The sequence below is a fragment of the Burkholderia sp. MR1-5-21 genome (assembly GCF_053427715.1).
In genome coordinates this window covers 1-55242 of sequence record NZ_JBSAXD010000043.1, presented here as the reverse complement: position 1 = coordinate 55242, position 55242 = coordinate 1, and the positions used below count along the sequence as shown (strand labels likewise).

General features: G+C 63.0%; 64 protein-coding genes (1 of these 64 only partly in view). 12 read left to right on the top strand and 52 right to left on the bottom strand.

The genetic code is table 11. From position 1 onward, the window contains the following. On the top strand, positions 1 to 113 hold the 3' portion of the coding sequence (locus tag ACV229_RS36790) for a tyrosine-type recombinase/integrase (RefSeq protein WP_448087967.1). 814 nt of this gene lie to the left of the window's left edge; 113 of the gene's 927 nt are visible here — the last part of the coding sequence; its start codon lies beyond the left edge, outside the window; its stop codon occupies positions 111 to 113. A 365-nt stretch (positions 114 to 478) separates the two neighbouring features. On the opposite strand, the gene ACV229_RS36785 is transcribed toward ACV229_RS36790, so the two are convergent. From ACV229_RS36785 to ACV229_RS36745, 9 genes are all read right to left on the bottom strand, one after another. Continuing rightward, a complete protein-coding gene (locus tag ACV229_RS36785) occupies positions 479 to 1480 on the bottom strand; it encodes an MvdD family ATP-grasp ribosomal peptide maturase (protein ID WP_448087966.1) in 1002 nt (333 codons plus the stop codon). Between the two features lie 150 nt (positions 1481 to 1630). Next, positions 1631 to 1918 carry a microviridin/marinostatin family tricyclic proteinase inhibitor gene (locus ACV229_RS36780; protein ID WP_448087965.1) on the bottom strand — a complete coding sequence of 96 codons (288 nt, stop codon included), beginning with the start codon at positions 1916 to 1918 and terminating at the stop codon, positions 1631 to 1633. A gap of 356 nt (positions 1919 to 2274) precedes the next feature. Then, positions 2275 to 2472 carry a hypothetical protein gene (locus tag ACV229_RS36775; RefSeq protein WP_448087964.1) on the bottom strand — a complete coding sequence of 66 codons (198 nt, stop codon included), beginning with the start codon at positions 2470 to 2472 and terminating at the stop codon, positions 2275 to 2277. A gap of 16 nt (positions 2473 to 2488) precedes the next feature. Then, positions 2489 to 2719 carry a hypothetical protein gene (locus tag ACV229_RS36770; protein WP_448087963.1) on the bottom strand — a complete coding sequence of 77 codons (231 nt, stop codon included), beginning with the start codon at positions 2717 to 2719 and terminating at the stop codon, positions 2489 to 2491. A 33-nt stretch (positions 2720 to 2752) separates the two neighbouring features. Beyond that, entirely contained in the window at positions 2753 to 5074 is a 2322-nt protein-coding gene (locus ACV229_RS36765) for an SMC family ATPase (protein WP_448087962.1), read from the bottom strand. Further along, positions 5062 to 5592 carry a hypothetical protein gene (locus tag ACV229_RS36760; protein ID WP_448087961.1) on the bottom strand — a complete coding sequence of 177 codons (531 nt, stop codon included), beginning with the start codon at positions 5590 to 5592 and terminating at the stop codon, positions 5062 to 5064. The genes ACV229_RS36765 and ACV229_RS36760 overlap by 13 nt, the downstream gene beginning before the upstream one ends. A gap of 199 nt (positions 5593 to 5791) precedes the next feature. Next, positions 5792 to 7153, bottom strand: coding sequence for a metallophosphoesterase family protein (locus ACV229_RS36755; protein WP_448087960.1), 1362 nt, complete (start codon positions 7151 to 7153; stop codon positions 5792 to 5794). Positions 7154 to 7362: 209 nt separating this feature from the next. Then, entirely contained in the window at positions 7363 to 8658 is a 1296-nt protein-coding gene (locus ACV229_RS36750) for a recombination directionality factor (RefSeq protein ID WP_448087959.1), read from the bottom strand. Then, positions 8655 to 9011, bottom strand: a complete 357-nt coding sequence (locus ACV229_RS36745) for a DUF7696 family protein (RefSeq protein ID WP_448087958.1) — start codon at positions 9009 to 9011, stop codon at positions 8655 to 8657. The genes ACV229_RS36750 and ACV229_RS36745 overlap by 4 nt, the downstream gene beginning before the upstream one ends. A 531-nt stretch (positions 9012 to 9542) precedes the next feature. On the opposite strand from ACV229_RS36745, the gene ACV229_RS36740 reads away from it, so the two are divergent. The 4 genes from ACV229_RS36740 (at position 9543) to ACV229_RS36725 (ending at position 11994) form a co-directional block, all read left to right on the top strand. Continuing rightward, complete coding sequence (locus ACV229_RS36740) at positions 9543 to 10148, top strand: DUF1845 domain-containing protein (RefSeq protein WP_448087957.1); 606 nt, start codon at positions 9543 to 9545, stop codon at positions 10146 to 10148. Between the two features lie 89 nt (positions 10149 to 10237). Beyond that, entirely contained in the window at positions 10238 to 11035 is a 798-nt protein-coding gene (locus tag ACV229_RS36735; protein WP_448087956.1) for a hypothetical protein, read from the top strand. 12 nt (positions 11036 to 11047) lie between these two features. Then, the gene (locus tag ACV229_RS36730) at positions 11048 to 11464 is read left to right on the top strand and encodes a bactofilin family protein (protein ID WP_448087955.1); all 417 of its coding nucleotides are present in this window, start codon (positions 11048 to 11050) and stop codon (positions 11462 to 11464) included. 62 nt (positions 11465 to 11526) lie between these two features. Beyond that, positions 11527 to 11994, top strand: coding sequence for a hypothetical protein (locus ACV229_RS36725; RefSeq protein WP_448087954.1), 468 nt, complete (start codon positions 11527 to 11529; stop codon positions 11992 to 11994). Between the two features lie 58 nt (positions 11995 to 12052). Here the strand turns inward: ACV229_RS36725 and ACV229_RS36720 are convergent, their stop codons facing one another. From ACV229_RS36720 to ACV229_RS36550, 35 genes are all read right to left on the bottom strand, one after another. After that, complete coding sequence (locus ACV229_RS36720) at positions 12053 to 13759, bottom strand: ATP-dependent helicase (RefSeq protein ID WP_448087953.1); 1707 nt, start codon at positions 13757 to 13759, stop codon at positions 12053 to 12055. Positions 13760 to 13777: 18 nt separating this feature from the next. After that, positions 13778 to 14677 carry an ATPase gene (locus ACV229_RS36715; protein WP_448087952.1) on the bottom strand — a complete coding sequence of 300 codons (900 nt, stop codon included), beginning with the start codon at positions 14675 to 14677 and terminating at the stop codon, positions 13778 to 13780. Positions 14678 to 14852: 175 nt separating this feature from the next. Next, a protein-coding gene (locus ACV229_RS36710; RefSeq protein WP_448087951.1) for an IS3 family transposase occupies positions 14853 to 16075 on the bottom strand; the annotation gives its coding sequence in 2 pieces (ribosomal slippage) (positions 14853 to 15707 and positions 15710 to 16075; 1221 coding nt in all). Between the two features lie 131 nt (positions 16076 to 16206). Beyond that, the gene (locus ACV229_RS36705; protein WP_448087950.1) at positions 16207 to 16536 is read right to left on the bottom strand and encodes a hypothetical protein; all 330 of its coding nucleotides are present in this window, start codon (positions 16534 to 16536) and stop codon (positions 16207 to 16209) included. 31 nt (positions 16537 to 16567) lie between these two features. After that, positions 16568 to 17173 (bottom strand): DUF4400 domain-containing protein, encoded by a 606-nt coding sequence (locus ACV229_RS36700; protein WP_448087949.1) that lies wholly within the window; start codon positions 17171 to 17173, stop codon positions 16568 to 16570. Further along, a complete protein-coding gene (locus ACV229_RS36695) occupies positions 17163 to 17447 on the bottom strand; it encodes a hypothetical protein (RefSeq protein WP_448087948.1) in 285 nt (94 codons plus the stop codon). The genes ACV229_RS36700 and ACV229_RS36695 overlap by 11 nt, the downstream gene beginning before the upstream one ends. After that, complete coding sequence (locus ACV229_RS36690) at positions 17410 to 17922, bottom strand: hypothetical protein (protein ID WP_448087947.1); 513 nt, start codon at positions 17920 to 17922, stop codon at positions 17410 to 17412. Before ACV229_RS36690 ends, ACV229_RS36695 begins: the two co-directional genes overlap by 38 nt. 10 nt (positions 17923 to 17932) lie before the next feature. After that, positions 17933 to 19801 (bottom strand): conjugative transfer system coupling protein TraD, encoded by a 1869-nt coding sequence (gene traD, locus ACV229_RS36685; RefSeq protein WP_448087946.1) that lies wholly within the window; start codon positions 19799 to 19801, stop codon positions 17933 to 17935. Then, on the bottom strand, positions 19798 to 21120 hold the full coding sequence (locus ACV229_RS36680) for a TraI domain-containing protein (protein WP_448087945.1): 1323 nt from the start codon (positions 21118 to 21120) through the stop codon (positions 19798 to 19800). The genes traD and ACV229_RS36680 overlap by 4 nt, the downstream gene beginning before the upstream one ends. Continuing rightward, complete coding sequence (locus ACV229_RS36675) at positions 21120 to 22163, bottom strand: type IV secretion system protein (protein WP_448087944.1); 1044 nt, start codon at positions 22161 to 22163, stop codon at positions 21120 to 21122. The genes ACV229_RS36680 and ACV229_RS36675 overlap by 1 nt, the downstream gene beginning before the upstream one ends. Positions 22164 to 22173: 10 nt before the next feature. Then, a complete protein-coding gene (locus tag ACV229_RS36670; protein WP_448087943.1) occupies positions 22174 to 22908 on the bottom strand; it encodes a type VI secretion protein in 735 nt (244 codons plus the stop codon). A gap of 11 nt (positions 22909 to 22919) precedes the next feature. Further along, positions 22920 to 25382 (bottom strand): VirB4 family type IV secretion system protein, encoded by a 2463-nt coding sequence (locus tag ACV229_RS36665; RefSeq protein WP_448087942.1) that lies wholly within the window; start codon positions 25380 to 25382, stop codon positions 22920 to 22922. Then, positions 25376 to 25639 carry a conjugal transfer protein gene (locus ACV229_RS36660; RefSeq protein WP_448087974.1) on the bottom strand — a complete coding sequence of 88 codons (264 nt, stop codon included), beginning with the start codon at positions 25637 to 25639 and terminating at the stop codon, positions 25376 to 25378. Before ACV229_RS36660 ends, ACV229_RS36665 begins: the two co-directional genes overlap by 7 nt. 40 nt (positions 25640 to 25679) lie before the next feature. Continuing rightward, on the bottom strand, positions 25680 to 26060 hold the full coding sequence (locus ACV229_RS36655; protein ID WP_448087941.1) for a conjugal transfer protein TrbC: 381 nt from the start codon (positions 26058 to 26060) through the stop codon (positions 25680 to 25682). A gap of 13 nt (positions 26061 to 26073) precedes the next feature. After that, positions 26074 to 27120, bottom strand: coding sequence for a CpaF family protein (locus ACV229_RS36650; RefSeq protein ID WP_448087940.1), 1047 nt, complete (start codon positions 27118 to 27120; stop codon positions 26074 to 26076). A 268-nt stretch (positions 27121 to 27388) separates the two neighbouring features. Next, positions 27389 to 28630 carry a vWA domain-containing protein gene (locus ACV229_RS36645; RefSeq protein ID WP_448087973.1) on the bottom strand — a complete coding sequence of 414 codons (1242 nt, stop codon included), beginning with the start codon at positions 28628 to 28630 and terminating at the stop codon, positions 27389 to 27391. A gap of 7 nt (positions 28631 to 28637) precedes the next feature. Then, positions 28638 to 29564: a hypothetical protein gene (locus ACV229_RS36640; RefSeq protein ID WP_448087939.1), complete on the bottom strand. Its 927-nt coding sequence runs from the start codon at positions 29562 to 29564 to the stop codon at positions 28638 to 28640. 104 nt (positions 29565 to 29668) lie between these two features. Next, positions 29669 to 30694 carry an ATP-binding protein gene (locus tag ACV229_RS36635; RefSeq protein WP_448087972.1) on the bottom strand — a complete coding sequence of 342 codons (1026 nt, stop codon included), beginning with the start codon at positions 30692 to 30694 and terminating at the stop codon, positions 29669 to 29671. Positions 30695 to 30811: 117 nt separating this feature from the next. Continuing rightward, on the bottom strand, positions 30812 to 31054 hold the full coding sequence (locus ACV229_RS36630) for a DUF3717 domain-containing protein (protein ID WP_448087938.1): 243 nt from the start codon (positions 31052 to 31054) through the stop codon (positions 30812 to 30814). Positions 31055 to 31306: 252 nt separating this feature from the next. After that, on the bottom strand, positions 31307 to 31771 hold the full coding sequence (locus ACV229_RS36625; protein ID WP_448087937.1) for a hypothetical protein: 465 nt from the start codon (positions 31769 to 31771) through the stop codon (positions 31307 to 31309). Between the two features lie 48 nt (positions 31772 to 31819). Further along, positions 31820 to 33253: a hypothetical protein gene (locus tag ACV229_RS36620; protein ID WP_448087936.1), complete on the bottom strand. Its 1434-nt coding sequence runs from the start codon at positions 33251 to 33253 to the stop codon at positions 31820 to 31822. Positions 33254 to 33416: 163 nt separating this feature from the next. Next, on the bottom strand, positions 33417 to 33827 hold the full coding sequence (locus tag ACV229_RS36615; protein ID WP_448087935.1) for a hypothetical protein: 411 nt from the start codon (positions 33825 to 33827) through the stop codon (positions 33417 to 33419). Positions 33828 to 34048: 221 nt separating this feature from the next. Then, positions 34049 to 34441, bottom strand: coding sequence for a hypothetical protein (locus ACV229_RS36610; RefSeq protein ID WP_448087934.1), 393 nt, complete (start codon positions 34439 to 34441; stop codon positions 34049 to 34051). Positions 34442 to 34531: 90 nt separating this feature from the next. After that, on the bottom strand, positions 34532 to 34993 hold the full coding sequence (locus ACV229_RS36605; protein ID WP_448087933.1) for a hypothetical protein: 462 nt from the start codon (positions 34991 to 34993) through the stop codon (positions 34532 to 34534). Positions 34994 to 35123: 130 nt separating this feature from the next. Next, a complete protein-coding gene (locus ACV229_RS36600) occupies positions 35124 to 35378 on the bottom strand; it encodes a hypothetical protein (protein ID WP_448087932.1) in 255 nt (84 codons plus the stop codon). A gap of 138 nt (positions 35379 to 35516) precedes the next feature. Next, the gene (locus ACV229_RS36595; RefSeq protein ID WP_448087931.1) at positions 35517 to 35804 is read right to left on the bottom strand and encodes a hypothetical protein; all 288 of its coding nucleotides are present in this window, start codon (positions 35802 to 35804) and stop codon (positions 35517 to 35519) included. 360 nt (positions 35805 to 36164) lie between these two features. Beyond that, on the bottom strand, positions 36165 to 36632 hold the full coding sequence (locus tag ACV229_RS36590; protein ID WP_448087930.1) for a hypothetical protein: 468 nt from the start codon (positions 36630 to 36632) through the stop codon (positions 36165 to 36167). A gap of 87 nt (positions 36633 to 36719) precedes the next feature. Then, positions 36720 to 37538, bottom strand: coding sequence for a PRTRC system ThiF family protein (locus ACV229_RS36585; protein WP_448087929.1), 819 nt, complete (start codon positions 37536 to 37538; stop codon positions 36720 to 36722). Further along, positions 37535 to 38173, bottom strand: coding sequence for a PRTRC system protein A (locus ACV229_RS36580; RefSeq protein WP_448087928.1), 639 nt, complete (start codon positions 38171 to 38173; stop codon positions 37535 to 37537). The genes ACV229_RS36585 and ACV229_RS36580 overlap by 4 nt, the downstream gene beginning before the upstream one ends. Continuing rightward, on the bottom strand, positions 38170 to 38898 hold the full coding sequence (locus ACV229_RS36575) for a PRTRC system protein B (protein ID WP_448087927.1): 729 nt from the start codon (positions 38896 to 38898) through the stop codon (positions 38170 to 38172). The genes ACV229_RS36580 and ACV229_RS36575 overlap by 4 nt, the downstream gene beginning before the upstream one ends. 10 nt (positions 38899 to 38908) lie before the next feature. Next, a complete protein-coding gene (locus tag ACV229_RS36570; protein WP_448087926.1) occupies positions 38909 to 40048 on the bottom strand; it encodes a PRTRC system protein F in 1140 nt (379 codons plus the stop codon). A 99-nt stretch (positions 40049 to 40147) separates the two neighbouring features. Further along, positions 40148 to 40366, bottom strand: a complete 219-nt coding sequence (locus tag ACV229_RS36565; protein ID WP_448087925.1) for a PRTRC system protein C — start codon at positions 40364 to 40366, stop codon at positions 40148 to 40150. An 11-nt stretch (positions 40367 to 40377) separates the two neighbouring features. Continuing rightward, positions 40378 to 40830, bottom strand: coding sequence for a PRTRC system protein E (locus ACV229_RS36560; protein ID WP_448087924.1), 453 nt, complete (start codon positions 40828 to 40830; stop codon positions 40378 to 40380). A gap of 81 nt (positions 40831 to 40911) precedes the next feature. Beyond that, a complete protein-coding gene (locus ACV229_RS36555; RefSeq protein WP_448087923.1) occupies positions 40912 to 42585 on the bottom strand; it encodes a PRTRC system ParB family protein in 1674 nt (557 codons plus the stop codon). 227 nt (positions 42586 to 42812) lie between these two features. Further along, positions 42813 to 43853 carry an N-6 DNA methylase gene (locus ACV229_RS36550; RefSeq protein ID WP_448087922.1) on the bottom strand — a complete coding sequence of 347 codons (1041 nt, stop codon included), beginning with the start codon at positions 43851 to 43853 and terminating at the stop codon, positions 42813 to 42815. Between the two features lie 655 nt (positions 43854 to 44508). Here ACV229_RS36550 and ACV229_RS36545 point away from each other — a divergent pair. Beyond that, positions 44509 to 44724, top strand: coding sequence for a hypothetical protein (locus ACV229_RS36545; protein WP_448087921.1), 216 nt, complete (start codon positions 44509 to 44511; stop codon positions 44722 to 44724). A 238-nt stretch (positions 44725 to 44962) separates the two neighbouring features. Here the strand turns inward: ACV229_RS36545 and ACV229_RS36540 are convergent, their stop codons facing one another. Continuing rightward, positions 44963 to 45415, bottom strand: a complete 453-nt coding sequence (locus ACV229_RS36540; protein ID WP_448087920.1) for a hypothetical protein — start codon at positions 45413 to 45415, stop codon at positions 44963 to 44965. Positions 45416 to 45559: 144 nt separating this feature from the next. Here ACV229_RS36540 and ACV229_RS36535 point away from each other — a divergent pair, with 144 nt between their 5' ends. Together ACV229_RS36535 and ACV229_RS36530 are read left to right on the top strand one after the other, a co-directional pair. Then, entirely contained in the window at positions 45560 to 45940 is a 381-nt protein-coding gene (locus ACV229_RS36535) for a hypothetical protein (protein ID WP_448087919.1), read from the top strand. A gap of 149 nt (positions 45941 to 46089) precedes the next feature. Then, positions 46090 to 46791 carry a Lar family restriction alleviation protein gene (locus tag ACV229_RS36530; protein ID WP_448087918.1) on the top strand — a complete coding sequence of 234 codons (702 nt, stop codon included), beginning with the start codon at positions 46090 to 46092 and terminating at the stop codon, positions 46789 to 46791. Positions 46792 to 46966: 175 nt separating this feature from the next. On the opposite strand, the gene ACV229_RS36525 is transcribed toward ACV229_RS36530, so the two are convergent. Continuing rightward, on the bottom strand, positions 46967 to 48109 hold the full coding sequence (locus ACV229_RS36525; RefSeq protein ID WP_448087917.1) for an integrase domain-containing protein: 1143 nt from the start codon (positions 48107 to 48109) through the stop codon (positions 46967 to 46969). A 1105-nt stretch (positions 48110 to 49214) separates the two neighbouring features. Here ACV229_RS36525 and ACV229_RS36520 point away from each other — a divergent pair. From ACV229_RS36520 to ACV229_RS36505, 4 genes are all read left to right on the top strand, one after another. Beyond that, entirely contained in the window at positions 49215 to 50237 is a 1023-nt protein-coding gene (locus tag ACV229_RS36520) for a PRTRC system protein D (RefSeq protein WP_448087916.1), read from the top strand. After that, positions 50234 to 50587: a hypothetical protein gene (locus ACV229_RS36515; protein WP_448087915.1), complete on the top strand. Its 354-nt coding sequence runs from the start codon at positions 50234 to 50236 to the stop codon at positions 50585 to 50587. The genes ACV229_RS36520 and ACV229_RS36515 overlap by 4 nt, the downstream gene beginning before the upstream one ends. Before the next feature lie 96 nt (positions 50588 to 50683). After that, positions 50684 to 50836: a hypothetical protein gene (locus ACV229_RS36510; RefSeq protein WP_448087914.1), complete on the top strand. Its 153-nt coding sequence runs from the start codon at positions 50684 to 50686 to the stop codon at positions 50834 to 50836. Beyond that, positions 50833 to 51093, top strand: a complete 261-nt coding sequence (locus ACV229_RS36505; protein WP_448087913.1) for a hypothetical protein — start codon at positions 50833 to 50835, stop codon at positions 51091 to 51093. Before ACV229_RS36510 ends, ACV229_RS36505 begins: the two co-directional genes overlap by 4 nt. A 54-nt stretch (positions 51094 to 51147) precedes the next feature. Here the strand turns inward: ACV229_RS36505 and ACV229_RS36500 are convergent, their stop codons facing one another. From ACV229_RS36500 to ACV229_RS36475, 6 genes are all read right to left on the bottom strand, one after another. After that, positions 51148 to 51384 carry a hypothetical protein gene (locus ACV229_RS36500; RefSeq protein WP_448087912.1) on the bottom strand — a complete coding sequence of 79 codons (237 nt, stop codon included), beginning with the start codon at positions 51382 to 51384 and terminating at the stop codon, positions 51148 to 51150. A gap of 88 nt (positions 51385 to 51472) precedes the next feature. Beyond that, positions 51473 to 52624 carry a primase-helicase zinc-binding domain-containing protein gene (locus ACV229_RS36495; RefSeq protein ID WP_448087911.1) on the bottom strand — a complete coding sequence of 384 codons (1152 nt, stop codon included), beginning with the start codon at positions 52622 to 52624 and terminating at the stop codon, positions 51473 to 51475. 222 nt (positions 52625 to 52846) lie between these two features. Continuing rightward, entirely contained in the window at positions 52847 to 53407 is a 561-nt protein-coding gene (locus ACV229_RS36490) for a single-stranded DNA-binding protein (RefSeq protein WP_448087910.1), read from the bottom strand. 11 nt (positions 53408 to 53418) lie between these two features. Then, positions 53419 to 54216: a hypothetical protein gene (locus tag ACV229_RS36485; RefSeq protein WP_448087909.1), complete on the bottom strand. Its 798-nt coding sequence runs from the start codon at positions 54214 to 54216 to the stop codon at positions 53419 to 53421. 8 nt (positions 54217 to 54224) lie between these two features. Then, positions 54225 to 54653 (bottom strand): hypothetical protein, encoded by a 429-nt coding sequence (locus ACV229_RS36480; RefSeq protein WP_448087908.1) that lies wholly within the window; start codon positions 54651 to 54653, stop codon positions 54225 to 54227. Between the two features lie 121 nt (positions 54654 to 54774). Then, a complete protein-coding gene (locus ACV229_RS36475) occupies positions 54775 to 55113 on the bottom strand; it encodes a hypothetical protein (protein WP_448087907.1) in 339 nt (112 codons plus the stop codon). Positions 55114 to 55242 lie beyond the last annotated feature (129 nt).

Below are 55242 nucleotides of genomic sequence, written 5' to 3'. Positions count from 1 at the left end.
TCGCCGGCCAGAGCAATGAGGATGTGAGTCAACGGTTAGGTTTAGCCAGCCAACGGACGGTCGTCCGACTGCGCGCGACCCTTCCGCACGCAGAGGTCAGCCCGGCGCCTTGACTTCGCCGACGACTCGACAGGTTTGAAGAGCCAGCAACCGCGCTGGCGTTTCTCTCCATCGGCGCCGTCGAATGCCCTACTCAACACCCTACCTCGACCTAATCTACGTCACCGGCCACATATTGACGAGCCAACAACCAAACGCGCCCACGGGCGAGAATCGCTCCGCCAGTCAAAGAAAGACTGACCTCATCTGGCTTTCCATAGCACCTGTCCGTAGTCGAGTAGAAGCCGGGCGGAATTTTATGGGAGTCGCTTCTGGCGAGAAAGTGCGATTCATCGGCTATTCGGCCCTCTTTCGCGCTCAGATTTCGCATCTCCGCAGACTGCGATGGTTGCGTTACCCGGTTCAGGAACGGAATGGGTCACCGATCTCCGCCGTTGGAGACAAGCAGGCCAGCGATCGCGGAAGAGAGCGGCAGTCCCGAGTATTTTTCCAGCCAGAAGAACTCCCCAACCGGGTTGACCTCCAGAAAGATGTGATGACCGTCAGGGGTGAGGATCAGATCTGCTGCACCGTAGCTGAGGCCCAGAATACGCATAAGCCTCAGCAGCCTTTCCTCTACATTGGGCGGGAGTTGATACGGCTCCCACTCATCGATCAGCTCAAGACCATCACGGCGCCAATCGATCCTGGATTTTTCCGACCGTTGGGAATCGATCGATGCGGTGAACAGCCGGTCTCCCACGATCGTGGTCCTGAGTTCCAGTGCCTTGGAAACTTGTTCTTGAAAGGTAGCCGGGCAGTAACGCAGGTCGGCGAGGTGTTCGAGGTCTTTGGTTTGGACAGTGTTGGTAAAGACCACTTTCTCTTCGCCCTGCTCATAGATGGCAAAAGAGGACAAAGTCTTCATGATCATCCCGTGCCTGCATTCGCGCGCGAACGTTCGCACCGCTTCCGGCTCGTTTGTAATCAGGGTACGTGGAATATGCAGACCAACCTCTCTCGCGATCTTTAACTGAAGCTGCTTGTTTTCGGCGCGGCGAAGGCGATGCACGGGATCCAGATGGAAGGCATCGAGGCTGGCGATCATGCCGTGTACCGTAGCGCGTGATTGATCGATCGCGGCCCGTCTTAGCTGCGGCTCCATCGTCTGAGGGATGCACTGCCCGATTGCGATGCGCCGATACCACACGGCGGATACCGTCCGCAGATCCAACTCGTAGTCCTCGCATCCGAGGAAAAGCCGTTCATCTTCGCCACTGTACTGGTTTCGAAGTTGAATATCGGTGGGAAAGCGGTCCGTATCGAACCGATAAGCGACGCCGTCTTGTGCAGCCACAGCATCCATGACCAACTGGATACTCTCGTTGTCGTTGCTATGGGTGATGATCAGGATCACCGCCGGTCGATGCCGTTCGGACATATTGCAGCTCCTTTGCTGAACACCTATCTTCGCCTCGAGGGCTTGAGACCGACACCGGGCACCGGGATCGAGCGCGCGCCGGGATAACACTGCGCCGCGCGCTCGATGGCAGGACAGGTGCGGTCTCGTGATGGGTACATGGACCGAAAGCTAGAGAGGAATGATTTCCCCGTCCGACGGATACATCAGGGTGACTGGCTGCGGACGAATGCCAGGTAGCTGACTCACGCGGCCGGTGACGTCCCGGATAAGGGCCTGAATGTCAGGCAATTCTCCGGTCGGCACGCCTTCCTGGTCGGATGGGGCGGCCATCGTCACGACGGAACCGCCGCGGATCGCCTTCATCTCTTCCCGCGTGAGATCCTTGGAGAACTGACTTTCCAAGAAATGCGCAAAGAACGGTAGCGGCGACAGATCTTCAGTTTTGATGCTGGACATGATTACTTACCTCGCTGAAAGTTGATGAGCCATTGAAGCGGCATGAGCCGCCTCATACTCCTGCAACCGCCGTGCCAGTCGCATGTGCGTCCTTGACGCCAGCGTGTAACGCCCTGGGGTGCCGGAGGATTTCACGCCGAGCCGCGATAAAGGCGGCAGGGCGTGTCGCGGATCAACAGGGAATTCGTTGGCTCAACGCCAACGTGAGCGTGCGGAATGGTGGAGGTTGGCCGACAGGTCGTCAGCCCCTCACACACAAGGTTTCGGATAGGCTCAATTGCCCACTTTGGGATCCGTGAATCTCCAGCTGCATACGCTCCGCCATCATTCGAAAGCAGGACGTGCAGATGGAAGGTTCAATGGGCACCGCAGCTTTTCGGCCGACCAACCAGAAAGACGGGGACTCGACCATCCTTGCAGATGACGAAGTCCGTCTCTTCCTCGATCCGACGTTGCACCGTGATCGCCGGCCGCCAGACGGGCCGCTCGATCCCCGGCTGGCTAGCCGGTAGCGGCCCGTGGGCAGCGATCAACATCGTGACGAGATTCGACATCGCTGATCTCCACTACTCAGGCTGCTTGAGACGGTGCCGCCGTCGCCGACAGCGTGACCCAGCGGCCATCGATCAAGACGTCGCGCAGTTCCGAGCCGTTCAGCGTGTAGGCGTGTTCGACGCCGACGCGCGGGCGCGCCGGACGCGTTGCCACCGTGAACGCCGTCAGGGTACTCGATTGAAAAGACTTCAGTTGCATGACGTTCTTCACAAAAAAGAAAAGCGAGGAACGCCCCTGCGGGGACATTCCCCGCCAGGGTTAAAAGAAATGAACGCCGCCCTACTGGGCGAGCGCGACTACATCGATGACTGCATCGGCTTCGGCGATCAGCTCGGGCGTCTGCGTGATAAAAAATTCCCGCTCGTAGCCGCCCTGCCTCAACACCTCCCGCTTCATGCGCATGAACTGCACCTTGCGTTGCGGATCCAGCGGACCATCCGACTCGTCGCTGAACAGCGACTGGTACGGCTGCCCCGCATTGCCCGCGATGTACAGCGCGATGCCACGTGTCAGGCACTCGTTGATCCAGACCTTCTGCCCACCGGACATGACCCCGACCGCCTTGCTGCTATCGCTGTCGGCATCGTGCACGAGGATTTCGAAGCCCTCGCGCAGTTCGCCGCTGGCCAGTGCACGTTGGGTCTGGATCTCGACCGTGAACCGCGTGCCGTAGCACGCGAGCAGCAGGTCGTTCACCGTCTGCGTCAGCGCCGGGCCCGCATCGTCGATCGTTAACGCAATCACGCCGTCGTTGCCCAGGCCTTTCGCGACGAGCTTCCACTGCGCAACTTCGTCGGAAATGCGAGCCGCGAGCGCCTGCGTGGATTCGAGGCCAGCGAGTTCCCGCTCGATTCCGATCAGTTCGGTCTCGCGCGTCGCCTGACTGCGAATTAGCGCTTCGATTCGCGCGTCCACGGCAGTGAGTGCTTGTCGGTCCGCAGTCAGCTTTCGGTCGAGATCGGCGACGGCCTGCGTCACGTCAACCGCCGCGAGCCGAGAAACTTCCGCCTCGAGCTCGCGCAGCAGCACGGTCACGCGCGTTTGTTCCGTCTCACGACGTTTTGCGGCGTCAGCTTCCTCGGTATCAAGGGTGAGCAGTTCCGCTCGCGATGAGGTCAGCCCGGCTTCGGCGGCGTCGAGCAACGGCTTGCGCGCCGCCAGATCGGTCGCCCGTTGAAGTTCCTGGCGCGCGACCAACAACCCCACATTTACCGATTGCAGCTCGGCGCGCCTCGTCGACAGCTGTGCCACGACCGGGGCAAGGGCCTCTCCTTCCATCTTGTGCGCCCGGTATCGGGTACGAAGATCAGTCAGAGAGACCGTCTGAACCGTGACTTCCTGCGCAGCATTGCGAGCCTGTGCCAGAAGCGGACATGTCGCGTGAATGTCCATGCCTGAGCACGGGACCTTCTCGACAACGCCGGCTTGCTCACGCAGATTCTTCAGCAACGCAGCCTTCGTCGAGCCCTCCGACTCCAGCCCGGTCAACATCGACCCGATCGCCGTATGGCGAAGTTGCTTCGCTTCCAGGTCGGCGATGGCGCGCTGTAGCGGCTCGACCTTCGTCTCCAACTGCGAGATCTGGAGCAAAGCTCGCTCACGCTGCTCCGATGCGCCCAAGATCGCATCCCGCTGCTTCAGCGTCGCCTCGGAACCGGCGATGGCCTGCTGGATCGTGCTGCGCCGCTGCACCACGCGTACGCGATCGGCATTTGCATCGCGCTCGATCGCCTGCAGAGAAGCATTCAGCTCGTTGCGACGGCCCGCAAGTTCACGAAGTCGGGACTCGACATCCGCGTTCTCGCTTTGCTTCGCCACGAGCGTCGTGCGTTGCTGCGTTAGATTGCCTGTCGAAACTTGAAGTGCGTCACGCTCGGCTTTCGCTGTCGCGAGCGCCGTTGCGTCGGCTTCCATGGTCCGCCGCGTCTGCTCAGCTCGCTCGCGCTTGCCGGAAAACGCAACGATCTCCTGCTGCACGACGTCGAGACGCCGCGCCAGGACCTTCGCGACGTCGGCCGCCTTGGCAGCCAGCGCGCGCAGGTGATCGATCTTCAGCAGCTCCGCCAGCAGCGCCTTGATTTCCGACGCGCCGTAGGAGGCCAACGGCCGGCGATTCTGCGCCGAGAACACGCTCGTGAAGAACGATTCCAACGAGCCGCAAATCGCTTCGACGCAGCGGTCGTAGGTCTCGCCCTTGCCATCCGAAACGGTGCCATCCGGTAGCGTGACCGGCTGCCATTCCCCGTCCGTCGACTGGTAGAACAGGAAATAGTCGGCCTTCCCGGTCTTGCTGGGCTTGCGAAACGCGAATGACGAGCGATAGCGGATGCCATCGTGCGTCCATTCGAATTCCTTTCTCGCCTGGCTGCCATATAGGTGTTCCCAGTACGAAAACGCGTCGACAGAGAGCTTCGACGCGCGCGACGGCATGATCCGGTACGGATGCAGGTTGTCCATGATCGTCGTCTTCCCGGCGCCATTCGGGCCGGTCAGCGCGATCAGGCCATGCGGCAGCGCTTCCAGGTCGAGGTCCACGCAATCACGCTTCATCCCGTCCCGGACACCATAGAATCCCTCGAGCGAGAGCTTCAGCGGGCGCATGGCAGCACCTCCTGATACGGCGCGTCGTGCATGCAGTCCGCCGGCAGCCATGGCGAATCGTCATCGTCCGGCCAGCCGTCCGTCATCAGCGTCGGTGCGGCGACGGGTTTCACCAGCTGCCCGTCCGCCGCTTTCTGGACATCGTCTGCGATCGACGCAAATGCGCTGACAGAAGCCCGGATCAGGCTGTCCCAATCGCCATGCCCGGTCAGCGCGCGCAGCTCGCGTGCAGACCACTGGCCGGCATACCCAGTATTGAATGACCAGAGAAAATTTTGCAGCTCGACGTCGGGCACAACAACAACTTCCGGCTCGGACGTGTCCATTGAGTCGGCGAGCACGAGGAAGTGGTCGCGTTGCGCAACCACGAACCCGCGCTGTGCGCCAAACGGTTGGTGAAAAATGCCGGCGACGAATTCACGGCAATCAACGAGACTCTGTTGAAGTGCGCGCGCGTTCGCTTTGGACTGGTAGAACTTGATCCACTGGGGACCAGCTGGGTAAAGGCCAAACATCATCACACTCCTGTCGAATTGGGCGGAGTGCGCCCCGAGGGGATCGCTCCCCACCAGGGTCAAAAGAAAATGGATGCAGCGATGCTGCGATCGAAGCGTCTTGCGACGCGGGGTGAACCTCGTTTCGATAGCCCGAAGGCTATCGGAACACGGCTGTGTCCAAGGGAAAGCGTCGTGCCGACCGCTCAATCGAAAGTCGTCGTCATGCCGCGAACAGATCGTCTTCCAGCCACGAAAGCGACGGCTTGCTCGCGTGCTCCGGCTGGGCAACGGTGATTGGCATCGGAACGACATTGGCGGTATCGACGGCACCGGATGGCTCGCAAGCCTTCTCGGGAAGCTGAGCAAGGCGGTCGAGCACACACGCGGCAATCGACTCCGCATCGCCGATCTCGAGCGCCTGCAGCCGATCCAACAGCGGTAACGCCTCGACGCCGGTCAGTTCGCACCAACGCGCAATCTTGGCCTCCACCGTCACTTCGCGGCTGATGCCTTCCGCGCGACTGCGCGTCACCGGCAGTACTCGCGGCTCCAGCTTCAGCCCGGCAGCGCCAGAGAACATCGCCTCGATCGCCTTCCGGTCGACGAGCTGCTTGTGCTCCTCGTCGATCTGCCAACGCACCCGGACGAACTTTCCAGCCGAGTCGGCTGCCAAGGCTGCCAGCCGCGCGACATCCGGCGGACCTTCGAACTCAACGTAGACCATCTCGCGCGACGGGGTGGCAACCAGTTCCGGCACTGCACCGTCATAGTCAACACTCCAGAGCAGGTAGCCTTTATCACCCTCTTCGCCATAATGAAAGCGCCCGATCGAACCAGGATAGGCGACACGGCGGCCCGCAAGCTCCCATAACTGATGTTTGTGGATGTGCCCCAACATGAACGCCGAACACTCGGCATCGAACAGCGCGTTGAGGCTGAACTCGTGATCGAAGCCAGCCATCACCACACCATGCTCGGTCATACAGCCTGTCACCGTGCCATGGGAAATGCCAACCGTCGGCACGTTCATCCCCCGGAAGTGAGCGTTGTTCGTTCCGGCGGCCGCAAGATAGGAGCCGAGGATCTCGCCCAGCTCGGTGGACGACGCCAGCGCGCCCACCTTGAGCGCCAGGTCCCCCTTGTTGATCGTCGGCAGGCAGGTGAACACCGCGTCCGGACTCAGCCGCTCGAAATCGAGCATGTCCTCGTACGAGAACACCGGGCCGTCGGAGGCCCGGAACGCTCCCTCGGACAGCGCGACCTGACAGATCCGATCCGCGACGAATACCGGAAACCGCGCACCCATCAACGCAAAGTTGTCGAGCGTGCCGGGCGGTTCGTGCGAGAACGTGCCCTGCAACATGATCACGGGCATCGCCTCGGCGAGCCGGTGCACCTGCGTGGCGAGCGCGTGCAGCGCCGGCGCATGCGCGTCGAGGCGATGATCGGTCGAATCACCCGAGATCACAGCCAGATGCGCACCGCGCGCGATCGCGTCGCCAACGGCGAAGCGAAAGCAGCGGTCGGCCTCCTCGAGGTTCTCCGGCGAGTAATGCAGGTCAGAAAAATGCGCGATTTTCATCGTCGCCTCCAGATATGAAAACGGCCGCCTTGCGGCAGCCGACAGTCGATGAACATCAAACGAGTCAAGATATGGCCGCTTGCGCGGACGGTTTCGATGCGTGAGGAACGCGGTCGAAAGCACTTGAGAAAATCGCGTTTGCTGAAATGCTCTCTCGGTCGCGCGAAAAGAAGTGCCAGCCCCGAAGGGCCGGCGAATGAGGAATGCCGTTACCGTCGGTCGAACGAATCGACGGCCTCGGCGATCTCACGGTTGAGGGCATCCGGCGCGTCAAGCGCGTCGGTCAGACGCCTGATCATCTTGTCGATGTCAGCCGGGCGGTCTGCCCAGCCTCGTCCGAACGTGAGGTGACCGTAGACGCGGAACTGATTGCGGCGATCGTCGGCACCAAGCCGCAACCGCTGCAGCAAGTCCTGAAGGCGATGTCGCTTTTCCTCGATCGGTTCCGGAGGCGGGTCGGCCTGATCCGCACTTTGGACACCACCGACGAGGGGCGTCGGTTCTGCCTCGTCTTGCGTCGCGCCGCCATGCAGCTGGATGACCGTGCCACTCGAACCAAGCAACGCGGCGGCGCTTTGGGCCGCTTCGATCACTGGCGGCGCTTCATCCGCACCATCCAGCAGCGCACCAATATCGATATCCGCGTCGAGCACGGTCAGCAACTGCGGTTGGCGAACCGCCTCGCCGTTCTCGTTGATCCGCGTGATGTCGAACTCCCGCTTCGAGATCCAGAAGCGTGTGCCGGTCAGCTTGCCGCGGGCCAACTGCACGGTCTGCATCGCAGCGTAGGCCTTTTGAAGGACGTAGATCGAGTTCGTCGGCAACTCGATCAGCCCAAGCCCCTTGATATCGGGAATCGCGAACACGAAATGCGCGGAGAGGTTGCACTGCCGGCTCTGGTACTGCGGGCACTGCTCCGGGTCACAGATGCCGTCCGTGATCGCCTCGTCCTGACGGAAGATCACGTCGCGCCCGCCGAAATGGCGGACCGCACGCTGCGCGCGGGGATCCCGCTCGACCTTCGCGTAGGTCTTGCAGTAGCGAATGCCATCAGGGCCATACTGGGAGAAGAACTTCCGCCCCGTCCCGCCCCATGCGGCCATTTCGTTCGGCAGGTTCTGCATCCAGTCGTTGAACGCGAACAGCACGGGAAAGCGATACAAGCGCAGTCCCTGTCCGCGATCCTCGCCGTAGAGCTTGAGGATTTCGTCCGCCACGTCCGGGTTGTTGAAATCCGACCGGCGGCAGGTGAAGTAGTCGACGTTCTTCGGCGCAAGCGCGTTCCGGAGCTGGCAGCGCGACTCGATCGCCTTGCCGATCGTCTCGAACGAATCGCCGGCCGCAACCATCGTCTCGTACAGCCTCACCGCTTCCGCGTTACCGCGCGCCTTGGACGTGAGCGCCTTGATACCCGGACGGATCCGTCCGATCACGGGCGGGCGCACCGCCCGCTCTTCGACCAGGCTGCGCGCCGGGCCGCCCAACATACTGACAACAGCGTTCATGATGGTTTCCTCGCGAGAATGAAGATCGCCTGAGTGCGCATCGCGCTCGCTGACTGCTCGAGCGTGTTGGCAGCCGCCTCTCCGCGGCGTTCGGCGATGTGTGAAAGAAAGATGCGGCGCTCGGGATCGCTGTACATCGCGACTTGAGCCACCTCGCACCGCGCGCGCCAGGCAGGCGACGCGGTATTGGCAGTTGTGCGTTCGTCGGCGATCGTGTTGCTGATCACGTCGGCGATACGCGCGTCGAGACGATTGGGAAGCACGGGGCCCTCCGGGACAAAAACAAACGGCGAAAAAAAAGCGCGTCCCTCGGTCGAGGAACGCGCTTCTTGGATTCGGTGGAAATGACCCAAGCGCCACATCCCTTCTGGGGATGTGGCGCTCAGGGAGCCGGTCGGCTCAAATCGAGGACGTTAGGTCATCCTCGCGCAGCATGGTCACGCCGCGCAACAGCCCATTTTCGGAATATCCATTCCGCCGCAGGATCACGGCTCAGTCGGCTACGGTCGTTCTACCCAGACTCTGGTCTGGAGAGAGACACCCGATGTCCGGGCTCGAACGACGTCACGGCGCAAATGAATGCGGCCAGCAACGAGTTTCATGACTGAAAAAAGGGGAGCGCGGGCGAGGCACTCATCAGCAGAAGATTCCACACCAGTTGCCAACTGGTCGGAGCATGCCCGATGGCACGGCTTATACAAAAGATGGACTTCGGGCTTCGAAGTCTAGGTCGATGCGTCGTGGACGCGAGAAGTAGAGTCAGTATTGCGGAAAATCCGGAGCGCAATCCCCCGAAAGCTCGCGAAAACAGGCTAGCTTTTGCGGCCAATTGTTAAATCGGGTTCCCTCACAATCATCGGTGAGAGAGACCACCCGAAAATGCCATGTCCGCTGTTCTTGATTTGCCGCCGGACCCAGACGAGGAACCGTCCGTCGCCCCGGCACACCCCGTAGACACTCAGGCCGAGCCGGTCCCGTCGGCGAGCGGCTTGAAGCCGATCGAACGCCTGACGAGCGATACACGTATCGCGCGAATCATCCCGACGTCCGATTCGACGACCGTCCTGCGGTACAGCTCCCAATTCGCCCGGAATTTCATCCGCGGCGACTACAACTTCTGTGCGTCGAAGATTACCGTTGCGCGCGGCGGCAAGACGCGTGCACTGGAAGTCGCGCTGCGGGATGTCTCGGAATGGCTGCGCAAGGCGACCGCGTGGGTGGAGCAGCACAACGCCCGCAAGGTCGGGCTCCCTCACGAGCGCATCGAACTGCAGGTCACGCGGCCGCTCGCTGGCCTGCTGGTGCGCTGCCTCACCCAATACGACCGGCTTTTCGTCTCGACGATGGAGGCGATGCTCGCCGAGAAGATCACCGCGCAAGACCGCGCGACGATCCTCGCCAACGCCGAGGGGCGCATCAAGCAGATCTCCCTGATTTGCACGCCCGACAACGACCAGTACGACTCCGACGGTTCGCGTCGCGAGCAGTAACGCGATCTCAGCCTTTCGAACGTAGTCTGCCGACGCACTTGACTTTGCCGGCAGCGGGATACGCTCGACCAGACAAATGAGGGGATTCCATGGACATACGAGAAATTGAGGCCCTGCACGCGCAATATGCATCGCAGCCCATCGTGATCGACATCACCAGCCACGTAAAGGCAATGCCCGCACTGCCGGCTCCCTCGCGGCCTGCCCGCGATCGGTCGTGGGTCACGGGCGTCACGCGGTACGGGCGAATCGCCAGGCCCGCAATGGTCGCCTTCGCGGTCACGCTCGTGGCCGGCGCCGGCGGCATGAGCGCCGCGAAGCTATGGCGGGTCATGCATACCCCGGTCCCGCACGCCGCAATGGCAGCGAGCACGCCGCAGACGCCCCGCCCGGACGCGGCACAAGGCGCTCCCGTCTCATCCCGCCCGTTTACCTCGGCCGACCTCACCGCAGACGGCAAATCACCCTCGCCAGCAATGACGAAGGTCGATCCGCAGGAGCTGGCCGCGCCCGCGAGCGTGGCGACCGCCGTTGCGCCAAAGGCAACCTCTACGCCTGTCAGCGACGTCGAGAAAGCCGAGGCATCGCCGATTCGCGTGCCGCGTCGAACAGCTCCGGCGCCCGAGCCTACCGCACCGCCCCAGGCATCGAATGGCGCACCGGCCGCGCCAGCTACCCCGCAGCCGCAGGCCCCGGTCAATCGGGCAGCGGTTCGAGCGCAGCCGGACACGGAATCGGCCGAGCCGCAGCATACGCCGCATCCCGCCCGGCATATCGCGTCGCGCCGACACGTCGCGCCCGCTCCACAACCGGACGCGGCGGCGGCACCCGCACCGGCCCCGAAGGCACCGGCAGCCGCAAAGTCCGGCGACGTTCAAATCTTCTGATCGAGATCCAGCATGAAAACGAAATCGCTCAACGTCACGCTGCTCGCAGCAGGCGCAGTTATCCACGGCGACCTGATCCTCGACCACGGCGTCAGCGTATTCGCGCTGATCAACGGCAGTGTCATCTCGACCACCGGCCTGCTGCACATCGGGCAGGGCGGCATGGTCAAGGGCCAACTTCAAGGCGAATACGTGCGTATCGACGGCGCGGTGGAAGGCGACGTGCACGCGCGCGAAATGCTGGAGATCAACGGGCGGGTCAAGGGCAACGTCTACTACTGCGGCACGATCCGGCTTGGCCCTAAAGCCGCGCTCGACGGCAAGATCAGCCGCGTCGCGCGCGAACTCGTGATCGAACACGCCGCCGAACCGGTGCAATCGCTGTCGCCGGCTGAACCCGTCGCGCCCGTAGTGGCAACCGCGCTTTAACCACCCACGAAGGAGCACCCATGCTATCGAAATCTGCAATCCACGCTTTCGCGATCGGTGCCGTGTTGGTCGCAAGCGCCGCGCACGCAGCGGACACCTCGCAACAACTCGACGTCGACTGGCGACAAGACGGCCGCACCATCATGACGGGAATCACCCGGATCACGCGCCCGGTGGAGCAGTCTACGCCGCTCCACTACTCGTCCGGAACCAGTGTTGGCTACGCCACCTGCACGCCATCGGGTGCATCGTTTTCGCTCAATGCCAACCAGCAATTCGTTGGCCGCGCGCTGACGGTTCGCCCCGTCGCCGCGCAGAACAGCCAGGTCCAATTCGAGATCGACGCAAGCGACACGTCGCTCGTCGAGATCAAGCTGGTCGATTCCGGGCCGTGCAAGTCCGAGGTGGTCGAAACCGCCGGCATGAAGCCCGTGAAGCTCACGGCCACGGTCGGGGAAGGCAAGGTCGCGACAGTGTCGTTACCGGACGGCCACGGTGAGCTGCGACTCAAGCTGCACGCCGAGGAATAACGCCAGACTCCGGAAACGAATCGGCTGCCGTCGGCGGCCGACTTCTTCGAGCGATCAATCAGTCGATCTTCGACTCGATCACAAACCGGGACACCGGATTTTTCTTGATGGTCGAGATCACCAGACTGTCCCGCGCCCGTGTCATCGCCACATAGAACAGGCGACGCTCTTCCGACTCCGGGCTCTTCTCATCGGGCACCACGCCCTCTTCCGCCCGGCTGATCCATACGTGATCCCACTCCAGGCCTTTCGAGCTGTGCATGGTGGTGAGAACCAACGCGCCGTCGACAGGCTTGTTGTTGTCGCGCTTGAGAAAGTCGATACGCTCCGAAAACAGCCCATTCAAGCGGCTGATCACGTCGTAGGTGCCCTGAATCGCGCGGATCGCCTGATCGCCCTTCGCGTAGCCCATCATCCATTCGAACACGCCTTCCAGCGCGAGCGAATAGAATTCGCGTTCGCAAAGCGATTGCCACTCGGCCAGGCGCTTCATGAACCCCCGGTAGGCCGTGGCTGTGTCGTCCCTTAGTCCGAGCGCGACGAGATCCTTCTTCTGCCGTTGCACGAAGTCTGCGCCCATGTCCCGGTGCAACACGGCCAGATCGGTCGAACTCATGCCCATGTGGGCCAGCACTGCGTCGACGCCGTTCTGCTTGCGCCCCTCGACAATCTCGAGCAGGTTGCACATCAGCGCGCCCTGTGGGCGGTTGAGCACCGAACTGCCGGACGCACGGTAGTACGGCACCCCATGCGACCGACACACCGCCTCGATCGGATCGAGAATGCGGTTCGTGCGCGCGAGAATCGCGCAGGATTTGCCCGCGGTGAGGCGCGGCTGCAATGCCTCGACGGCGGCCACAGCATCCGCATACTCGTCGTCGAACCGCTGGCTGCCAATGCCGCCACCTTCGCCGCGCTCTGCCCGCAGCACTTTCGGGATACGGTCAGCGTTGTGGCGGATCACCCTGTCGGCCGCCGACAGGATCTCGGCCCGGCAACGGTAATTGCTGCCGAGCACGATCTTTTGCGCGTCGAAGGTGCCGGCAAAGCTCTCCATGCCGCGAAAGCCGAGCGCCGCCCGGAATCCATAGATGCTCTGGTCATCGTCGCCGACGACGGTCACGTGCGCGCCGGCGCGCGCATGCAACTCGACCCACCGGTATTGCAACGGATCCGTGTCCTGAAACTCGTCGACGAGCAGATCGGTGAAACGGTACGGGCGAATCTCGTCATTTTCCATGCCGGCGACCGCGAGCCGCAGCATGTCCTGGAAGTCGATCTTGCCGTTGCGCTCGAGCGCGTCCTGATAGGCGCGATAGAGCTGCGCCTCGGTCGTGCCGGCGTCGACCCTTCCGAAATTGGTCTTGATGCGCTCGATGATCGGCACGGCCTCTTCGACTTTCCATTCGAGGCCCAACTCCGCGATCACCCGCGCGAGCATCCCGAGTCGGTCGCCATCAGAGGCGATGTCGCGGCGCGGCCGGCCGGGTTGCCCCAGTTGGCGGAACGCCAGCGAGTGGAACGTGCCCGCGATGAGCTGCCGCTTCGCGTCTGGTCCCGCGACCGCCAGGATCCGGTCGCGCAACTCCAGCGCGGCGTCCTTGCTGAAGGTCACAGCGCCGACCACCGCGGCCGGATCGGCGAGCAGCCGCGCTGCCTTGGCCGCAATCGTCTTGGTCTTGCCCGCGCCGGGGCATGCTATCGCGAGACAGTGGCGGCGCAGGAGTGCCACCTCGCGCTGTTGGGGATTCAGCTCGTCGAGCATGGCACTCACCGACTCGCCTTACCGGCCGCGAACCGTCGTCATCAGCCGCAGGTGCGTCATGTAGCCCCGAAGGCCGATCGGATGGAACTTGCGCAGGAATCGCGCGGTTTCCTCGTCGACGTCCGACTGGTCACGCAGACCGTTCCAGACGAGGAAGTCGAAGTGGTCCATCACCTGATCGAACTTCATGATGAGCGTCAGCAGGCGATAGGAAAAGCGCGTGTACGCCTCGACTTCCACCGACAGCGACGGCTTCGTGACCGTCGGCGAGAACACGATTTCGCCGCTCTCGCGCATCGACGCTTCGGTTTTCTCGCGATACTCGCGTGCGACCTCCAACTGCTCGCCGACATACGCTTCCAGATTCTTCAATTGGGTGTCGAGATACGTCGTCACGACCTCCTGATCCTCCGCCCCGAAGGTCGACCGGCCGAATCGCTGCATGTTGATGCTCATCCGGTTCAGGTACGGCCACCACTGTTCGAACAGCGGCTTCAGGCGGGTGTGGTTCAGCCGAACCTCGGCCGTCACCACGGCTGCGCCCGACAACTGCTTGTTCATCAGCTCCCGGCCGATCTCGCGGCGGCGCAAGATGATCGCGGCCCGCTCGGCCGGCGACAGATCGCTGAACAGCTTGCGCGTGCGCGCGACCTGCTCGCGTTTCTCCTGCGCCTCCGCATCGCTAATCATCCCCTCTTTGTGCAGCGTCGCGGCAGCGGTCTCCATCTCCACCAGCTCGCGCTCGAGCTCGCCATCGTCCGCACCGTCGGTGGTCGGCCGCGCGGGCGTATCCGTCTCGCCGTTGGCAACGACAGCGGCACCCGCCGTCACGGCATCGGCGGGAACGTGCGGTTGCGTGGCCGCGAGCGTCGCGGTTTCGCCATCGAGGACGGGCGTCGCTTCGTTGATCGTGCTCATTGAGAGGGTTCCTTGTTGGTTGATCGTGGCCGCATGCGCGGCATACGGCTATTTTTGCGACGACTGGGAACCTGCGTGGCACCGAAACGTGGTCGATTTTGAGGGGCTTTCGGGGCCGTCACGCGCGCGCCGGGCACCGTGTCAAGTCCTGGAATAGGTTGACAGTACCCAGACGCTAGAGCGCCCGATGCACCGCATCGGGCGTTTTGTATTTCAGAGCGGCATGAGGTCGCTCGTGGTTGTAGATGCGCACCGACTGGTCGACCATCTTGGCGGCCTGTTCGAGGTCGGTGGGACGTTGCAACAGGAATTCGCCCTTGAGGATGCCGTTGACCCGTTCGGCCAAGGCGTTCTGATAGCAGTCGTAGCCGTCCGTCATCGAACAGCGCAAGTCGTGGCGCCGATGGATGTCCTGATAGTAGGTCGAGCAGTACTGGATCCCGCGATCGGAGTGATGGATCAACGGCTGGCGGGTCTGGCGCGTGCGCAACGCTTTCTTGAGCGCCTGGCTGACCTGTTCGGTCTGCAGGCTGTCGTGAACGTGATGGCCGACGATCTTGCGCGAGTACGCATCCGTGACGAGGCTTAAATACACAAACGGGCCGGCAGTCGGCAAGTACGTGATGTCGGCAACCCACACCTGTTCGGGCCCGGTCGGCACGATTTGATCCGGCCCGGGTTTCAGCAGATTCGGATGCCGCCGGAAGCGATGGTGGCTTTGAGTCGTCTTGTGGTACGCCCGGTGCGGCATGACCAGCAAGCGCGCGGCGCGCAGCACATCGAACAACCGGTCTCGCCCCAGCTTGATGCCGCGCCCAGTGAGTTCGGGCCCAAGCAAATGATGCAGTTTTCGTGTCCCGAGCCTCGGCTGGCGAAGCCGGACGTCCCGGACCAGGGCGGTCACGACCTTGGCCTCTGAACTGCGGCGGCACTCGCTCTGGCAACGCTTGTAGTACGCTTGCCGGCTGATGCCCATATAGCGGCAGGCCCGCTCGACGCTCAGCTTTTCGATCCGCTTTTGCGCGACGACCTGCCCGAAGGCTTTTTTACGGTGATCCCGTAATCCTTGCGCATCACGTCGAGCACGGCCTCGAACAGCGCAGCCTTCTCCTGCGCCTCCCGCAACTGCGTTTCCAGTTCCTTGATGCGCTGCTCTGGCGTGAGTGGCTTTGATCCTTGCTTCGGCATCGTGGAGTCCGATGAGGCACGGCCGGATGGATCGGCCCAATCCTGCAAGCCGTGCTTCCGTAACCATACCAGCACTGTCGAGCGACCCTGGATGCCGTAGCGTCGCTGCGCCTCTTTGTACGTCAGTTCGCCTTTTTCGACCTGCTCCACCACCGACAGCTTAAAAGCCAGACTGTAGTCTCGCTGCGTCCGCTTGATCCCTTGCTCCACTTGGCACCCCTTCGATCTCTCGAAAAAGTGTCAACCTATTTCAGGACGGGTCACCGAAATGAAAAAAGCCGCTCATCCGGTTGAGCGGCTTCAGGCGAAAAGCTCCAGGTTTTTAGGTAGCTTTCCTTCCTTCACGTACGTTCGAACTGGCACATATCGGTCATCACGTCGATGTCCGAGAACCAGGCATCGACGATCTGGTAGTCCGCGCGATCCACCGCGAAGATCCGTCCATCTCGGACCCGCAACAAATAGACTCGGACGTCGTTCTCGGTACCGATGATGCACACGCCCTTGCCAGCAAGCTCGCGCTCTTCGGTCGCGGCGATGATTTCCGCCACGTCCCAGATCACGCCACCCGTTCCGTTGTAGATACTGGACCGGTGATCCTTCAGGAAATCGAGCCACGAATCAGGCGCGGCTTGGCCAAAGTAAGAGTGGCACCAAGAGGCAAAGTCCATGCTTGCTATTTCCTGTTTTCCGAAGAATCCGTTACTGGTATGAAGACGCTGCATGCCAGAGCAGACCACCGACGCACGCGGCGGCCACTATCCAGTACGGGGCCAGCACGGGGATCGGCAGGATGAGGACCGCGAAGGCGGCACCAAACACGGTCAACAGGCCGTGCGCGGCCAGGTGGAACGATACCGGGCTCGCGTAGCCGGCGGCGGCCGCCCGGATCTTTCGACGCACGACGCCGTCAGTGAACATCGCGGCCGCGAAGACGAAGGTGCCGAGGATCCAGAGCTTCATGACCGTGGCCCGATACACCGCGCGATAGACCAGCCGCCAGAAATTGTGCACCCACGTATGTGCGAAACTCGACACGCCGCCGTCATTGATCGTCTCGTCCCGCGTGCCGGCGATCGTCGCGCCCACGATCCCCGTCTCGACGAAGTAGCGCCGGAAGAGGCCATTGGTCGATTCGACGGCCGCGTCCGCCCGGCCTTCGCCAACCGTCGCCTCGACGGAGCGCGTCTCCGCCTCCGGGATCGCGAACAGCGCTTGATCCGGCAGCACCGGCATGATGATTCCTGCGATCAGCGGCACGAAGAAGAACCAAACCTTCCCGTGCTGGAAAAATCGGCTACCCGCCATGTCCGGCGCCCCCCATACTCATCAGCGCCATCGTCGCCCGCGCCAGCAGGTAGACCGGGAACGCGACCAGTCCGGCCGACCCGACGTAGAAATGGAGCGGCCGCCGGCGAATGAACATCGCCAGCGCATAGGCCATCGCGTTCTGCCCGCGCGCGAATTCCGCGGGCACCGGCGCGTCGGGCTCGTCCTGCGCGGCCGCCGTGCTGATCGCGCGGCGCGCGACATCGCGATCGACCCTAGCGAGCGTCGCTATCAGAAAAGGTGTGAGCGACATCGTATTCCTCGAAATAGAGCCGGAAGTTCTCGCCCGTCAATGCGCGCGACGCCAACTGGAAGGCCGCGGAGCGCTGGCTGATGTTCTCCGGGCACCGCTCATCGACCATTTCCTTCGTGAGCGTCGCGTGCCGCGCCTCGAACGCCGGAATCGGCTCGAACATGGGCGACCAGACGTGGTAACGATCGCCGTCGCGTGCCACATAGCGCCGCGCGTACAGCAGATGCGCCGGTGCGAACAGGCCTTGCATGAACGCGACGTGCGGCGCCCCGGTCTTACGCACGCGCTTGAAGCCTTCGAGTCCCTCCGTCAGCATCTCCTTGACGAGCGATTCCGACTTGCCGATAAAGTTTTCGCCGATGAACTCGGCCACACGCGTGCACGCCAGCTCGAGCTCCGGGGCCAGCGTAAAAGCCGGAATCAGGCGAGCCGACAGCTTGTGATCGCGGATGATTTTTTTGAATACGGCAGACATGCGTGAGATTTCAGCCTTTAAGGATTGGAATACGGCCCTGATACACCGATGCGCCCGAAATCCGCATGAAATACTGCAGGTTCGGAAGCCCGTGGATCAGGCGGGTTGGGATCAACGGCACCTTCTCCAACTGGAGCGAGCGGGTAATCGATCCCGTAAATTCACCGACATGCGCCTCGCTGCCTGTGCTCGTGCTGCTCGACATCACGAGATTGCGAATCGCGGTCTCACCGACCTTGTCGGAGAACCACTGCGCAGTGTCGCTGTCCTCCAAGCGTAAGATGATCTGGTTGTTCAGGTTCCCCAAAACCTGCAGCATTTTGGCGGCATTTCCCAGTCTGGCTTCGAGGTCGGCCCGCGCCTGGAACGCGACAAACGCCTTGAAGCCCGCACCGCGGCCCTTGTTCAGGACCTGAATCACCTGCTCGTTGATGGCTTCGGCGATCTCGTCGATGATGAGCACCACTTCCGGCGGTGACGCGTAGAAGTTGTAGATCGAGCCGCACACCGCCGCGACGTCGGCCAGGATCATCGACGCGATCGCCTTCTGAACGATGTTGTTCGACAACGAGTCGAGGCCCATGTAAAGCACGGCCTTCTGCTTGATGATCTTGTCGATGTCCCAGATCTCGCGCTCGTCCTCGAAATCGTCGGCCTTCGGTGCGAGCATCAGCCCCGTTTCGCCCGTCGCAAGCATCTGCAACAGTGGCAACGCCGAGGCGATGATCCGCATGTAATGCTCGCGGTCGTGCGTCTGCGTCGCGATCAGGCCGTCGATGGTTTCGTGGCCCTGATCGAGCGACGCGAATCGCGCCTGGTAGAGCGAGATCATCCCGTCGATTTTTGACACGCCGGGCTTGTTCGCCATCTTGACGGTGTCGGCCGCGACGAGGGTTTCCCAATCGGTCAGCCCTCGCTCGATGAAGAAGCGCTTGAGCGCCTTCTCCAGCAATGTCGTGATGCCCGACTGCGCGTACTTCAGGATCGACCGCAGCGTCGGCTTGTCGCCGATATACAGCTCGCCCTTCACGGCGCGGTCGATGAACAGAAACGCGAAATCTCGGAAGGGCCCCTCCTCCATCAGCTGCGCAATGCGGCTCGGGATTTCGGACGGCTGGCTCCAGTTCTCGATCGGATTGAGGCGAATCGACTCGGACGGTTTGGCCTGGTTGAAGTAGAGGAACTTGCGGGCGGCACGCGCGCACTCGCGCTCGACCCGCTCCTTCCATTCCTTGTCGTTCTTCGGATCGACGATCAGCAGCACGTCGCCGAGGTGGATCACCTGTGTGGAGATCACCTCGTAGGTGCGTGTCTTGCCTGCGCCGGTCGTGCCCCCTACCAGCGTATGGCCGCCCATCGCCTTGTAGTGGAACGGCACAAGACCCTTCTTCGGTTCCATCCCGTGAATCCAGGACGAACCTTGGGGCATGCGGTCCCGGATGCTGTCTTTCGGCGCGAACAGCTGCTCGATGAGCGCCTCCAACTTGCGGCCCCGCTCGGTCTTCGGCAGCCATGCCGGCAAGCCCGGGATGTCGGTGGTCGGCATCCGCAGGATGTCGTGCGCGATCTGGCAATGCTTCTGCGTCCACTCGTAGCCGATCCCCAGATACATCGCATTCGCTTCGGCGCGCATCCGCTTCTGGATCGCCAGCAGCTTCGACACCTCGAGCGTCGTCAGCCACTTCGTCGAGATTGCCATGCGGAACTTCAGTGCGCGCCAGACCTGTGACGCTCGGAGCGTCAGCACCGCGAGTCCGAAGAGCGCGAACGCCCATCCATACGGCATCCCGGAGAACGGCAGGATAAAAATGGCGAGCAGCCAGCCGATGACCGCGCGAAACTCGAAGATCGGCCGGAAATGGTTGATGTAACTGTTCACGCGTTGCGCTCCAGAATCAGCTCGCCGGCGCGGGCGGCGATCGTGATTTCGGTCGAGTCGTTGCCCAGCAGCAGCGAGCGCCGCCGCAGATGTTCGATCAGCGTGTCGCTCGCGACGCCGTAGCTTCCGATCAGGCGCTTCGGCAACACGAGACCCATGTCGCCCCACTGGACCTTGGCCTTGCCCATCTGAACGTCCTGGCGCAGTGCGCGGAACAGCTCAACGATCATGCGCGGGGCACCCTTCAGGACTTCCTCGAACGCCTGGGGCGGCGGCTCAGTCTTCCCCGGAGATGGGCTGCCCGTGGGCAGGGGGACCGGGTTCTCTCGCGGATTCATCGGCGCCGCCGACGGTGCGTGGGGCCGCGCGTTGAGCCGTGCGTCGGAGCCCGTGTCGGGTGTCGGGTCGGCTACCGCGGCCGGCTCGCCGCCGTTCATGGCCGGTGCGGTCGCGGCCGGTTGGGGTGTCGGCGGCGCTTCCCCTTCGACGTCCGGCGCGAGTGGCCGCGCGGCCGTGCCCGAACCGGTTGCGTCCACCGCCACCGGCTTCGGCTGCGCTTGCACTGGTGCAAGCTCGCCCGCCACGTGGATCGCCGACGGCACCTCGAACTGGACCGGCGCGAACACCCCACGTTGGGCCTTGCGGTCGAACTCGGCCGCCGTCGACACGGCCTGACGCACCACCTTGTGTGTCAGGGATTCGGCATCCATCGGGCTGAGGTTCGGATTGATCGCCCCGAACACCTCCGCCAACACTTCGGCATCGAGGCCGGCCAGCAGCTCGCTGCCGATCAGCACTTGCGCGAGCATCCCGGTGCGCATCCGCTCGATCGGAAGCGGCGCCCCGCGGCGGGCGACGCGATACGGCCCGTCACCGAGCCAAGGCCCGGCCGGACCGTGCACGGGCGGGTTCCACGTCTGATGGTCCGAGCCACGCACGAACTCGAAATGTCGATAGGGCTCGTCGAGACGCGAGCAGATCGCGGCCAGAAACACGCCGTAGTTGTACTGCGGCTCGATCCGGCGGCGCTTTTCGGACGGCAGGTTGGTGCCGAACTTCTGGCCACCAGCCAGCCGCATCGCGTAGAACGCCGTTTCGATCGTGCATCGGAATGCGCCGCCCGGCTCGCGATACAGGTCCGGGCTGAGCGGAGCGGACGAAAACCAGTCGGCGCATCGCGCCATCAGCGCATACCACTTTCGACGAAATTCGTCCTTGCTGGCTTCGTTCGCGCATTGCTCGATCAGGTCAATGCGGCGCTGGTGGTGGCCCAGTAGATCGCCAGACGCGATCGGGGAATGAAGACCGGACTGGCTCATCAGAACCCCATCTTGGCGACCTTCATCGCCGCGCTCGCCGCCTTGCCCAACGCTGCCCCGCTGGCGCTCGCCCCACCACCGAACATGCCGGCGATCTTCGGGATCTCGAACGCGAGTAACAGCATGAAGATCGCCAGAGTCATCGCGTTTGCGGCCGCGAATGGCGTCGATAGGCCCAGCTTGGTCGCGTCCGCAACCGCCGTCGCCATCGACTGCGTGACCAGCCGCCGCATGCAGGCGGCCACGACCGCATACATACCGGCGCTAATCATGAAATCGAGCCACGACTTGAAGAATCCCCGCGTGAACTCGGAAAATCCCAGTGCGATCGCAATCTGCCCGAGCACCGCCCCGATTGCCATCTGAATCAGACCCACATAGATGTAGTAGGCGAAGACAACGCCGGCGATCAAGAGCACGATACAGGCGATCAGAAGCGGGAAGACTGCGACAAGGTGAGCCGGGTACTCGTACCACGCCGCGCCCTTGAACGACTGGAAGAACGCATCGAACAATTGACCGCCCGCGGTGAACAAGGAACCGACGAGGCTCGTCATGTCGCCGCCCGCGATCGTGGTCGAGAGGCCGTAGAACCAGTTATAGAAGCCGGTTGCAAACGACGAATAGCCCATGTACAACGACGCAAAAATACCGAGTATCGCCAGATCCTCGAATATGCCGCCCCACGCCGCAACCGGATCCTTGATCGCCGCGAAGCGAACCCCTGAGAGGACGACGGTGATGACCGCCAAGCCACCCGCAATCTTGTCCGATTCGGTACTGAGCTGCTGACTCACGCTCACCGCCGCCTGGATCAACGTACCAATCAGCCCGCCGAAGGTCTGAAACGCGCGCTGACTACCCTGCGCGATTTCGCCTTGCGCGACCGTCGCCCCCACATCGCCCGACGTCGTGGGCGCAGGTGCGCCGGCGGCTACGGCCGCCGCATTAGGTGACGTGTCCGCCCAGCTAGGTGCCGGGCCAACGAGCACGGTCAGGACAGCGACCATCGAAAGCAGTCGCCGAAGCCATCCAGTCATCATGACGCGCCCCTTATCGCGAGTAGCCGTACGCTGCGCGCTCGGCATCCTGCTTGTCCATGAAGGTCTGGGCCGCCGCGGCCCGCTCCTTCTGGTCCTGTAGCTGCTGCGACTGCTGTTGCGCATCCTTTTGTGCCTTGGCCGCATTCAATTGCAACAGGTCGGCGTTCTGGCTCGTCACGATGTCCAGATAGTGCGTCGTGATCTCCGCCGTCGCCTGCGCCGTCGGCGACAGCGAGAGTTGGGACTGCAGATCCTGCCGCCGCTTGGCGAGATCGTTCGTGTGCTGCATGATGTCCGACCCCATCTGGAACATGTTGCGCACGACCTTGTCATTCTGCTGATACAGCGTGTTCATGTCGGCAAACCACTGCTCATTGGTCTTCCCCGACCGGCTAATCAGCGTTTGCACTTGCGAGACCCACTGACTCCCCTGCTTGAGGTCGCCGTACAGGCCGTTGAGGGTGCCGACCAGGTTCTTCACCTTGTCGATGTCGCCGGTGATCTGGTCATACGCGGCCTTCCATGCCGCTGGATTGAGGTCCTTCGCCTGCAACAGCTGGTTCGCCATCATCTGGTACTGGTACAGGATGTTGGTGTTCTGGTAGATCTCCCCGCGCACGGCCTTCGCCGCCGTGACAACGTTCTGGCCGAAGTTCGTCGGGTCGAACACGATCATGGCCGAGGCATGCTGGGCTGCGAAAAAGGACGCCGCGACGACGGCGGCACAGAGGATGCGCATTTTCATGGGGTCACCTATCAGTCGAGAGTCAGCATTTCTTGCAGATACGCTTCCCGCCAATGTGGCGAGCCGGACGCGTAGTGTTTGTCGAGCACCCGCTGGGCCGCGCCGTCCGAGCGCAGCACCGCGAGCGCCTCTTTCGGGAACTGCGCTTGCAGCATCCGGGAATGGTCCGGCGTGACCCATAGGTAGTCGCGGTTGGGAACCGCGTTGGCGACCATGTCGATCTGGTCGTCGGTCAAGCCGCACACATCGCGATACAGGTGCTTGTTGTTGCGCGCGTCCCGGTTGGGTAGATAGAAGATGTTCGGAATGTTCTCTTTCAGAATTTCGAAGTTCGGCACACGCGCGAGCTGACCAAGCGACTGCGTCGCGAGCAGCAAGGTCGCGTTGAGTTTCCGGATCGTCACCGCCCAGATCTCGAGACGCTGATAGAAGCGCGGGTACTGGAAGAAGAAGCCGCACTCTTCGACTTCGATGATCGTGTAGCACCTCCCGTCCAGCCATTGCGAAATCCGGTAGAACGCGTAGTCCATGAACAGCGCGGCGGCGACCGGATAGTTCTGGAAGAGATCGCCCATCTCGATCGAGATGTCGTCGGACAGCGAAAACGCATCCTCGACGTGGTCGAAGAACCGGCCGTTTTTCTCCCCCTTGGTCCAGATCTGAAGCCGCTCGCGCAACTCGGTCGGCAGAAGCGTGGTCAGGTTCGACAGCGTCCAGAATTCGCGGGTGTAGCCCTCGCCCAGCGTGGCAACCGCTTCGTAGAGCGTGCTTTGCTGTTGCGGCGTGCAACGGAAATCGTCGTCCTCGATCGCCATCTGCACCCATTCGGCAACATAGGTGTAATGCTGTGGGACCGACAGCAACGAAAGCGGGTTCACGGATGTCGCCGCCTCGAACCGGCCCGTCGCATCCACGAACCGGCCGTTGGCGAGCACGGTCGGAATCCGCGTGGAGCGGTCCTTGTCGAACCGGATCCGACGCGCCTTGTGACGCCCTGCTTGCGACACGAGGAAGTTCAGGAACACGGACTTGCCGGCACCGATCGGGCCAATCACGAGCGCGTGCGACTTGCCGCCCGGATGATGCAGGCTGACGCGCTGCAGCGTCTTGTGGCGGGTCGGCAGCAACGTGAGCGGCCCGGTCTTTTCGCCCGACTGCTGCGTCAGCCAGTCGTTGACCGGGTTGCCTTCCGCGACGCCGCGCAGTGGCGCAATGTCGGAGACGGCCGGCGTCTCGACGAACTGCAGACGCTTTTGCTGGTCCCATCGCCCGGGCATCGTGGTGGCCCACGCCGCCGCGAGATTGCGCGTCTCCACGATCACCCCGAAGCCGGCGTTGCCGATCCGGCCGACCACTTCGCGCGTCAGGTCGTCACATTCCTCGATCGTGTCCCCATAGACGACTACCGAGATATTCGCGAACCCATATTGCTGGCCGTCCGCGATCAATTTCGCCAGGGCTTTTTCCGCTTCGTCGGCGAGCATTTCCCGACCTTCGTCGTTCTTCTGCTCCTCCTTCGCGAAATAGGATTTCAGCACCGCGACCGGACTGAATGCGGAAACCTTGTAGAACTTGCGGATCTTGTCGATGTACGCCTGCGCCTTGCTGGTCGACAGGAATCGAAACATCACGCAGACATCGAGCTCGGCGTCGACGTCGGCCAGCACGTCGAGCGCGGCCTCCTGAAAGCCCATCCACTCTTTCACCGACACAATCTTGGCGTAGCGCGTCCCGTACGCCGATTCGAACATCAGGTGCTCGGCGCCATACGTGACGAAGCTCTCTGTCAGGTGCGTGTCGAGCATCGTGACCGGATAACGGACACGGCGCGGCGGCACCGACGGATTGGCGGTCTGGTGCAGGTACGCCATCGCATTCTGGAGCTGGAGGCGTTTCATTTTGAGGCGCGTCACCCCGCCCTTGAACGCGTCCAGAATCGACTCGAAGCGCTTGATATCGGCCGTGACTCGGTCCATGTCGAACGAAAATGCGCTGCGCGCGAACAGCATGTCCTTCACGGTTTCCCAGATCGCGAGCGGCACCGCCTTGCCACCCACGGTCATGTGGTACGCGACCTTCTCGAAGATCTTGTTGATGCCCGTCTCGGGCGTGAACGCCAGCGCGAGCGAATGCGTGTTGCGGAAAAACTTGCCGCTGCTGACATGCGCGCGGTTGATCGCATCGACCCGCTCGTCGATCGAGTTCGCGAACTCGCCGGCGATCTCCCCTTTCACGCGCCGATGGGAGAGCCGCCACCACGCGGTCACGCGATGGTCGAAGTTCTTGCAGGCGTGGTCGAGGTTGTCGCGTGCGGCAGAAATGTCCGAGGCGTTCGGACTGTCAGCGTCGACGCCGCTGAACGTGTACACGGTCAGCAACGAGCCATCCTTGTCGAGAATCAGCTCGGGCGTCACCATCGTGGCCCACGGGGCGATTTCCTGCACCGGGCCGCGCTTGACGTGCTTGGTCAACATGGCAAATCCTGATCGAAACCGTACGGACGCTTGAATCGAACCGAGAACCGCGTGGTCGGCAGCGGCTCGTGGACGTCAGGAAAGCGGTTGTAGATCACCAGCACCTCCTTCCACCACGGATCCCGCGACGACAGCCACCGCAACAGCCAGTGCACGCCAATCCCCACGACGAGGAAAGTCGGCGTCATGCTGCTGTAGCAGAGCAACGCCGTCAGCGTGCCGTTGGCGATTGCCAGGCCCCGGTCGGCCCCGCCCATCTGGCGGGGCAGCGACAGCGAGCGGCTTACCCGGGTCGGGCTACGCACAAGTGAAATTGACGTGGAGGTGGTCGCGCACGATCGGCAGCGCGCAAGCCGCAATACCGAGGCCCACCAGGACCGACGAAATCATCTTGCCGATGTTGCTTTCCGAATTCGCGATCGCGACCGCGCCGACGATGATGAGCACAATGCCGATGGCATACAGCCACGGACCGCTGATGTATGACGAGATCAGACAGATCACGTCGGTCGCCGCGCCGAGGCTGGACATGTCGACCGCGTGTGCAGCGGGCGCCGCGCCGGCGAGCGCTGCCGCGATCAGCGTCGAGCGCATCTCGTTGCGCGCGAACAGCACGCGCGAGGTGGCGGCCAGCTTCACGCGCAGACGGTTGAGGAGAGTGTGTTTGTGCTTTTGCATTGGATGACTCCGGTTAAAAAACCCGCTTGAGGACGTAGTCGCCGTCCTTGAACCCCTTGATTTCGAGCACTTCGGAGATGTGCCGCAGCTCGCCGGTCCGGCGCATATGGATTACATAGTTGAAGCAGTCGGCGATCGCCTTGCGCATGTCGGCCAGCTCCCAGCGGCTACCCGTCGGGATGCCGAGCATCGCGAGGCTTTCGAGACGGCTCAGTGCGCCGCGACCGTCATTCGAGTGGATCGAACCCATGCCGCCGTCGTGGCCCGTACTGAGCGCCTGGATGAAGTCGTACGCCTCGCCGCCACGGACTTCGCCGACGATGATCCGGTCGGGGCGGAAGCGCAGACAGAGCGCGACCAGCACTTGCGTGGTGACGCCTTTGTCGGGGTTGGAGAGCAGCCGGACCCGGTTGGGCGCGCTCACCTTCAACTCCATCGTGTCTTCGATCGTGATGACCCGCTCATCGGGCGGGATCTCGGCATTGAGCGCATTAAGCAACGTCGTCTTGCCTGAGGACGTGCCGCCGGCGACGAGCACGTTGCAGCGCCCGCGCACCATCTCGGCCAGCGCATGCCGCAGCACCGCGTCCTGCACATCGGGCGGAAACAGCGTGCGCTCGACCTCGCGTCGCGCGTGGACCCGCGAAAACGCACCCATCTGGACGTAGTCATCGAGCGTCAGGTGCTTCTCGCGGTGCTTACGGATCGCCAGCGCATGTCCGTCGATGGCGGTCGGCCGCATGACCGCGGCGATCCGCAGATTCTTGTGGCCGCCGTTGATGATCCCCTGCGAGGTGCCGGCCTTGGCCGACTTGTCGACCGACGCCGCCAGCGCATGAATTGCACCCTGCAGCGTCGCCTGGTTGAACGTGACGTCGAGGCGGTGCATCTCGCCGCGCGACTCGATCCAGACATTGTTGAAATCGTTCACCATGATTTCGGCAACGTCCGGCGCTTCGAGCGGCTCGACGAGCGGCTGCAGCGACGCGAAGAACAGATTGACCGCGTTCTCTTCGAGCGGTCGAACCTTGAGCAGCGGGTTTTCGGCAGTGTCGGACATGCAGCTATTGTTCAAGCTGCACGGTCCGCCGTTGGACTGAAAGAACGCCTAATTTCGATAGCTTTCGAGACCGTCACGCGGCCCCGTTCATAGACGATTGGACGCGCGGCCGGTTCAACCGGATGAGCCCCTTCAGGCGGAAAGCTCCCCAAAAACATATCGCTTTCGCCGCCAATGCTCCCGGCGGGATGTGCTTGGGCGTTTCGTAAACGAAAAAAACCCGGTCACAAGACCGGGCGGGTTGCAGAAGGTGGGCGCGCACGCGCGTTCAACAGATGACTTCGACCGTCTCGCCAAACGGCGCACGCCTGGCGCGATGCAGCGGCGTGGTCGACGCCCAGAGCACCGGGTAGGCGGGCACGTCCGTCGGGAAACGGCCATCCATATCGGTCAGGTAGACGAGGAACGCCGGATCGATCCCGTCCGCCGCGACGCGACGGAAGGGATCAACGAACGACGTGCCGCCGCCCCCCTTGATCGGCGCGAGATCAACCGGCTCGCCCCGCTCGAACACCTGCACCTGCGTGACCTGCGTATCGCAATCCATCACGATCAGCCGGCGCGGCCGCACGGCATCGCTCACCATCCCGATCTCGGCCGCGAACTGCGCCTGCGTGTCATCCCAGACCGAGCCGCTGGCGTCGCGCACGAACACTGCGTCACCCACTGCCGGCTCATTCAACGACGGCAGATACAGCCCGGCGTGCAGGTAGCGACGGTTCGGCATCGACCACGTATAGTCGGTCGGCGCCGCGTCCTGCGCGAACCGATGCAGGAGCGATCGCCAGTCCACGACCGGCGCCACTGCCCGCTCGACCGCCGCCTGCAGCGCGCCGCCAAATGAGCCGCGTGCCTGAGCGGCTTTCGCCGCCTGCAGCACGGCGACCCTCCACTCGGCTTCCTTCGCGGCCTTGTCGGAGCCGGTGTACTGGCGAACCTCGCCGAACGACGGTGCGTGCTCACCCGTCACGTCACCGGGCGCGCTCGAGGACGGCGAATCCGACGAACCCGGCGAACTGCCCGGCTTCCCGGACTGCGGATTGCCGGACGAATCGCCCGGCTTGCCGTCACCAGGCTTGCCACTGCCCTGCTTCGCTTTCTGCCGCGCTTCGTTCAGCCGCATGCCGTAGATTTCCTCAGCGGACCGGCCCTTGAATCGCGGATCGACCAGACCGCCGGGCGGCAATTGCAGCCCGGCATCCAGCACGATCGGATTCACGGCATAGTCGCAGGCCTCGTTCCAACCCCGATGCTCCCGGTGGCCCTGCCGCCAGCAATGCCCGTTCGCGACGTGCCACACCTCGTGGGCAAGCACACCGCGAATCTGCAGATCGGGCAGGCTGGCCGCGTAGGTCGGGTTGTAGCCAACGGCAACGCTGTCCGTCCAGAACGTCTCGCAGCTCGGATCTTCGACCAGCTTCAGCCGACAGGCCAACGCCCCGATAAACGGGTGGTCGAGCACGAGCGCGGTGCGCTGCCTCTTGATGCGGTCATAGAGGTGGAGATCCATGGCCGCCTCACGCCGCAAAGCGCAGCGGCGGCAGTTGAGCCGACTGGCCGACCACCTGATCGGTCATCGGCGACGGTGCACCGCCCATGAAGGCAGCCATCAGCCCCTCGATCTCCGTCGCCTTGGCGGCCACTTGCGAGCGCAGCACCCTGGACTCCTTCAGATCCGCGCCCGTGTGCGTAGCCAGATGCGTCTTGGCCTGCGTGAGGATATGCGCCAGCTTCGGATCGTCGCTGAAGTTCAGCTTCGGCAGCAGCTCGCACAACTCGCGCACGTGGTTCGCCACGTCGAGGCGCACGTTGTTGGACGAGTACAGGCGGTTCGCCATCATCGAGACGGCCTCGTACAGCCGGCCGACCAGATCGTTGTTCGCCGTCTGAATCGACGCGAACACGTGCTGGTCGATCTCGGTGCGCAGGTTCGCCAGTACGTCGCTCGGCAATTCGACGCCGAACTGGCTCGCATCCGGGAACGGCAGCACCGACAGCTTGATGCCGAACTTGCCGGACAGCTCCGCCAACGTCGGGTAGTCGGCTTCGTTGTACAGCGTGTTCATCTCGGCGCGTGCCTGTTCCTTCAGATCAAGATAGTTCGTCAGGAACACGGACACGGCGAGATCGAACTCGTCCTTCATCGCGCGCATCCGCTCAGCCACCTCCATATAGATCATGGTCGGCAGCAGGCGTACCCCCAGCTGATCGTACTTCAGGGTGTGGGCATAGTAGTACGTGCGGATGCGGTTGCCGATCGACACCACTTCGGCAAAGCTCGGCGCATGCTCCGGCAACAGGCGCTTGTTGAAGCGGCCGATGCCGCGCGCCTGGTGGTTCTTCTCGACTTCCTCGGTGACCTTGCCGTCGTAACGACGGGCGACCCACGTGGAAATCGTGACGGACGACAGCATGACCTTCGACTTCAGATCGGTGATGTTCATGGAAAGACCCCTGGTAGATAAAAGATGGATGACGCAGAAAGAAAAAAGCCACGGCGCGCGAGCGGGCCGTGGCGACAGGAACAGCGATAGAAGAATGGCGACGGTCAGTCGCCGCGGATGACCTTGCCGATCTCCCCACCTTGCGCACGGATGAACGCGTAGTGGTTCTGCAGCTCAGGCTTGCGCTGAACCGCGTCGCGCACCAGCACGGCGGTGAATTCCCGCCAGCCCGCATTGATCAGGCGCTCCGCGTAACGCAGCACGCGATCGAAGTTGCCGTCATTCGCATGACAGGCCAGCGCGGTCGTCAGCGCGTACAGCACGCTCGGCTCATCGGGGATCGCCCCGAGGTCGGGGTTCATCACGATCGCGTCGACCGCCGGGATCGCGCGGAAGATGCTGAGGAAGCTCACAAACTCCGATGCCGCCCCCTCGCCCACCGCGCCACTGACCGCGTGGGTGAGCAGGTACGTCGGGACCGCCGGCAGCACCTTGGCGACAAAGCCCCAACTGCGCGGGCTCGGCGATGCCTCGATGTCGCGGCTCGTTTTCACGACCGACAGCAGATCCGGGCGGAACCGGAGGAACGCGATCAATTCCGGCGGGACGCCGTGATTGACCGCCCAGGTGGTCCAGTCGTTGATCGTCGCCTCCAGCTCGACGACCGCTGCGAAGCGCGAAATCACCGGATCGAGAATCCCGGTGACGCCCGCGTTGTCGCCACGCCGATTGGTGGCCGCCACGAACGTCACGTGATCGGGCAGCTTGTGCTCGCCGATGCGACGTGCCAGCAGCAGTTGCATCTTGGCCGCTTGCACGGCAGGCGAGGCCTGCCCGAGATCGTCGAGAAACCACAGCAGCGGCCGCCGCGCGCTCAGCGCACGCTCGAGGTCCCCGTACGGCAGGAAGCGCGCGTGCTCGCCGTCGGGTGACGGGAACGGCAGGCCCTTCGAGTCGGTCGGGTCTTCAACGACGGGATGGCTGATGAGCAGTTCGTGGTCGGTCGCAGCGGCAGCAGCCTCGACGATGTCGGACTTGCCGATGCCGGGCCGACCGCTGATCAGCACCGGAAAGCGCTTGGGGATATAGATATTGAGCAGCTCGATGAGCTGAGCGGGAGACAGTTTCATGGGGTGCCTTGAAATAACGAGGCCCCACGAAGTCGCGCCCACAGGGGCGAGACCCTGCGGGGCATTGGAAGATGCCGCAATGCGGCGGTTCGATGCGTCCGAGGACGCGGCGGTGTTCTAGGCTTCGGCCGCGAGCAGCGCGTCGCGCTGATCCGGCCGCAGCGTGGCAAGCGGGAGGCTCGACCAGCCGTGGTAGATCATCGCGCCGTAGACTTCCGCAAGACATGCGCTTTCCCGACCGAGCACGAAGTCCTCGTCGGGGGCAACCGGCAGTTCAATCTCGCGCCATGCATTGATGGCGGTTTCGAGTCGCGCGAGCGACACCGAATCGGCCTCAGGATCGTTGGAATTGGTGCTCATGGGTTCCTCTTGAGTGAGCCCGTGAGCTGTCCCGGACGGGACAGAATCCCAACGGGGCAAATGGCATGCCGATAGCCGGCGGGTCGATGCGTCCAGGACGCGGGGAATATGTCCAGTGTAGGCGGCCGCCTGCCGTCCCCGCGCCGGAAAGATCGGGAAATTGCCCCCGCTTTGACGCCGCGTCGACGCGCGCGGACGAAAAAAAACCGGCGCAAGCGCCGGTTGGTTCAAGTAGGACAGGCCGCTGGCAGGTCACGGCCCAAGCAGATTCCCTTGGGCGGCCAGAATCGCCGTGATGCGAGCCTCCCTCGCGGCATCCCTTTCCCGCATCACGCGGCTTCGGGCTTCGCCTACACCGTTGTGCTTCTCGACGACGTAAGTGAAATAGAGCACCTTTGCTGGCCCACTCCAGCTTTGCCATTCGGCCATGATGCGCCCGCGCGTCGCCGGGTCGCAGGCGAAATACGCTGCACGCGCACGTCGCCACTGCCTGGCGTCCAGATCACGCATCCGCTGTTCGCTTTCGCGCGCCATCCGTATCCGGCGCGCTTTCTCCGCATCGACGTTCGTTTCCGGCGCCGGTGCGAACTCGTCCGCGAACAATGGATAGTCGCGTTCGATTCGCTGAGCGATGCGTTTGTGGCGATTCAGGTAGGCGGACTCTTTGCGACGCGTCCACTGATATCCCTCATCGCGCGGCTGTCGATCAAATCGCATAACACCTCCGACAAGATGCCCGGCCACCGATGGCGGCCGGGCGGTTCATCACGCCGCGAGCGGCTCGAGCAACGAACGCGCGTACTGCAGCGTCCCGTCGTTTGCACGAAGGTTGCGCGCCTCGCGAGAGGTGGGATTCACCATCGCGTAACGCGTCGACGCGCCGCGCCGGTAGCTGCGGATTTCGGAAAACCCATCGGCGAGCGCCCGATCCACGTGCTGGACCCCAGTGATGATCGAGCGATCCGGGCACTGATACTGCGCGCGCGATGCGCGCTCCTTCGCGTCGTTCGCCGCGCCCGCCGCTTTCGCGTGGGCGCGGGTGACCTCGCGCTGCGCCTCCCACTCGGCCTGCGCCGCCTCGTCGTAACCGCAGAGTGCGAAAATTGCACGCCGGCGCCCTTTCGAGTTCAGCCCGCGAAGCGACACACCGAACTGCTCGCGGATCGCCTGCTTGGTCGCCTCGTTCTGTCCATCCGGATGGTCCAGAACCTGCAATAGCCTCGCCATGTCGCGCGTGTCAACATCCTTCGCAAACTCGTTCGGCCAGTGGAACGTGTACCGCCCCGGGCCCAATGTCGCGATCTCCAGTTGCAACGCACGCTTGCGCTTCGACAGCTTGCCGTCCCGAAAATCCGTTTCGATCGTGTTCAGGTCGCGTTCGAGGGCCTTCTGAGCGAGGATGGTCCGGTAGCGCTCGGCAAGCGGCGAAACCGGCGTGCCAAGATTGACCGGTTGCTGATAACTCTCCGGAAGCACCAGCCGGCCCACGATGCCCGCCTCGTAGAGACGGTCATCGACCTGCACCGACGTCGCCGTGGCGGGTAACTCGCGCAACGCGGCGACCATGTCAGCGCCGAGCTGGGCATCGATCACGCGCTTTTCGTCACGCACGATTCGAATCGCCGCGCGCAGCACGTCGTACGGCAACGAGTTGCGCAGCACGGGCACGTCAAGGACAGCCGACGCCCACTCCAGATCGAAGCCGAATAGCTTCGGCTCCGCGCGGTAGGCGTCCAGCACCGCGTCGGGAATCGGCTGGTCCAGCAACAGCACCTCAACCAGGTGGACTTCGTGTCGACCGTTGACGGTTCCAGAGAGAGACCGCGGCCCCTCGGAGCCGAAGCCGAACACCGCGTCGGAGGCGCGTCGACAGACTTCCGACAGGGAAAATCGGCCGCCCGTCGCGCGAGCGGCTTCGACTCCCGCTTCCAACTGCTCGCTCGACAGCATCCAGGCCGGCTTGATGCCGAGGTTGAACACGAAACGGAAGATCTCCCACTGGTTGCGGGGGATCTGCCAGACCGGTCGCAGCGTGCCGTGATCGAGAAACCAGCGGTCGCGAATCTCCTCGAACATGGCCGTGAAAATGGATTCGGCCGTGCCCGGCTGGCGCACCGTCAGGATGCCGTTGTACCGGACGATCGGCAGCATGACGGCGCCTTTCGACAGCGAGATCTCGTGCGTGTCGTAGACGCACATGCGCGCATCGTGGAAGAAGATGTGGAAGACTTGAGCGAGGGTGTCGGCGAGGATCGTGTCGCCGGGATTGTGAATTGCGTACATGGATGGTGTCCTTGCAAAATGGGGCAACCACCCATCGGGGCAATTGCCCCTGAGAGGGAGAGAAGAAAAACGTCAGTCGTCAGTCGATGTCGAGCAGCCGCGAAACAACCGCGGCAGTCGCCCACGCCTGGGAGCGCGACAGCGTCTTGATGCGGATGACGGGCAGGCTCGCCCAGTGCCCGCCCTCGCCCGCCTCATGGAAACAGACGTAGTCGACCTGCACGATCCAGCCTTCGGACGTGCCGCGCTCAACCGACAGGCTCATGCGTCGCCGGCGCCCGCCGGCGTCAGGCCATTCGGACGTCGGCTTGTGGCCGTAGACCGCTTCGTTGGCATCCTCGAAATGGTTGGCCACCGCCACCCATTCGGGCTCGATTTCCGTCTTGCGCAGCGCCAGCTCGACCTGACGAACCACGCTACCTACAGTCTTGCCAACCGGATCGAACGGCGCGTTCGCCAACTCGACCGGCAAATCCAGAACGTCAGACATGGAGACTCCAAAATGCAAAAAGGCCGCACCCGAAGGTGCAGCCTTTCATGTTTTGATGACCCGCGTATGCGGGCCTGAACTGATTAACGCGAAACGCGATGGAAACGCGCCTGACGACGGGCGCGGTCTGCCTTGCGGCCGCGCTCGCACATGTACATGCCATATGCACAAATCACGCTGCCCATCATCAACAACGAGATCGACGATTTCCATCGGCCCTCCTAGCGGCGCTCATTGTCCAGACCGTCGACGAGCCGCAACCCGCCGAGCAGAGCCTCGTAACCATCTTTCGAGGCCAGTTGGTCGAGCGGCACAACATTGTCGACGCCGCCTGACAGGTCGTTGCGGCCGCGCCGCGTCCTGAACGATACCGCGACTGTCCGACGACTCGGCGTGTCCGCCACTTCCAGCATCATCGAACCCGTGCGCAGCGTGACCCGGCATCCACGTCCGCGGCTCGCCGGCTCGGCGACGATTTCGTGATCACCATGGCGCAACCGAAGATTGCGCGCCACGTGACGGAGCATCTGGGTTGCGTGGTGCGTGAGCGCCGTATCCGACGCAGCGCCAGCGCTGCGCCGATCGGCGTAAAACACTTTGGGTACCTTAAACATCACTTCCTCGAATAGAAAAAAGCGAGGGCCCCGGTCGGGACACCTCGCTTTGCATAGAAAAGCCGGCGATCGCCGGAAATGAGAGAGGGCTCAGCGCGTGACACGCAGCCCGGAATTGCTGCTGACCAGCATGACCCGGTCGCCCGGGGCGAAGCGTTGGTCATCCGACTGCACGACGACCAGTACCCGACCCGCGGGCGTGCGGACGACAATCTCGACGCCTGCGTGACGCTGCAGGACAGCGGAGACCTTCTGGGTGATGAAGCCGGCACCGGCGCCGGCGATGGCGCCTGCGACGTAGCGGCCGTTGCCGCCGCCGATGGTGCGCGAGCCGAGAAACGCGCTCACGCCGGCACTGAGCAGCGACGACAGACCCGAGTTGTCGGAGCCGTTGTCGATCGTGACGCCGCGAACGCTAACGACGGTGGCCTGCTCGATGGTTCCTGCGTGCTGCACGTCATAGCGCTGGTAGACGTCCGGTGAACCGAAGTCGACCGCAGCGCACGCGGTCAGGCAGGAGAGAACAATGAGACTTACGATGAGCTTGAACATGCTGGTTGCCTCACAAAAGATGGCAACCGGCCCGTCAGGGTGGTTGCCCTGGCGGGAATAAGGAGAGGGGGCAGGCCTTGCGGCCCGCCCCTATTACGAGGGGTACGTCTGGCTTCAACCTGCCACGCTATTACGCGGCGCAGCGAAGATGGTGAAGGTCGACGTGCCCATTCACCACGAGGTGTCGATCAGCTTCGATCGGGAAACCACCTGCCCACTTCACGACTGCCGTACCGTCGCTCCAGACGGAGCTGATACTTCCTTCGTAGATGCGCGGCGGGCTTGCTTCAACGTCTTGGCCGGTGACGCGTTGACCGGCTTTGAAGCCGTTCAACTCCGGGACCTTGATCGGGGCGATTTCAAGATGTGCTGCGTTTGCCAACATGATGAGGCTCCAATTGAGAGTGGGAGCCATATCCCGTCGGGAGTGGCTCCCGAAAGGGTTAAAAGGCAGCTTTGCTGAAACCCGCGCTAGCGCGTGGTGAAAAGGCAGCCGTGCGACAGCGAACTTCCCACATGCTGCTCAATGAAAACGACGTCGGTATTCGTCGAGCAGTGGCGTCAGGAGCCGATAGCGCGCTTCGGCATCGTAGTCCGTACCGTTGCGACCGACCTCCGCGAAGTAGCGGGGCCGCGCACCGATTGGATCGAATGTCGGGTGGTTCATGATGGCGCGAAACTCCTCAACGTCCCCAGCCTGCGCCGCGACCTCGATCGGGAGCATCCGAAATTCGTTGCGGATATTCACGTCGTTGCATGTTGCATTCCAGCCGTTGGTTTGACCGTGTGCAACCAGTTGATAGGTGTTCATCAGATGGTCCACTATGAAAAGGGGAGCCTGATCCCGTCGGGATGAGCTCCCGGACGGGTTAGAAATGCAGGATTGTTCCTGCGATGGGTCGACAACCGTCGACTGGAAAGGCAACAGCGCAATGGCAGAGCCGTTGCGGTTGGGTCGATGCGCAGACTGCGCGGGTGATACGGCTAGTTTAGGCACTCGCGGGATCGCCGACCCGAGAAATGGTCAGGAAATCCGCCCCGCTTTCACTTGGAAATAGAAAAAGCGCCTGCCCGATCATTCGGGAGGCGCTCGTTTGCAGATGGAGGTGACGCTCACATGTCACCGACCTGGAGGGTTTGGAGGAGGCCACCTCGAACAGACGGCGGCACCTCATTGCGACTCGCTCACCTTCAACAGGTGCAGCGACCAGAAGGCCAGCACCGCCCCGATGAGAAAGACCGCGATACAGGCACGCGGGTCGTTCACCATGAGGCCATCGACGAATGCCAATGCGCTCAGGAACGGCTTGAGCGTGTAGTCCTTCACCCCCTGACGCACACGCGGCATGTACTTCCATTCGGCGCGGGCGGTCACCGCTCGCATCAGCCGCTCACCGCCACAGAACAGCGAGCCGACCGCCGTCGCACCGAACCAGACGGGAATCCACTTCATCCCGCCATCCCACCAGGCCGCATAACGATATGCCGCCTCGTTTTTCAGCACGGCGACGACCTCCGGATGGCTTCCGATGGCAGCCAACAATGAGCCAAAGGCGAACATCGGGATGACACCATACAACAGCACTACCAGCGCTCCCGCTGCCGATTTGGCATCGCGGTCAAACAATTTCTTGTACATCTTGAACACTCCTTGGATGCGGGACGCCTGTGTATAGGAAAGGTCGTCCCAGATAAAAAAAGCCGCCTCAGAAACGAGGCGGCCGGGTTATGCCGCAGCCGGCGACTTCCGGCTCTTGCGAGCCTTCGGTTGCTTGGCAGGCGGCGCTTCGTAACCGAAGCGCGCCCATGCAGCCGGATCGATCGGTATCGGACTCGTGCGCCCTGTTTCCAGGTTCACGAAACTGCCCGAATACTTCAGCGATCCGGTGCGATACAGCGTCCAGAGTAGGTTGTAGGCCTGTACCGAGATCGCCTGATTGATGACCAGCGACTGCTTGCGCAGCGCGTCGGCCATCGAGCACGACGGCGTGTCGTCGCCCTTGTCGTTCTTCGCGTTCAGCAGATCCGGGAACAGATCGCCCACATGGGGCAACCGGTCGTGCCGGGCCTTGCCGAATTCGCCAAGAATGACCTGACCACGATCCGTCTCGTTGCCGCAGTCGAGGTAGTAGTGACAACTCCCCCGCTTCGCCGCCTGCACGATGGCGTGCCGCGCGCGACGCGAGTCGACGCAGCCCACCACGATGTCGGCGACGATCCGCACCGACGAGTCGACGCGACGCGGCTCCGCAACCCAGTTGGTACCCATCAGGTTGTTGAGCCGGTTCACGAGCAGCAGCGCCTTGTAATGCCCGACGTCATTGGGATAGAACCCCTGCCGCCCGACATTCGTCTCGCTGACCGTATCGTCGTCGAACACCGTGCACTCGATCCCGCCTGGGTGGCCGAGCTCGATCATGGCGTGATGCAGCCGCGCGAGACTGGGAAGAAAAGCGCTCCCGGTCCCGCCGGCGCCGACCACCACGACACGCCATGGCTGGCTGATCATGCGAGCCGGAATACAGTGAGTGATCGCCTCGCTCATCGCGTCACCTCCGTCGTCAGCGCTGCGGCCCACGATTCAGGTGCACGCTCAAACTTCTCGAAGATCCCCTTCGCGCAGAGCCGCAGCGCGATGGACGGCGTACGATCGCAACGGCCCAGCACGAGCGCGAACTTCACGTCGTGCCGGTCATCCTGATTGTCCGTGCGCGAGAAGAACGCAGGGCCAGCGCCATGGGAATGGCAATCCACCACCAGCCATTCGCCTTCTGCCAAACGCGGTCGCTCGTAGACCAGATGCCCCGGCCCATGCGACAGCGACGGCAATGCAACGATGCGGAAGGTTCCCATCACGCTGTTCCAGACGATCCACGCGCCGGCCTCGTTCGGCAACGCCGCCCGAGCCATCGCATGAAACTCCGCGACGAGCTCGGCCGGAATTTGCCCGCACATGAGCGCTGTCGTCTCTTCGACCTTCCCGTACGGGACGGCCGTCGAGACTTCGTACCGCGCGATGCGACGCACCAAGCACACCCAGGGACGCAGGATTTCGAGATAGACACCATCCGACGCGATGAGCAGGCGCTCGCCCGGACGCGCCATCGGCTCAACCGGCTCCCGCGACGGGACCATCACAGATGGAAACGACTGCTGCAGAACGGTATCGAACGGGTTCATGCGCCCCTCCCGATCTGGCCGTTCATCAGCTGCTCGACCGTCCGCTTCATCGGCACCAGCGCGTTCAGCGGAAATGCCTCGCCGAACTTGCCGTCCAGCATGTCGCGCCAGAACGCATATTCGCCGTCCCGGTACGCGATGCGCTTGCCGCCGGCGTTCGGATGCGTGAAGGCCGAGTCGAAGAACCCGGTCTCCCAGCCGCCGATCGACGCGACATCGATCCGCTTCGGCACGCGTGCGCTGCCGATACAGATCGCGCCGAGATCCCACGTGTTGAAGTACGGCGGCTCGTACAACGGCGTCTCGCGAACGGGACGATCGCTGCATGCCACCGCAAACACGCGAAAACCAGCGTTCGAGGCCTGAAACACCAATCCCGGATGCGGAACCACGGCGCTACGATTGCCAAGGTTCTGGCATTCGAAGAACACGCGGCGCATGCCCGGCGGGCACCACCAGGTCACGGCTTCCGGCGAAACGCCCAGCACGGTCGAGGGCAGGAACTCCGCCTTCGGCGCCGCGTGCTCGACGAGCTGCTGCAGCGCTTGAACAAGCGCCTTTCGGTCGAGGGGGCGACCCGCGCCAATGATCGGCCGTCCGCATTTGTGGTCGGCGATGACAGCATGGGCCGTCGCGAAATGCGCACCATCCTTGCCCGTATAGAGCAGCAGGGCCTGCGACAGCGAAACGTCGGAACCGGTGCGACCGGTCGAGATACCAGACATGGAAACTCCGTTAAGTAGAGGGTGTCACCAGCGCCAGGAGGCGATCGAGGTGAGTGAGAATGCGAAACGCCAGCGCCATATGGGCGTACTGGCGGCGAATGGATCGAGGATGGGATTCAAGCCGGCTGAACCCCGAATAGGTCGTCGCGTCACCGCTCGACCCTTCGTTTTCGAAATGACAATCGAGCAGGTCACCGACGAACTGGTGGTTGTCGACAACCACCGAGCACAGCGCGTACACGGGGTTGGTTTCGTACGCCACGTTGAACAGGTCACGCTTCCGGCTCTCGCCCATCAGATTCAGCAACGTGAGAACCTCGGTACAGATGCGTCGCGGCATACCTTTGAGGGTGAGTCGCAGCGCCCGGAGAGCGGCGGCGTCGAGGATGCCTCGTTCGCTCCAGCGCCCGTAGCAACGCCCAGGTCTGACATCGTCAGGACACAAGACCGGGCGCACCTCCGACGGCAGGTAAGCCTTGCGCGATTCGTCGTCCTCCCCGAATCGCTCCCTCAGGCACTTGTCCGCGTCCTCGTCGGAAATTGTGTCGTCGCCCTCCCAGTACCAGCACGAAAACTCGTACATGAACCAGTCGGGCAGGCGAACAAACGACGTGCGAGCCGACGCGCGCGCGATCGCCGTCATGACAGTCTTGAGGAGGGCCGGGTGGGCCGCCTGCAGCATCGCTCGAGATGCCCCAAGCTCGTACACCCATTCGTGCTCGAGTTCGAGCGAGAAGAACAGAGGCGTGGGATCGTCGTCGTTGTTCCCGTTGCCAACATAGTCAAGGACCTCGCGGGCCGCGTGGGCGTCGAGCAGAACGGGGCTGAACCGAATCCGCTTCAGCTTCCCGTACTGCCGACGCACCCATGCAAAGAAGGCCTGCTGAAACGCGTCGCCGGCGTCGACCGGATCGGTCACGTCGCCCGCACGCAGCGGTCCATACTGGAAATGCTTCAGGACCAGATTCGACAGGTGCACGTCTTCGCGCCACTTCAACCGAACCGCCCCCGGCACCTCCGTCGAGAAGGACGGAAGCGTCAGAAGGTCAAAGGCAGGTCGACGTCGGGCAGCGGCAGCGCGTGGCGGTTGCCAGGCCGCGGCCGAGCCTGCTGCGATGCTTGAATCAGGGAGTGCAGGATCGAAGAACATTTCCGCATTTCCTCGTCGTATAAAAAAACCGGCCTTTCGGCCGGTTCCTGTTGGTTGAAGCCGCTATCCGGATCGGACAGGGGTTTGAGCAGAGCGTCCTTACGCATGGGCGCCTTTGGCGCCCGCTGCAAGGACGAACGTGTAGGACACGACCTCGCCCTTGATCTCGGGACCGTCGACGGCGGCCGTCGTCAGCTCCGGATACTGGGCGGTGTACAGATCCCGCACCTGATCGGGCGAAAACGCCGGACCGGGATCCATCAAGGCCATACCGTTGTAGAGGAACTCGCGAACGACGGCAGCGATGCTGATCGACATGATCTTTCTCCTCAATCGAGCAATGACAAGAGATCGGTGCCGGCCGGCTTCGACTCGGCAACGGGGGCCGCCGACGCAGACGACGCGGGCTGATCGCCTTCGTCATCCTCGTCGTCGCCCTCGTCATCCGATCCGCTTGCCGTGCTGGACGTCGACGCCTTCGAGCCCTTGGTCAGGGCTTTCTGCGCCTTCGTCACTTGCGTGGCTTTCTGCGCGTCGAGGATCGCGTTCGTTGCGGCCACCTGTTCCTCGAGCGACTTGTGCGCCGTCGAGTACGAGGTAATCGCCGCGGCGAACCCTTCGTCCAGTTCGGCAGCCGTCCCCTTCAGGATGAGCGGTTGGCGCAGCGCGGCGTCCTTCCCGCCTTGCGGCGTCAGGAACACCACCACGTTGTCGCCGTCCATCGCGAGTGACAGCGTCAACTTGCCGGCTGAGCGAATCAGCGGTTCGAGTGCTTGAAACATGAGAATCTCCGGAAAATGAAAAGGCGCCGCACAATGGCGGCGCACATGAAGGACGGGAACGGCCAGCGGCCGCCCCGCATGTCAGAACTTAAGAACCTTCGGGATCTTGCCGGCGTAGTCGAAACCGCTGACAGTGAGCAGCGCCTCGATCACCTCCGACTTCGACTTCGCGAACACCTTCTTGAAGTCGTCACCCATCGCCGCGCGCAGGCCCAGTTCGTCGGCCACGACCATCATTTCGGATTTCGTGATCAGCTCCAGGAACCCCTTGTCGAGCTTCCAGTGCTTGCCGAGATCCAGCTTGTGGCGCTTGCAGAGTTGCGTCAGGTACGTGACATCGAGCCCTTCGATCGCGGCGAACAGCATGCCGGTCACGAGATCGACCTGTTGCTGCTCAGTCGACGCTTGAACCAGATCGACTGCTTTCGACAGCTCGCCAGACGGCACCTTTTCGTCGGTCATCTTTTCGAAGACCGTCCGGAAGGCATCGTCCTTGATCTGGCGGGCGTATCCGGCCAGCACGATCGCGATCAGGTACTGACGTGCAAGCACGCCGTTTGCCCCAATATCGCGGCGCAAGGCCTTGCGCCAGACAGCCACCCGGTACTGCTTGACCTTGTCGGACTCCGCGACGGTCGTCGCCTGCGTCGTTGCATCGGCTTTCCCGGAGGGTTTCGCCGCACCCTTGCTGGATGCCGCAGTCTCCTTCGTATCCGCGGCCTTCGGCTGGCTTGCCGCTTTCTCGGCATTAATCCGCGCGGCGACCATCTTCAAGTGGCAGACGGTGTCGAAGCACTGCCCGCGATAGACCCTCCCGAGCGAATCGGGCAGACCGCTCACGGCAACGCCGTAGTTCTGGCAGGCGTGACAGGCTTTCGCCTGCGCCTCCCCGACGCCGTTAGCGCCTTCGACCGCGATCTGCACGCGGGTGTTGTTGTCGCCCGCGCGCACGATTCGAACGAGCGGGAACTCGTCGCGCAGGCCGGCAGCCGTCGCTTCGAGTTGCTTCTCGGTCTTCTCGTTGTAGCAGAGGCGGTTGGTGCAGTTGCCATCCGCGATGGACTCGCCGAACAGCGCAGTCTGCGTGGACGAGTTGTGCGGGCAGCTGGTGCACGAGTCCTTGTCGAAGATCGCCGCGTTCAGCGAACATGATGCGGACTCGACCAGCTTCTTCACGTCGGCGACCGATCGCTTCTCGCAGATGATGACAGGCAGCACCTTGTCCTGATTCTCTTTCGAGAGGGCCGCAAGCAGCTCCGCATGACCGAGGTTGATCTGCCGGGTGTTGAGCGCATCCAGCACGCTCGGACTGCAGTTCATCAGCGCGAGACGGCTGTTGAGCGTCGCAACACTCCAGCCGATGCGACGAGCGGCTTCCTCGCGGTCGCCCTTGTGACGGCCGACCAGCTTGGCAACTTCAACCGCTTCCTCGCCGGGTGACATATCGGCGCGCTGGATGTTCTCCACCAGCGCGATTTCCTCGGCCTGGATGGGATCGACGTCCTTGACCGTGACCGGCATGGCGTACAACGGGCCATGCACGTCCATCGCAGCCTTGTACCGGCGTCCGCCGGCGATCAGCTGAAACGTACCGTCGTCGAGCGGACGTACGAGCACCGGGGTGTCGACACCGCGCGCGCGGACCGAGGACCGCATTTCTTCCATCTCGGCATCATCGAAATACTTCCGGGGGTTCGGACCCAGGACGATGAGGCTAAGGGGAAGCGTGGGTTGTTGCAGGTTGGCGTGTTGCATGACAGGTTCTCCGGAGAGGGAACCTGCCCCCTGTCGGGAGTGGTTCCCGATAGGGTTTGACAGATGGATTGCCGGATTGCCCGGCGGTTTCGATGCGTCATGGACGCGGTAGATGAGACAACGATACCGCTCGAAATTCGGGCGAAGGATGAGAAAGCACGGAATTTCAGCCCCGCTTTCAAAAAAAAGCCCGATCACGAGGATCGGGCGGCTTCAAGATACGGTCGCTAGAACAAGGTCATCTGGTCGATCGCCGCGAAGATCGCGGCAGGACTGGTCTGCTCGACCGCGTCCTCGAACAGCTCGAAGATCGACGTCGGGTCGGTCGCGCGTTCCGCGATCACTTCCGGCTCGGCAACGGCGACATCGTCGTCGTCCTCAACAACGAGTGGCATCGACACGTTGGCGTCGACTGCCTCGACGACCACCGGTTCGAACCCGGGCACCTCAACTGCCGCCGAAACGTGCGCCTCCGGCGCCTCGAGGGCAAGCGCCGCTTCGGCAAGCTCGCGCTCGCGTCGACGCAGTTTCCATCGCCAACCGCCCATGATGTGCGCCGGGGTATACCAGACGCCCCACACTTCGCCGGTGAGCGTGTTTCCGTGCACCACGATTGCCGGGATATGCAGCAACGACAGCTGCAGATAGGCCATGTGTATGCAGACGGGGTCAATGTCAACGCAGGTCGCGTGCATCGTCTGCTGGTAATTGTGGCCGGCGGCCGCGAGTGATTCCGCGGTCGCGATCACCATGCCACCGGCGCCGCACGCCGGCTCCTGCATCCGCATGAATCCGTGCTGCTGGATGTGCGGCTGGCCGTCACCGATCGTCATCATCGCCATCAAGCGCGACACGTGGTAGGGCGTAAAGAACTGCCCGGCACGTGCGTTGCCCAGTTCCATCATCATGTACGTTTCGCCGAGCACGTCGGTCATGCCATCGAATACGGGCACGGCGTCCGGCCCGGCCTTCTCCGACACACCCATTCGGTGCTCAAATGACATCGTCAGCGCACCAAGCATGCGAGGAAACCGCTCGACATCTTCACGCTTGTACTTCCCGACAATTTCGAGATAGCGCTTCTCGCGAGTCTCGAACTGCGTGCGGTCGACGCTGTTGCTGATCGACAGCGCTTCCAGTTCCACGAAGTCGGCAAACACGGTATGCGTGTGCTGGCCGTACGAAAAGGCCTTGATCATTTGCACGAACTCGCGCTGATACGGGTCAGCGGTCTGGTCGTGCTTGCGTTCTGCGCTCTTGCGGCTCATGCGAGCACCTCGCAGGCGCAGGTAGACAAATAGGACATGTTGCTCTCCGAGATCAACGGGAGAGCACGCCCGGACGGGAGTGATCCCGTCCGGGTGTAAGAAAAAGACCGCCAGCGGCGGTCAAAGGTCGATGCGTCGATGACGCGGTAGGTGGAGTGATCGTATCGCGCGCCGCGAGCGCTCATCCCGTGCAATGCTTGCCGAAACATGACCGCTTTCGATCGGCGCGACCACGCGCGGCGCGGCGCCAGATACCCACAGAATCGCTGAACAACTTTGTGGAAAACTGCGGCTCCGGCCCGCGGCACGGGCCTCGCACGCCATTGCTCAAAAATTGAGCAGCCGGCGTTCGACTCAACCGGATGAGCCCCTTCAGGCAGAAAGCTCCAGAAAAACGTATAGCTTTTCCCGGCTAGAGCGCCTGCCACGGAACGCCACGTCCCGACGCCAGAATGCCCACCAAATTGGCATGGCTTTCCGACCTAAGACGTGGCGAACGCTGGACACAATCGAACTGGGCACATATTCCCCGGCGTCCCTTCGCTCTCAGGAGAAACCATGTTCCATTCGTTGTCCCATCGTCGTGCTCATCGTTGACCTTGTGATGATCCTCGCTCGGCTCAGCCCCCACACCAGGATGATCTGCGGATGCGCATTGGCAGCATTGCTCGCCTGCGGTTTGGCGACCGGGGAAATCCTTCGTCACATTGGACATTGGCGCGACCAACGCGACGCCAACGAGAAAATGCTGATGGAACAGCGCTTCCCGTTCTGCCACGTCAAACGCCTGTCGAGCGGCCAATGGTTCCTCACCGAGAAGGCGACCGGGCGCGAATTCGACCCGTCCGAGCCCGGCAAGCCCCTTACGTAGTGACCGATTGAACTGGAGTACAGCATGGCCGATGTTTGCTTCGCCGGTGTCGGCGCAACACTGCCCTGCCGGCTGAACACGGCCCCTACGAAAAAAAGAACCCCGCCTTGGATCCCAAGTGCGGGGTGAGGTGGAGTACGACGAGGAGGAAAAATCCCTCTTCCACCCGGGTTTACGGCACGCTTCCCGTGACCTTGAACCTGCGGAACGACCACGCGTCGCCCCGTCATTCGTCTACCTAGGCCGCGAGCCGCTCCGGCTCGCTCGGCGCCCCGGACGACTTGCGCCAGTACCCATTCACCTGCGCGACAACCGAGGCCACCGTCGCGCGCGGCGCCCGCCTCAGCTGCCGATCGTAGAGCGCCAGCAACGCGCCGATCGCACCTGCCGAGGCAGCCGTTGCCGGCGCACATCGTCCCGCGATCAACGCGCCTGAGTCGATTTTGTTGATCGCGTCCTGCGCAGCCGCAAACGCCTCCCTGCTCTCGCAGCCGTCACCTACCCCCGCCTCCAACAGGAAATACACCGCAACGAACGCGTGGGTCAGCACGGCCAGCGCATGGGGATCACCCTGTCCGGACTGGAGGGTGCTTAACGCGAGATAGCACTCGAGTGCGATCCTGTCCCGAGCTGCGGCGGGGATGGGTAACAGATCGGACTTGGATCGAATCGCGGTCTGCGGTGGTTTCATATAGGGGGTGGAGCACAAACGTTTGCGATGCTCAGTAATTACGGCATGGCGACACGCACGCTTTAGCCAACCGACAACCACGCGCCTTGACATTGCCTCGCTGACGGCAAGATGGACGCATGCTCAATGCCCACGGAGGCGAACATGCAAGGCAAAACCCTCTTTCTCGATCGCGCCATCGCCCGCACCGGCGACTGGAGCCCCCGGTTCCCCGCGCTGTCGCTCGCCTGCCGCGAACCCGGCTCAATCTCATGCGGCCGCCAGGTGGTCGTCGCAACCACCGACGAACACGGCGTGCGCTGCGCGTTCTTCACCAACTTCGGATCGACGTTCGATTTTGCCTGTACGTGGGGCGAGCTTGAACGCGCGCGCGGTTGGTGGCATTTCGTGCGCGCGTGGCATTTCTGGATCGTCGACAGCGACGATTCGGCCCGCCGCCTCTTCGCCGGGAGGGAGATGCCGGGCGGCAACGGGATCGTCGTCCCAACGACGGTAACCCATCGCCAGGATGACGCATTTCTGTGATTCATTGAACGCATCGAATCGGTCGCCCGTGCTCGAATCGGGATAGTCGAACCGGCATGACGGCACGGCGCTGTTCCGGTCAGAAGGTGACATGGCTGAAAGCAAAGGTATTTCCCGCTTCATCCGGGCCCGAAAAGGCGCAATAATTCGTGTTCGCCAACTTTGCTTTTTCCTTACAGATGCTGGAGCATCTCTATCCCTGTGACCACTGCGGCGGACGACCGACGATCGGGCGCTCGCAACGCCTGATCGATTGCGGCGAGAATCGCCTCTGGGACTTCAGCGCATTCGGCCGCTATGCCGGCCCACCGGAAATTGGCGACGTGATGCCGCGCCCGCCTGAAGCACCCAAGACCGAGAAGCTCGTCTGCATCTACTGCACCGGCTGCGGCATGCAGACGCCGTGGGAAGTCACCACGGACGACGAGCTCGGTGCGAAGAATCAGTGCGTGAGTGTATGGAATGGGCGACTGAACCGCCCCCCGGTCGAATCGGGTGACCTGCGCGCCCTCGTTGAACGGGAGCTCGGCGCATGTGACACGCAGATGGTCCTCGATCTCTTTTCTCGGGCCGACGGCGACTGGAACGAACTCGGTCCGATTTTCAAGATGCTGGCGCAGCGGCTTGTCGACGCCACGGTCGTGACCATAGACACCTGGCCCATCGCGCCGATACTCGAGGACGCTGCCCGCTACCGCAAGCTCGTGCAGCTCGCGAAGTGGATCAAGATCGACGGCCACGATTACGTGCAATTTCCGAAGATCTCGTCGCCCCCGGAACACGACGACTTCCTGTTCGAGGACCGGATTGCCATGGCTGTCGACGCGATGCCCGACCGCGATCGGTGGTAAAAAAAAACCGGCATAAGCCGGCTTCAAAATTTGCTCTGGTCGAATCCGAGGGCCAAGACCAGAGCCTGAGAGAGAGACTTCATACTACCGGGTCCCATGCCCCCGCAGCGTCCGTAACACACGCGATTTCACCCGCCATTCACCGCTTCATCGCCCCCATCCACGCTGCTCGCCCTTATTCCTGCGCGTCAGTCGACGCGAGCAATCGGTAGAGCGCTTGCCGCGAAATCCCGAGCGCGGCCGCTGCATGGCTCTTGTTGCCGCTGGCTTTCGCGAGCGCCGCCTCTACTGCCTCGACCGTGGGCAGCGACTTGCGCAGCGCCGTTTGCTTCGCGAAGGTCGACAGATACGCGTTCGCCTTCGATTCACGACTATGCCCGGCGGCCGCCACCACACGGCGCTTCGCCTCTTCGTGCGCGGCCGGATCGGGCCGGGCCGACGCTCCCTTGACCGGCGCCGGCACCTCGGCCACCTGTTCATAGAGGGTCTGCAGATATTCGTGACGCAGCCCGTGACTCGTGACGCCGAGACCCGCCTTCGTCACCCCATGCTTTTCCAGCACGTAGTAATAACAGTCACGCCACTGCTTCAGCGACCGCCCCGCCGGAACCGTCGACCCCGTCACGCCATTGCTCAACCGAGCGGCCTCCTCGAGGATCGCGATCTTCCGTTCGATCGGCACTTCGCGCGGCCGACCGCCCTTCGTGCCGCGCGTCACCGCCAGCGTCTGCGGGTTCCGAACGGCTTCGATCGGTCGCAACATGAAGCTCTCCTCGACGCGCAGGCCAAATGCCGCCTGCAGCTTCAACTGGACCGCCGTGTACGGGCACGTGCGCGCGATTTCGTCGATCTTCGCGGCCGCGTCCACGCCGTGCGCCGCCCACGACCTGTCCTCCGTCGCGACATAGCTGCGCACCAATCCGGCCGCACGCCGGTCAACATAGTTGCCGAGCGTCCCGACCAGATTGGTCTTGCCCATCCATTGCGCGAGCGCACGCAGGTACGTCAGCTTGTTCTCGATCGTGCCGCCAGACTGATCGTTCGTCACCCACCGCTTGACGAGGTACTGCAGGTGCTTGGCCTTCAGCGACCACGGCGTTTGCAGCGCGAAGCCGCCCTGCCTCAGTTCGACGAATGCCTTGCAGATCGCCGTTGCGCGGTTTTCCTGCGTCTTGATCGACAGCGCCCGATTACTTATCCGTGTCGTGCTGTGGATCTCCGCGACGTGCGCATCGAACAGCGCCAGGAGCGCGTCGCGGAACTCCGGCGATAGCGGATATCGGTTCACGACGGCCCGCACATTCAGGATCGCAGCCATATTTTCTCCATGCGGCCAATGCCGCCCACTCGTTGTTCACTGCCGGCGGCGCACACCCGACACCCCTACCTGATGCCGTTGCCGTGCGCGCCGCGGCGCAATGCGTGCCGCCCGTTGCGGCACTGCCGATTTCCGTCGGCACGGTCCTGCTGCTTCCTGTCCTTTAGCGATTCCATCCGATCAGCCCGGTGCATGGGAAGAACATGCTCTCCGACTGTCCAACCTGCTGCTCGACCGACGCATCCCGCGCTTCGCGCAAGACACCGCCGGCCAGTCGCGTCCCGTCTCCGGTCGCGCTACGCGGATAATTCCCCGCGCGGTACAGCTTCGTGGCTACCCTGCCAGCCTGACGCGTTCGCGTCTCGACGCCCGCCGCGTTCACGGTTGCGGACGCCGGGCTAAATGCCGGGCAATTCCTGTTGAGCTTCCTTGGGCACGGCGGCTCAGACCGTTCTCTCTTCCGTTCAGGGAATCGCGATGCCGGACCTTCGCCGGTCGCATGATTTCCCCCGCCCCCAAGCACACTCATCTCCGCCGCGGTGTATCGGGCTTCGTGAGTGCACCCAGCATCGTTGCTGTAGGAGCGCGTTCAGACGTCGTTGAGGATCTCGTGAACTGTCCGGTGTCCGGCCGTCCACATGTCCTCATCGCGTCACATCCCGGCAAACCGCCGGCAATCGTATGGATATCGCACTGTCCAGCGGTCCTCATGGTGGACCACTGTGCACTTGATCTACTTCAGAAATAGGCCGCTTCAGTTTGCGGCCTGGACACTTGACTGCTTGATGGGCCCGTAGCGGGCCGATAGGGACGAGCGAGCGCCTGGCGCTCGGCTTCGATGCGTCAATGACGCGGTAGGTGACTAGAAGGATAGGCAAAAACACCGTGCATCGCACGTCAAAAGCTAGCCGGAACCGCGCAGCTTTCCGCGACTTGACTTCGCACACCGCTCGATAGACTGAACCCGTGAGATCTGACAGTTGAGTGTTAGATAAGTGTCACTTTGGCCGGTCGGCGGGGATCGTCGAGGGCGAAGTGACACTTAACTGATAGATAAGTGTCACTTCCCGCTTTTCCATCTTTCCCTTACCCATATGGAGTCCTTGTGAAAACTTCCGTCTTTGCTGTCGACGTCGGCTATGGCAACACCAAGTACGCTCACCGCGCATCGAGCGGCTCCATCGCCACCGGCATGTTTCCATCGCTCGCGCCGCTTGCGGCCAGCCGCTCGCTGTCCAACTTCGGCGAGGGCGTGCTTGCCTCCCGCAAGGTCGCCACGATCGTGATCGACGAGGTCGAGTACGAGGTCGGCCCCGATGTCGCGCTGACGGCCGCCTACGGCAATACCGGCCGCGCGCTGTCCAACGACTATGTCCTGTCGAGCAACTATGCCGCGCTGCTGGGTGGCGCGATGCACTTCGCCGGCGTCACGCACATCGAACGGCTGGTGCTTGGCCTGCCGGTTCACAACATGCAGAAATACTCCGCCGAGCTGAAGGGGCGATTTGCTGGCACGCTGGATCTCGGCGTCACACGCGTGACGGTCGAAAAGGTCATCGTCATCCCACAGCCACTCGGCTCGCTCGTCTCGGCCGCCAGCAATCAACAGGCCGACTTCGGCCGAAACAATGCACACCTCGTGGTCGATGTCGGCTACTTCACGACCGATTGGGTATACGCGAACGGCTTCACGATGGACGACAAGCGCAGCGGCGGCATCCCGGGCGGAGCCTCCCAGATCTATCAGCGTATCGCCGCGCTCATCTCGCGCGACCAGGACGAGCAAGTCGACGATCTCGAGCGAATCGACAAGGCGCTGCGGGAGCGCACGCCATTCTTCTTCTACGGCAACGACATCGATCTCGCGTCCTACCTCGAGCGATCGCAAGCAATCGTCACCGGCGTCGTCAAGGAGATGCAGAACAACGTCGGCCAGCTGACGGACGTGCGCTCGATCATCCTTTCCGGCGGTGGCGCCGCGCTGTACGCGACTGCGATCCGCAAGGCGTTTCCGCGCGTTCGAATCGAAGTCATCGAAAACCCCTGCCTGGCGAACGCGAAGGGCTTTCTGATTGTGGGCGAAGCCGGCCTGGCACGCGAGCGTACCCGCGCTACCGCGACCGTATGAGCGAGAAGTTCGCGATGAAGCTGGTCATCGACGACGTGACCAGCCCGCTGCTCTTCGCGCGGCTTTCAGCGATCAGCTCGCCGCGCGATCGGGCTGCGCTGCTTCGGTCGCTCGCGGAAGCGGCATGCCGAGGCGACACGGTTGGCGCTGCCCTGCAGTCGCGAAGCGTGCCGGCGCTCGAACCGCCGAGCTTGGAGGAACTGGACTCGCAGGAGATGACGTCGACGGCCCGGCAACGGCAATCCGATGCGCCGCTCGCGCCAACCTTCCACCTGCCGACTGCCGATATGCCGCCGGCTGACAGCGACTTGGCAAGCAGGGTCGCGGACGGGTTCGCGGCCTTCTTTTAAGCCAACTTGACTTTGCCATCACCCTGCGATGATGGAATCACGACACCGGTGTTCAAGGCGCGCCGCGCTTTGCACCGGTGCAACAAGGAGAAAAACATGCTGGAACTCATCGGTTGGATTCGCGACGGCTCGATCATGGACAAAGTCACGTCGCCCATTTTCTGGCTCACGTTCGGCGCCTTCTGCGCCGCCGGCTACTACGTCGGCCGCGCGCTGTTCGATCCCAAGGAAGCCGGGGAGGAAGAGTGACCTCGCCGATTGACCGTGCGCTGAACGGCCGCGCGCCGTCCGATGTGCTGGCCTTCGCGCTGCGACGCGCATTCCTTGCGATTGTGTCGAGCGGCATCTGGCTGCTTGGCGGCTTTTGTGCAAGCCGGCACATCTACTTGCTCGCCGGCCCGTTCCTGTTCGGCGGCATCGGCGGCTTTTTCTGGGCGAGCGGCCTGTACAAGCTGTGGCGGCCGCTCCTAAAGGTACTGGTGTTCTACCTGAGATTCATCCGGTGACTCGGACGTTTTGGACAAAAAAAAGCGTCACCCCGAAGGGTGACGCTTGCTCGATCAGTGCTTTCGGCTCTTTGCCTTCTGCTCAAGCCACGCCATGCAAAAGTCCACGGCGGGTTCGAAAGGTTCGTCCCGCAACACGTAGCGGTCCTCGCCCTTGCAGTGCCGATCGATGACGTCGAAGGATTCCGCCTTCGACAACCCGGTCGGCTGTCTTCCATTCGCCGCGCCCGTGGTCGCGACGATCTCGAACTCTCCCAGCAACACACGAAAGGCCATCATCATGCTCCACATGACGCCCGGCACAATACGGCCCGGGCGGGGACGTATCCCCACCGGGCAGTAAAGAAAAGGGTCGGCCGAAGCCGACGATCAAGACGAACTACACCACCAGCTCGCAGCCTGCCGACTGCGTGGTCAACACAGCCGGACGCGGCAGCGACGCAGCAATCCGGTTGGCATATCGCTCCATCCACTCGTCCGCGAAGTCCGTACCGCGCTTCTTCGGACGATGCAGAATCGCCTGATAGCCATCAGCCCGCAGCCGCTTCGCCAGCGCCACGCCGGCCGCGACGCCAGGTGACTGGCGGCTCTTCGGGTCCACGTCGTCGAAGTCCATGAAGATGTGCACCACGCGGATGCCCAGCCCCTCGGGCACAACGAACTGGCTCAGGTGGATTCGATTCAGACATTCCCAGACCGGCACACCGAACAGCATGTACGCGGCATACGCGGTCTCGAGTCCTTCGGCCACGCCGATTTCGCCATTAACCGGCTCCATCAATCGCACTGCGCCACCCGCGAGCGGGTTGAGCGTCAGGTCGTTGCGCTTGCTGTCGAGGATCTCCCCGTCCGGCGACACGAGCGTCGCTTTCGCGGGGCGCTCCCGATCCAGAAACGTGCGATGCAGTGTGCCTAGTCGCCCATCGGGCAACTCGAACCGAGCCAGGATGCCGGGCCAGACACCAAGCAACTGCCTCTCGTGCCAACACTCCAGCGAACCGAGACGCAGCGCCTTTGACGGCGGCACATCGAGGCCCGGCACCCGGGCCTGCAAATACCGCATGCCTAGACCACCGGCGACGAGTGGGCTCGCCCTCCCCCACATCGAGCCGAGGCGTCGTTCTATATAGGCTGGATCAGCCTGCCTTTTTCCGGACGGGGCTTGAACGCCGGCAGGCAACGCACGGATGCTTGCACCACCGACCCGCTCACCGTCTATTTCCTTCATCAGGCGATACAGTCCGATACGAGTGAGACGCGTGATCAGCTGCAATCCGTCGCCCGCCATCGGCTTGCCATTGGCGCACTGGCGACAGACCCAGTCGCCACGCTCACGCTTGTTGTCATAGGTGAAGCGGTCGTGTCCGCCGCAAATCGGGCATGCAGCGGCCTTGCCGGTGAGGCAGGCCGCGGGCACGCCGTAACGCATCAACAGGTCGACCCACTGCTCCGGAGAGCGGCGGAACGCCTTGAGTCGGTCCTCGAGCCACCTGAGTTTTTCAGGCGACAGGAAGCCTTTCTGCATCGTCATGACACTCTCCTGATAGAAGTGGTTAGGTCGGTGCCTGAGACAGGCGGGGAAACGCTTGCTCAACGAAGCCGCGCGATCGCGTGGGCTTGGTTCAGCAACGTCAGGACGTCAGGGGAATGCGGGTGGGAAGAAGGAACGGCGTGTGACGTGCCCGAAGGCACGTCACACGCTAAAGGTGAGAAAAAACGGGAGGCGACGACAGGAGGGTGAGCGTTTCCGGGATCAGATCGCGGCCCATGCCTTGCGCGGGTACCACGACTCATACGGCATATCGTCATCCATCTCGTCGAAGCCACCGCCACCGCCGTACGACCGCGTCTGATCCGGCGCCGGCGGCCGTTGGCCCGAGCCGTTCGAGCGAGCCGGCGCGCGCGCCGCATTCGGCGACGCCGAGCGGCGTTCACCCTGCTCGAACGCGCCGTCGTCGCCATCACGTTGCGCGTTTCCGCCGCGGCCGCCGAGCATCTGCATCTGGTCGGCGACGATCTCGGTCGAATAGCGATCCTGCCCGTCCTGGCCTTGCCATTTGCGAGTACGGATTCGGCCTTCGACATAGATCGACGAACCTTTCTTCAGGTGCTCGCTGACGATCTCCGCCAGACGGCCGAAGAAAGACACCCGATGCCACTCGGTCGCTTCCTTGAACTCGCCCGACGCCTTGTCCTTGTAGCGATCGGTCGTCGCGAGACGAACGTTCGCGACCGCGTCACCACTCGGCAGATACCGCACTTCGGGATCGGCCCCGAGGTTGCCGATGAGAATCACTTTGTTCACTGAGGCCATCCATTGCTCCACTATTTAGAAATCGACCAGAGCCACTTGTCCCACATGACTTGCTGGCCATTCACCATCTTCGGCGAGCCGTCATCGCGGAATGCCGGGACCTTGACCTTGCGTAGGCGCCGTACCGTGACTCGCTCGCCCACCTGACAACCGCACTCGGCGATCGCTTCCTTCAGCCCCTCGCCCTGCAACGTGCGTTCGCCATGTGCGGTGTCGAGGCGCAATGCAAAGGAGGTGTAGAAGCGCGCGCCATTCGAGTGGCGGTCGGGGAATTGATCCTCGCCCCACCATGTAACGCGGCCGACGACGGGCGTGAACCGCTGCGAGTCGGCGCGTTCCGCGCGCGGACCGCGCCGCGGTTCCGCTGCGCCGTCGCCACGAGGTGTATCCACCCGCGGTGCATCCTCGACGGCAGACGGCCTGCCGTGATGGACGGTAGGCGGTGCCGGTTGGCCGACGCGACGGATCGCAGCCGCGATCGCGTCTTTCAGCGTGCAGCGGTGCTCCGCGCACCATGACCAGTGCGGCGTCAATTCGGGAAGGATCTTGACGCCGAACATCGTCTCGCCCGTGTGTTCGTCAAACGCCGGGGCGAATTCGACAACGCAGTCACCCTCGTCGACGAACAGGTGCGGAATCCCGTCGATCGTGACGTGCGTTTCGTTCGAAGCGCCCTGTCCGATGATCCGCGGCCCGCTCGGGGCGTTAGCGCGCGCCCGATGTGCGGGCGGCTCGGCCCGCTGAGTCCGGGGCTTGCCGGGAAAGAGGTCCGCCATCACGCGGGCGAATAAGCCTGCTGGGTGTGCCATGCGCCCTCCTACAGCAACGAACCGAAGCAGATCCGCTTCAGCTCGCCAAGGTCGCGGGCGAGCAGCGGCGTGTTCATGATGACGTCCTGCATCGTTTCCGGATCGACGCCGTTGACCCGGCAGACGTACTCGTACGGTAACGCGCCGTGCCAGTACCCCATGATCCAGCCGAGGGTCGCGTAGTAGTCCTCGGGGTCGATCTTGCGGTTCCGAAGCCGCTCGGAGAGCAGATCGGCGCAGTCCATCAGCGACTCAGGCATACGATCGCCTCGACGGCTATCGCAGCCCAGCGAGATCAATGCGTCGACCATCTGTTCGCGCACGCTGGCGCTCCAGAACTGCGGGTCGGGAAGGGGATCGGGTTTGGGTGGCGGGATGACGACGGGGGATTCCCCGCCGAAGATATCGAGCTGCCAGGCAGCCACACGAGTTTCCATCAGAGGCTCCGGTGCAGCCGGGCAACCTCATCTCCGGCAATCGGGAACGGGGTCCCGGCAGGGGTAGAGGCCGCCAGCCGAACGGTGTGATCCGTTCGGCTGGCGGGTGAGGCGGCGCCTATCAGGAGCCTGTCTTGAGAGGGAGGACGACCGCCGACTTGGCGTAGCGTTGATTCGGCGGTGTCGGGTGAGCGACGTCGTCGTTCGCAGCAGCAGCGGTCGCTTGAGCGACCCGTTGCTTCGCGAGCTTGGCAGCTTCCGCCGCTTCAGCACGTTCAGCAGCGTCCGCCTCCTCCATCGCCTTGCGTTGCTTGGCGATTTCCGTGCGGAGCCAGCTGCCCGCCAGCAGCACGATGAAGCCGGCGACGAACATCGACATCGTGGCCAGATACACGACCATGCAGAGGGCAAACAGCTTGAACGGCGACTTGATCGCGTTCTTGAACAGGCGCTTCAGCATTTCTCTCTCCGAAAAAATGACGCACAAGGGAATGTCCGGACAGTCGTCCGCGGTTTCGATGCTCGGTGGAGCAAGGAAATCGGCGCCAAGCGCTTTCGTGGGGGGCCCCGCGGGCCCCCCCCCACAAGG

Excerpts from the sequence above, each read along its gene's own strand:
- ACV229_RS36675 (WP_448087944.1), bottom strand. The coding sequence starts at position 22,163 with ATGATGACTGGATGGCTTCGGCGACTGCTTTCGATGGTCGCTGTCCTG.
- ACV229_RS36615 (WP_448087935.1), bottom strand. The coding sequence starts at position 33,827 with ATGTCTGACGTTCTGGATTTGCCGGTCGAGTTGGCGAACGCGCCGTTC.
- ACV229_RS36515 (WP_448087915.1), top strand. The coding sequence starts at position 50,234 with ATGAGCGAGAAGTTCGCGATGAAGCTGGTCATCGACGACGTGACCAGC.
- ACV229_RS36630 (WP_448087938.1), bottom strand. The coding sequence starts at position 31,054 with ATGAGCACCAATTCCAACGATCCTGAGGCCGATTCGGTGTCGCTCGCG.
- ACV229_RS36565 (WP_448087925.1), bottom strand. The coding sequence starts at position 40,366 with ATGTCGATCAGCATCGCTGCCGTCGTTCGCGAGTTCCTCTACAACGGT.
- ACV229_RS36695 (WP_448087948.1), bottom strand. The coding sequence starts at position 17,447 with ATGTCGCTCACACCTTTTCTGATAGCGACGCTCGCTAGGGTCGATCGC.
- ACV229_RS36735 (WP_448087956.1), top strand. The coding sequence starts at position 10,238 with ATGGACATACGAGAAATTGAGGCCCTGCACGCGCAATATGCATCGCAG.
- ACV229_RS36765 (WP_448087962.1), bottom strand. The coding sequence starts at position 5,074 with ATGCGCCCGCTGAAGCTCTCGCTCGAGGGATTCTATGGTGTCCGGGAC.
- ACV229_RS36680 (WP_448087945.1), bottom strand. The coding sequence starts at position 21,120 with ATGAGCCAGTCCGGTCTTCATTCCCCGATCGCGTCTGGCGATCTACTG.
- ACV229_RS36660 (WP_448087974.1), bottom strand. The coding sequence starts at position 25,639 with ATGGGCGGGGCCGACCGGGGCCTGGCAATCGCCAACGGCACGCTGACG.
- ACV229_RS36670 (WP_448087943.1), bottom strand. The coding sequence starts at position 22,908 with ATGAAAATGCGCATCCTCTGTGCCGCCGTCGTCGCGGCGTCCTTTTTC.
- ACV229_RS36495 (WP_448087911.1), bottom strand. The coding sequence starts at position 52,624 with ATGACGATGCAGAAAGGCTTCCTGTCGCCTGAAAAACTCAGGTGGCTC.
- ACV229_RS36690 (WP_448087947.1), bottom strand. The coding sequence starts at position 17,922 with ATGTCTGCCGTATTCAAAAAAATCATCCGCGATCACAAGCTGTCGGCT.
- ACV229_RS36705 (WP_448087950.1), bottom strand. The coding sequence starts at position 16,536 with ATGGACTTTGCCTCTTGGTGCCACTCTTACTTTGGCCAAGCCGCGCCT.
- ACV229_RS36585 (WP_448087929.1), bottom strand. The coding sequence starts at position 37,538 with ATGAGCGAGGCGATCACTCACTGTATTCCGGCTCGCATGATCAGCCAG.
- ACV229_RS36740 (WP_448087957.1), top strand. The coding sequence starts at position 9,543 with ATGTCCGCTGTTCTTGATTTGCCGCCGGACCCAGACGAGGAACCGTCC.
- ACV229_RS36575 (WP_448087927.1), bottom strand. The coding sequence starts at position 38,898 with ATGTCTGGTATCTCGACCGGTCGCACCGGTTCCGACGTTTCGCTGTCG.
- ACV229_RS36650 (WP_448087940.1), bottom strand. The coding sequence starts at position 27,120 with ATGTCCGACACTGCCGAAAACCCGCTGCTCAAGGTTCGACCGCTCGAA.
- ACV229_RS36720 (WP_448087953.1), bottom strand. The coding sequence starts at position 13,759 with ATGCTCGACGAGCTGAATCCCCAACAGCGCGAGGTGGCACTCCTGCGC.
- ACV229_RS36535 (WP_448087919.1), top strand. The coding sequence starts at position 45,560 with ATGCAAGGCAAAACCCTCTTTCTCGATCGCGCCATCGCCCGCACCGGC.
- ACV229_RS36620 (WP_448087936.1), bottom strand. The coding sequence starts at position 33,253 with ATGTGCGTCTACGACACGCACGAGATCTCGCTGTCGAAAGGCGCCGTC.
- ACV229_RS36605 (WP_448087933.1), bottom strand. The coding sequence starts at position 34,993 with ATGTTCAAGCTCATCGTAAGTCTCATTGTTCTCTCCTGCCTGACCGCG.
- ACV229_RS36550 (WP_448087922.1), bottom strand. The coding sequence starts at position 43,853 with ATGAGCCGCAAGAGCGCAGAACGCAAGCACGACCAGACCGCTGACCCG.
- ACV229_RS36635 (WP_448087972.1), bottom strand. The coding sequence starts at position 30,694 with ATGAAACTGTCTCCCGCTCAGCTCATCGAGCTGCTCAATATCTATATC.
- ACV229_RS36750 (WP_448087959.1), bottom strand. The coding sequence starts at position 8,658 with ATGAACGCTGTTGTCAGTATGTTGGGCGGCCCGGCGCGCAGCCTGGTC.
- ACV229_RS36640 (WP_448087939.1), bottom strand. The coding sequence starts at position 29,564 with ATGAACATCACCGATCTGAAGTCGAAGGTCATGCTGTCGTCCGTCACG.
- ACV229_RS36715 (WP_448087952.1), bottom strand. The coding sequence starts at position 14,677 with ATGAGCACGATCAACGAAGCGACGCCCGTCCTCGATGGCGAAACCGCG.
- ACV229_RS36785 (WP_448087966.1), bottom strand. The coding sequence starts at position 1,480 with ATGTCCGAACGGCATCGACCGGCGGTGATCCTGATCATCACCCATAGC.
- ACV229_RS36625 (WP_448087937.1), bottom strand. The coding sequence starts at position 31,771 with ATGCGATTTGATCGACAGCCGCGCGATGAGGGATATCAGTGGACGCGT.
- ACV229_RS36560 (WP_448087924.1), bottom strand. The coding sequence starts at position 40,830 with ATGTTTCAAGCACTCGAACCGCTGATTCGCTCAGCCGGCAAGTTGACG.
- ACV229_RS36540 (WP_448087920.1), bottom strand. The coding sequence starts at position 45,415 with ATGAAACCACCGCAGACCGCGATTCGATCCAAGTCCGATCTGTTACCC.
- ACV229_RS36775 (WP_448087964.1), bottom strand. The coding sequence starts at position 2,472 with ATGTCGAATCTCGTCACGATGTTGATCGCTGCCCACGGGCCGCTACCG.
- ACV229_RS36485 (WP_448087909.1), bottom strand. The coding sequence starts at position 54,216 with ATGGCACACCCAGCAGGCTTATTCGCCCGCGTGATGGCGGACCTCTTT.
- ACV229_RS36525 (WP_448087917.1), bottom strand. The coding sequence starts at position 48,109 with ATGGCTGCGATCCTGAATGTGCGGGCCGTCGTGAACCGATATCCGCTA.
- ACV229_RS36780 (WP_448087965.1), bottom strand. The coding sequence starts at position 1,918 with ATGTCCAGCATCAAAACTGAAGATCTGTCGCCGCTACCGTTCTTTGCG.
- ACV229_RS36600 (WP_448087932.1), bottom strand. The coding sequence starts at position 35,378 with ATGTTGGCAAACGCAGCACATCTTGAAATCGCCCCGATCAAGGTCCCG.
- ACV229_RS36475 (WP_448087907.1), bottom strand. The coding sequence starts at position 55,113 with ATGCTGAAGCGCCTGTTCAAGAACGCGATCAAGTCGCCGTTCAAGCTG.
- ACV229_RS36770 (WP_448087963.1), bottom strand. The coding sequence starts at position 2,719 with ATGTCCCCGCAGGGGCGTTCCTCGCTTTTCTTTTTTGTGAAGAACGTC.
- ACV229_RS36580 (WP_448087928.1), bottom strand. The coding sequence starts at position 38,173 with ATGAACCCGTTCGATACCGTTCTGCAGCAGTCGTTTCCATCTGTGATG.
- ACV229_RS36595 (WP_448087931.1), bottom strand. The coding sequence starts at position 35,804 with ATGAACACCTATCAACTGGTTGCACACGGTCAAACCAACGGCTGGAAT.
- ACV229_RS36500 (WP_448087912.1), bottom strand. The coding sequence starts at position 51,384 with ATGTGGAGCATGATGATGGCCTTTCGTGTGTTGCTGGGAGAGTTCGAG.
- ACV229_RS36570 (WP_448087926.1), bottom strand. The coding sequence starts at position 40,048 with ATGTTCTTCGATCCTGCACTCCCTGATTCAAGCATCGCAGCAGGCTCG.
- ACV229_RS36510 (WP_448087914.1), top strand. The coding sequence starts at position 50,684 with ATGCTGGAACTCATCGGTTGGATTCGCGACGGCTCGATCATGGACAAA.
- ACV229_RS36590 (WP_448087930.1), bottom strand. The coding sequence starts at position 36,632 with ATGTACAAGAAATTGTTTGACCGCGATGCCAAATCGGCAGCGGGAGCG.
- ACV229_RS36755 (WP_448087960.1), bottom strand. The coding sequence starts at position 7,153 with ATGAAAATCGCGCATTTTTCTGACCTGCATTACTCGCCGGAGAACCTC.
- ACV229_RS36610 (WP_448087934.1), bottom strand. The coding sequence starts at position 34,441 with ATGTTTAAGGTACCCAAAGTGTTTTACGCCGATCGGCGCAGCGCTGGC.
- ACV229_RS36730 (WP_448087955.1), top strand. The coding sequence starts at position 11,048 with ATGAAAACGAAATCGCTCAACGTCACGCTGCTCGCAGCAGGCGCAGTT.
- ACV229_RS36700 (WP_448087949.1), bottom strand. The coding sequence starts at position 17,173 with ATGGCGGGTAGCCGATTTTTCCAGCACGGGAAGGTTTGGTTCTTCTTC.
- ACV229_RS36665 (WP_448087942.1), bottom strand. The coding sequence starts at position 25,382 with ATGTTGACCAAGCACGTCAAGCGCGGCCCGGTGCAGGAAATCGCCCCG.
- ACV229_RS36480 (WP_448087908.1), bottom strand. The coding sequence starts at position 54,653 with ATGGAAACTCGTGTGGCTGCCTGGCAGCTCGATATCTTCGGCGGGGAA.
- ACV229_RS36760 (WP_448087961.1), bottom strand. The coding sequence starts at position 5,592 with ATGATGTTTGGCCTTTACCCAGCTGGTCCCCAGTGGATCAAGTTCTAC.
- ACV229_RS36555 (WP_448087923.1), bottom strand. The coding sequence starts at position 42,585 with ATGCAACACGCCAACCTGCAACAACCCACGCTTCCCCTTAGCCTCATC.
- ACV229_RS36645 (WP_448087973.1), bottom strand. The coding sequence starts at position 28,630 with ATGGATCTCCACCTCTATGACCGCATCAAGAGGCAGCGCACCGCGCTC.
- ACV229_RS36490 (WP_448087910.1), bottom strand. The coding sequence starts at position 53,407 with ATGGCCTCAGTGAACAAAGTGATTCTCATCGGCAACCTCGGGGCCGAT.
- ACV229_RS36655 (WP_448087941.1), bottom strand. The coding sequence starts at position 26,060 with ATGCAAAAGCACAAACACACTCTCCTCAACCGTCTGCGCGTGAAGCTG.